This window comes from Pseudomonas fluorescens (assembly GCF_001902145.1).
GTDB classification, from domain to species: Bacteria; Pseudomonadota; Gammaproteobacteria; order Pseudomonadales; family Pseudomonadaceae; genus Aquipseudomonas; species Aquipseudomonas fluorescens_BV.
The window spans coordinates 1-57075 of sequence record NZ_MRST01000017.1 but is presented as its reverse complement, the minus strand read 5'-3'; the positions used below and the strand labels follow the sequence as shown (position 1 = coordinate 57075).

Sequence of the window (57075 nt, the reverse complement as noted above, 5' to 3'; positions counted from 1 at the left end):
CGGGCCATCATCAAGGTATCGAGGATCGTGCAGTGCTGGGAGATGTCCGCACGGTCGGTCTGCCCCATCAGGGCAAATTCGTTATTGATGAAGCCGATGTCGAACGCCGCGTTATGGATGATCAACTGGGCGCCATTGATGAACTCGAAGAACTCATCGGCCACTTCGGCAAAGCGTGGCTTGCCCTTGAGGAACTCATCGGTGATGCCGTGGACGCCAATCGCGCCCTCGTCACTGTCGCGGTCCGGTTGCAGGTAGACGTGGAAGTGGCGGCCAGTCAGGCGGCGCCCCATCAGTTCGACACAGCCGATTTCGATGATCCGGTGACCATCGGTCACCGGCATGCCGGTGGTTTCGGTATCGAGTACAACAGATCGGATGGCCATCAGGGTTCAGCTCTCAACGGTTCGGTACAGTTCAAGGGGCGGGATATTAGCACGCTCTATAAGTGCACGGACGAGCAACTCGCCCGTGCAATCCTGACCCCGAGAAACCGCAACGATCACTGAGTCTTTTTGATCAGGTCAAAGTCCCGCAAGGCGACGTAGGGGTCCCAATATTCGCGCACAGACTGGATTTGCCCATCCTTGGCCATACGCAGAATAGCGATAAAGGTCTGGTGGTAGGGCTTGCCGCTGGCACGAATCACCCCATCGCTGGTGTATTCAAATACGTAGGTCCCCTTTTCGGTGGTCTCAAGCAAGGTCCAGGTCTTGGGGTCGCTGTACTTCAAGTTGCCCAACTGTTTGCTGAAGTTGGTGAAGTAATCGGTCATTTCCTGGCGCCCTTTATTGGCGCGCTTGAAGCCGGCATTGGGAAAATCATCGACCGGCGCGTAGGTCAGCGTGTAAACGCCATCCTTCTGGTAGTACTTGGCCATTTCGGCTGGATGCTCCGACCAGCCATTCAGGCTGCGCCAATAGAAGTCCGCCACGTCGGCAGCTGTATAACCCGGCGACAAGTAGTAGAAGCCGTCCTGCTCCTTGATGGTTGCCTTGGGTTGAGCGTTAACACCGGCAGCAAAAACTGCCGTGGCGGCCAACAGGCCCACTAACCATCCACGAAGACTTTTCATGCCTATTACCTCACTTTCTGTTGATTGATGGGTTGCTACGGCTTTATTGCGCGCACGCCTTTACCGAGCGTGACTCAATGAGGCATGCGCAGGACGGCCTTGATGGTGTCGCCCGAATGAATATCGGCGATCGCCTGATTGATCTGTTCCAAGTCGTAGAAGCGGACCATTTTGTCCACCGGGAAACGCCCCTGTTTGAACAGGTCCACCAAGCGCGGCAGGAACACTGAAGGCGCCGCGTCCCCCATGATGCTGCCGCGCACCACGCGGCCCCGAATCAGTTGCATGACATCCACAGACAGCTGTGTGCCGGGTGCCACCACGCCGGTCAGCACGGCCTCCCCGCCCTCCTCCAATACGTTCACCGCACTGGCCATCACGCCAACGTGACCTGCGCATTCGACGGCGTATTTCACGCCTCGTCCGACGGTCAGCGCCATGACCTGTTGGGTCGCGTCGCCCTGGCTCGCATCAATCACGTGGGTGGCGCCCATCTCTTGAGCCACGGCCAGGCGCGACGCTTGGGTGTCTATCGCGATGATCGGGTTGCACCCCATCACCCGCGCCGCCATGACCGCGCTCAGTCCCACTGCGCCCATGCCGAAGACCGCGATAGCTGTGCCGGGTGACGGTTTAAGCGTGTTCATGACGGCGCCCGCACCCGTCATGACGCCGCAGGCAAACGGCCCCAGGAACTCCAGCGGCGCATCATCTGCCACCTTGACCAGGCTGCTGGCGCTCACCACGGCGTAATTGGCGAACGAAGACTGGCCGAAAAAATGGCTGTGCACCGGCTGCCCGTGGTCATGCAATGCCACTGAGCCGTCGGCCCGCGAGGCTTTCCAGTTGTAGTCAAAATGCTCATTGCAGTAAGTCGGCAGTCCGCTGGCGCAGTGGTCGCATTGACCGCAGAAGCCCAGGGACAGGATGACCTTGTCCCCTACCTGCACATGGCTGACGTTCGCGCCGACTTGCTCGACGATACCGGCGCCTTCATGCCCCAGCACCACAGGCATTGCCACCGAAATCTGTTGGTCACGTACGGCAAGGTCGGTATGGCAAATGCCCGTGGCAATGATTTTGACCCGCACTTCATCGTTGCGCGGTATGCCCAGTTGCAACGGGCGCACGTCAAACAGTGGACCTTTGCCTTCGGTCACGGCAGCCAGGATTTTCATGGGATTTTTCTCTGCACCATCAGTGGCTCAATATTGATTACCGGGGTAACCAACCGTTGAAGCCAGACTAACGAGCAGCTATGCAGGCCGCTTTGCCTTGCCTGCTGTTGTGTTGACGCTTCTTGCGCAATGTACGACGCCTAGGGACGTCGCAACTGACTGGCGGATTGCCCGACGATGCGCCGGAACGCGCGGGAGAACTGACTGGCGCCGGCAAACCCGGTGTCAAGGGCAATGTCCAGCAGGCTGCGGTCAGTGGTGGTGATCAAGTGCTTGGCTCGATTGACGCGACACAGCAGCAGATACTGGTACGGTGACATGCCGAAGGTGCGTCGAAATACCCGGGAGAAATGGTATGGGCTGAGGTTGACGATGTTCGACAAGTCCGCCAGGCGCACTTCATTGGCCAGGGACGCCTCGATGTAGTCGGTCAAACGCTGGCGCTGCACCGGCCCGAACTCACCTGTGTTAACCGGCGCGACCTCAGGCAGCTGTTGCAATGTGCGCACTTCCTGCATCAGCAGCATGACCAAGGTTTCCAGGTACAGGGCATCGGTTTTGCCGCCATGCACGACTTGATCCAAGCGTTCCAGCAATCCCCGCAAGAACGCATCATGACAACTGATCAGCGGCTTGAGATCGGTTTGCACACGATAGGTCGGGCAGACTGCTGCCAATTGACCCTCATCCACCGACACCAGGACATAGCCGACCCTGGCTCGCTCCCCCGTCCACCCCTCGAATAAGGCACCGGCCGGAATAAAATCAATGAACTGGTCCAAGGCCCTGGGCCCAGCCAAGCGCAAGCCGTCGATACTGACCTCGCCATCGCTGACCGACCCCTGCCGATACAGCACAAACTGATGCTGCGGGCGGCGCATTTCAAAGCGATGAGGGCGATGCGCCACCTGCACGCACTCAATCGCGCCCCAGGGCGGCAGCGTACGACGGATCATCTGCGAAATCCGTGGCGGCGTGTACCTCAGCCCCTGTGGCTCGCTCTCTACCGCTTCATCAAGAAATGCCTGGACATCGACATGAGGTGAAGAGGACATCCCGCACTCCTGTTAGCATTCAGCCCGGTATTAACTAAATAATGGTGCCTTTCGTTTATCAATCAGGCCAGCCCGGTAGTATGCCGGACACCGTCACCAAAGGTGATTGACCAGGGTACGGGTGCGGTAGCAGAAAAGACCTGGGCGCAGTTGCAACAACTCAACGCTGGCTGGCAGTTCAAGCAAACCGCAGCAGATGGCTACGTGACCTACCCTTATCGCGCCCGCACCGTACCGCTGCCCTCATTGCAACAGGCGCTGACTGAGATTCCCACAAGCACCCCGATCATCCTCGACATGAAAGCACTGCCGGCTGCGCCCCAGGTTGTCGACTGTTTTCGCGCCAACGGCGAATCGAATATTCTGGCGATTGGGGTCAACAACGATGACGACTATTGCGCCGCTGCCTGCCTGAAGATCGATGCCGTGCTGGTGGATTCGCCACGCGAGATGGGGCGGTGAAGCAGCGGCTCGAACGGCCGCTGCAGTGTCGCTGATTCAGCTCTGCTTGTAGCCGCGCACTTCGTCCACGCCACGGTTGGCCAACTGGTCGGCGCGCTCGTTGCCAGGGTGGCCAATGTGCCCGCGCACCCATTTCCAGGTGATGTCGTGACGGTTGCACTGCTCATCGAGCAACTGCCACAGATCGGCGTTCTTGACCGGTTCCTTGGCCGCGGTTTTCCAGCCGCGTTTTTTCCAGTTGACCATCCACTCGTTGATGCCCTTCATCACATATTGCGAGTCGGTCACCAGCAGTACGTTGCAGCGCCGCTTGAGTTCTTCGAGGCCGCGAATGGCGCCCATCAGTTCCATGCGGTTATTGGTGGTATTGGCTTCGCCGCCCCACAGTTCCTTCTCCACGCCCTTGCACACCAGCAAGGCGCCCCAGCCACCTGGGCCCGGGTTGCCCTTGCAGGCGCCATCGGTGAAGAGTTCTACGCTATCGGTCATCGGTTATTCGGCCTGAAATCAAAAAGAGGTTTTACGGTTCGCGTTGTTCGCGGTTGACCTTGGCCAACGGCATCGGCACGAGCTTGCCGATCGGCTCGCGGCGCACTTGCTGCAACGGTCGCAGCCCGACCACGATCTTGCGTGCAACCAATAAATAGAAGCCGCCACCTGACAGCTGCCAGGCTCCTGCCCGGCGTTCCCAACCGGCCAGGCGACCCTGCCACTTGGCAGTCGCAAGCGGCGGACGATAGCACCCGAAGCGGCGTTTCTCCAGCGCGAAGCCCAGCAGGTTGAGCCAGTCGCCCACCCGAGATGGCGCGATGCAACGCGCCTGGCGTAGCCCGTCATGGGCGAACACACGGCGCAGGCCCCAACTGCTCCAGGGGTTGATACCGACAATCAGCAAATGGCCACCAGGGCGCACGCTGCTCGCCGCTTCGCGCAACAAGCCGTGGGGTGACAGGCAGAAATCCAGGCCGTGCTGCAACACCACCACATCGGCGGCGTGTTCGCTCAAGGGCCAGGCCTGTTCCTCGCAAACGATCTCCACGCCCGGCAACGGCGCACCCAGGCGCACATTGCGTTGCACCTGCGGCGCCGAGGGCGGCGTGTCGGCCGACGGCCCGTAATGCACCAGGTAGCCACCAAAGAACCGGCCCAGCTCGTCTTCGAGCATGCGCCGCTCTTCTTCCAGCAAAAACTGCCCAATCGGCCCCGACAACCATTCGCGGGCCGCGCTGATCAGGGCCAGCCACTCAGGATCGGCCTGGGCGAACGCTTTATCAGTCATTGCATTCTCCAACTCGCCTAGACGTTCTAAGATGCACCAATGTGTTCAGCTTGGCGAATCGAAGAATGATACAGATCAGTGCCCTACCCGCCTTTACCGACAACTACATCTGGTTGCTACAAGACCCCACGACCCAACGCTGCGCCGTGGTCGACCCCGGCGATGCCACGCCAGTGCTGGCCTGGCTCAAGCAGAATGCCGAGTGGCGCCTCAGCGACATCCTGGTCACCCACCATCACCATGATCATGTGGGCGGTGTCGAGCAACTGAAAAATGCCACCGGCGCCAAGGTCTACGGCCCGGCCAACGAAAAGATCCCGGCGCGGGATGTGGCCTTGCAGGATAACGACCGTATCAGCGTGCTGGGCTGGGATTTCGACGTGTACGCCGTGCCAGGCCACACCCTCGGCCACGTCGCCTTTTACCACCAAGGCGTATTGCTGTGTGGCGATACCTTGTTCGCCGCCGGTTGCGGTCGCCTGTTCGAAGGTACACCCGAACAGATGTACAGCTCACTGGAACGCCTGGCCGCCCTGCCCGCCGATACGCAGGTGTACTGCACCCACGAATACACGCAAAGTAACTTGAAATTTGCCCAAGCCGTGGAACCGCACAACGCCGACATCGCCGAGCGCGTGGAAAATGTCGCTCAACTCCGAGCCCGTGGCCAGATGACGCTGCCCTCCAACCTGGCCCTGGAAAAACGTACTAACCCTTTTCTGCGCACCGCTGAAACATCCGTTAAACAAAAAGCGGACGAACGGAACGGCCGCGACAACCGCTCTGGGGCCGAGGTATTTGCTAGCTTGAGGGCTTGGAAAGATAAGTTCTAACCAGATGCAATCTGATACGTAATTTCTGAATGGTTGACCGGAACCAAAGCGCTTTCTAGAATCGCCCGACATTTTTGCCCGGAACTTACTTCCAGCCAATGTCGTCATCTATTCGTAAATCCATTTCTTCAGACGCATTGACCCGCCTGGCTCAAGCCGTGGCGGTGGCCGTTTCCGCAACTCTGGCGGGCTGCCAATCGACTAATTACGCTGCACAATCCACCGTGCAACCCAAACCGAATCTTGCTGCCAAGATCAAGCAAAAACCTATTTGGCTATCAGAGAAGCCCAGCCCCGAAGTACCCCAGGACGTCTGGGAACGCATGCGTCGGGGCTTTCAATTGCAGGACGGTGTCGGCGTCAATCCGCGCATCGAGCAACAGCGCCTGTGGTTCGCCAGCAACCCCTCCTTTCTGGAGAATGCTGGCGAACGCGGCAGCCTCTACATTCATTACATCGTCGAACGCCTTGAAGAACGCAACATGCCCCTGGAGCTGGCGCTGCTGCCAGTGATTGAAAGTGCCTACAACCCAATGGCCTATTCGCGCAGCGATGCGGTCGGCTTGTGGCAGTTCATTCCCTCCACCGGGCGCTACTTCAACCTGCGCCAGACCCGCGCCTACGATGGCCGCCGCGACATCACCGCCTCCACCACCGCCGCCCTGGACTATCTGACGCGTCTGCATGACATGTTCAACGGCGACTGGCTGCTGGCCCTGGCGGCCTATAATGCCGGCGAAGGCACGGTCAGCCGGGCGATCGAGCGCAACGAAAAGCTCGGCCTGCCCACCGACTACTGGAACCTGCCCCTGCCCCAGGAAACCAAGGACTATGTGCCCAAGTTCCTGGCCTTGTCCCAAGTGGTACTGGCACCCGAGGCCTATGGCGTCAACCTGAACCCGATTGCCAACACGCCGTACTTCGAGGTCGTTGAAGTCAAGCAAAGCATGGACCTGTCACGGGTTGCCGCGCTGGCCGAGATCGACGAAGACGAACTGTTCCAGCTCAACCCGGCCTTGAAACAACGCACCACCCTGGACGGCCCCCAGCATCTGCTGGTACCGACCTCCAAGGCCCAACTGCTGACCAGCACCCTTTCGACGATGAAGCCGGAAGAATTGCTGAGCATGCGCCCGAAAAAGCCGGTGTTCGACGAAGTCGAGACCAAGGCAGTTGCCGGGCGTACCCGCAGCTACAAGGTACGCAGTGGCGACAACCTCACGCTGATCGCCAAGGCCAACAAGGTCGATGTGCATGACCTGCAGCGCTGGAACAAGCTCAACGGCCAGGCCCTCAAGGTCGGCCAGACCCTGGTGATGCAGGACACGCGCAAAGTCGCGGCGAAAAAACCGGTGCAGTACAAGGTCAAGAAAGGTGACTCGCTGTACATGGTGGCCAAGCGCTTCAACGTCGAGATGCAACATCTCAAGCGTTGGAACCCGCGCACAGGCCAGGCATTGAAGCCTGGGCAGATGCTAGTGGTTTCCGGGCCGCGCTAAGGCTTCAGGCATTCTGGGGGACCCCATGTGGGAGCGGGCTTGCTCGCGAATAGGGTGGCACATCAACATCTCTGTTGACTGACACACTGCATTCGCGAGCAAGCCCGCTCCCACATGGGCCTACAGCCAATTTCAAGATGCTTTTTCCAACCGGAACAAGCTGTTACTGTACCGATCATAAAGCCCAAGCCGCCTGGATCGGATCTCTGACTTGAAGCGTCCCCTCCTTCTACTAATAAGTCTGGCCTTGAGCTTTGCGGCGAACGCGACGATTACCGAGAGCCACGGTTACGCGCAGTTCGGCTCACTCAAGTACCCGGCCAAATTCACCCATTACGATTGGGTAAACCCTGCAGCGCCCAAAGGCGGGACATTGCGGGTGATGGCATTTGGCACCTTCGATACGCTCAACCCCTACACCTTCAAAGGTTCAAGCCCGGTTTCCACCGGCAACTTCCTGCAGTACGGCGTCAACGAACTCAATGAGCCCTTGATGGTGGGCACCGGGCAATACGCGCCGTCCGGCGATGAACCCACCTCAAGCTATGGCCTGATTGCCCAATCGGTGGAATACAGCGAAGACCGCAGTTGGGTGGTGTTCAACCTGCGCCCCGAAGCACGCTTTCACGACGGCAAGCCGATCACCGCCGATGACGTGGCGTTTTCCTATCGCACCCTACTGACCGAAGGCCACCCGCAGTACCGCACCAACCTGCAGGAAGTGGCCCGGGTCGACATCCTCAACCCTCACCGTATCCGCTTTGTGTTCAAGCGCGCCGGCAACCCCTTGCTGATCCTGCGCCTGGGCGAGTTGCCGGTGCTGCCCCAGCACTATTGGAAAAACCGTGACTTCAAGGCCACCACCTTCGAGCCGCCCCTGGGCAGTGGGCCTTATCGCATCACCAAGGTTGCGCCAGGGCGACAACTGGTGTTTGAACGGGTCAAGGATTACTGGGGCAAAGACCTGCCGGTCAACCAGGGTTTCTATAACTACGACAAGGTCGAAGTGGAGTTCTATCGCGACAGCGACGTAGCCTTTGAAGCCTTCAAGGCCGGTGAATTCGATATTTATATCGAGCATCAGGCCAAGAACTGGGCCACCGGCTACAACTTCCCGGCGGTCAACCGCGGCGATGTGATCAAGGCGCAGATCGCCCATCAGATCCCCACCCAGAGCCAGGGCCTGTTCATGAATACCCGGAGACCGGCGTTCAGCCACGCCAAGGTGCGTGAAGCCCTGGGGTTGATGTTCGATTTTGAATGGACCAATCGCACCCTGTTCAGCAGCGCCTATAAGCGTTCGGTGAGCTATTACCCCAACAGTGAATTCTCGGCCACAGGCCTGCCCGTGGGCCATGAGTGGTTGATGCTCTCGCCCTACCGCGACCAACTGCCGGCCGCGCTGTTTACCCAACCCTTCAGCCTGCCGCACACCGATGGTCGCGGCATCCCCCGCGAAACCCTGCGCCAGGCCCTGGCCCTGCTCGGCGAGGCCGGCTGGAAACTGTCAGGGCAGCGCCTGCTCGATAAGGACGGGCAACCGCTGCGTCTGGAAATCCTGTTGGTCAACCCGAACCTCGAGCGCATCCTGCAACCCTATGTCGAAAATCTGACCCGCATCGGCATCGACGCCCGCTTGCGCACCGTTGACCGTGCACAGTACAAACAGCGCCTCGATCAATTCGATTTCGACATGATTCTGATGACTCTCAACCAGACCTTGAGCCCCGGCCTTGAGCAGTGGCAGTACTTCCACTCCAGCCAGGCCACGATCAAGGGCAGCAAGAATTACGCGGGCATCGCCAACCCGGTGGTCGACCATCTGCTGGATCAACTGCTGGCGGCGCAGACCCGCGAAGAACAACTGGCCGCCGGCCGCGCCCTGGACCGGGTGCTGCTGTGGCAGCACTACAGCATTCCCAACTGGTACCTCAACTATCATCGCCTGGCGTACCGCAACCGGTTCGCCTTCGTCACCACGCCGCCCTACAGCCTCGGCCTGCGCGCGTGGTGGCTGAAAGCTTCGGAGAAAGCCCAATGATGTCCTTGCGTACGACCCTGCTCGCCAGCCTGTTGCTGTGCACCGCGGCGCACGCCGCGCCACAACATGCGCTGACCCTCTACAACGAGCCCCCCAAGTACCCCGCCGACTTCAAGCATTTTGACTACGTAAACCCCGACGCCCCCAAGGGCGGCACCTTCCGCGAATCGGCCATGGGCGGCTTCGACAGCCTCAACCCCTATATCAGCAAGGGCGTACCGGCAGACAACCTGCCGCTGATCTACGACACCCTGGCCATGCAGAGCCTGGACGAACCCATCACCGAATACGGCCTGGTGGCCGGCAAGATCGAAAAAGCCCCGGACAACAGCTGGGTGCGCTTCTATCTGCGCCCCGAAGCGCGCTTCCATGATGGCCACCCGATCCGCGCCGAAGACGTGGTGTTCACCTTCCAGACCCTGATCAAGGAAGGCAACCCGCTGTACCGCAACTACTACGCCGACGTCGATGAGGTGGTGGCCGAAGACCCGTTGCGCGTGCTGTTCAAGTTCAAGCGCACAAACAACCGCGAGTTGCCGTTGATCCTGGGGCAGTTGCCAGTGCTGCCCAAGCATTGGTGGGCGACCCGGGATTTTTCCAAGGGCAACCTGGAAGTGCCCCTGGGCAGCGGGCCTTACCAGGTGGCCGAGGTCAAGCCCGGGCGTATGATTCGCTACGAGCGGGTCAAGGATTATTGGGCCAAGGACCTGCCGGTCAATAAGGGCTTCTACAACTTCGATACCCGCATCACCGATTACTACCGCGACAGCACTGTCTCCCTGGAAGCCTTGAAGGCCGGGCAGTTCGACTACTGGCTGGAGTTCAGCGCCAAGAACTGGGCCAATGCCTACAACATTCCAGCGGTGAAAGAAGGCCGATTGATCAAGGAAGAAATTCCAAACGGCAACCCCACCGGCATGCAGGGTTTTGTGTTCAACATGCGCAAGCCGATGTTCCAGGACGTGCGGGTGCGCAAGGCCATCAGCCTGTTGCTGGATTTCGAATGGAGCAACAAGCAGCTGTTCAACGGTGCCTACACCCGTACCCGCAGCTATTTCGAAAACTCGGAAATGGCCGCCACCGGCCTACCCGGTCCGGACGAGCTGGCAATTCTCGAGCCGCTGCGCGACAAGATCCCTGGCGAAGTCTTCACCCAGGCATTCGAACCGTCCCACACCGACGGCAGCGGCATGATCCGCACCCAGCAACGCGAGGCCTACCAACTGCTGCAGGAAGCAGGCTGGAAGATTGTTGACGACAAAATGGTCGACAGCACGGGCAAGCCAGTGACCATCGAGTTCCTGCTGGCCCAGACCGAGTTCGAGCGCATCCTGCTGCCGTTCAAGCGCAACCTGGCAGACCTGGGCATCGACCTGGTGATTCGTCGCGTGGACGTCTCGCAGTTCGTCAACCGCCTGCGTTCGCGCGACTTCGACATGCTGGTAGGCAGTTTCCCGCAATCCACCTCGCCGGGTAACGAGCAGCGCGAGTTCTGGAAATCCTCCAGCGCCGACAAGCCCGGCAGCCGCAATTACATGGGCCTCAAGGACCCCGCCGTCGACCAGTTGGTGGAAGAGTTGATCGACGCCGGTTCGCGCCAAAGCCTGATTGCCCATGCCCGGGCGCTGGATCGTGTGCTGCAGTTCGGCTACTACGTGATCCCAAACTGGCACATCAAGACCTTCCGCGTCGCGTACTGGGACCACCTGGGCCACCCCAAGGTCTCGCCACGCTACGACGTCGGCACCGCGACCTGGTGGGCCAAACCCGACGTCAAACCCGCGGTATCCCTCGACACCACGCAGAACGCCGATGCGGCGAGCGGAGGCAATTGAATGCTGGCCTATATTGCTCGCCGCCTGCTGCTGATCATCCCCACGCTGTTCGGGATCTTGCTGATCAACTTCGTCATCATCCAGGCCGCGCCCGGTGGCCCGGTGGAGCAAATGATCGCCAAGCTCGAAGGCTTCGACGGCGCCACCAGCCGCATTGCTGGCGGCGGCGCCGAAGTCGCGGTGGCCGGTTCCAGCTACCGTGGCGCCCAGGGCCTGGACCCGGCGCTGATCAAGGAAATCGAAAAGATGTACGGCTTCGACAAGTCGGCGCCGGAACGCTTGTGGATCATGGTCAAGAACTACGCCCGGCTGGACTTCGGTGACAGCTTTTTCCGTGACGCCAAGGTCATCGACCTGATCAAGGAGAAGATGCCGGTGTCCATTTCCCTCGGGTTATGGAGCACCCTGATCATGTACCTGGTGTCCATCCCCCTGGGGATCGCCAAGGCCACGCGCCACGGTAGCCATTTCGATGTGTGGACCAGCTCGGCGATCATCGTCGGTTATGCAATACCGGCGTTCCTTTTTGCGATTCTGCTGATCGTGGTGTTTGCCGGTGGTAGTTATTTCGACTGGTTCCCCTTGCGCGGGCTCACCTCCAACAACTTCGAGGAGTTGAGCTGGGGCGGCAAGATCCTCGATTACTTCTGGCACCTGGCGCTACCCGTCACCGCCCTGGTGATCGGCAACTTCGCGACCATGACCCTGCTGACCAAGAACAGCTTTCTAGACGAAATCAACAAGCAGTACGTGGTCACCGCCAAGGCCAAGGGCCTGACCAATCGCCGCGTGCTGTATGGCCACGTGTTCCGCAACGCCATGCTGCTGGTGATTGCCGGTTTCCCTTCGGCCTTCATTGGCATCTTCTTTACCGGCTCGTTGCTGGTGGAGGTGATCTTCTCCCTCGATGGCCTGGGCCTGATGAGCTTTGAAGCGGCGATCAACCGTGACTACCCGGTGGTGTTCGGCACGCTGTTTATCTTCACCCTGCTGGGGCTGATCGTGAAACTGATCGGCGACCTCACCTACACCCTGGTCGATCCGCGTATCGACTTTGCCAGCCGGGAGCATTGAGATGAACCTGTCCCCCCTCAATCGCCGCCGGTTCGAGCGGTTCAAGGCCAACAAGCGTGGCTGGTGGTCGCTGTGGCTGTTCCTGGTGCTGTTCGTGCTGAGCCTGGGCGCCGAGTTGATCGCCAACGACAAGCCCCTGGCGGTGCACTTCGACGGCGGCTGGTACTTCCCGGCGCTCAAGCGCTACCCGGAGACCACCTTCGGCGGTGAATTCCCGCTGGAAGCCAACTACAAGAGCCCGTACATCCAGGAGCTGCTCAAGGCCAAGGACGCCTGGACCTTGTGGGCGCCCATCCCGTTCAGCTACCAGAGCATCAATTACGACCTGAAAGTCCCGGCCCCGGCGCCGCCGTCCTCGGTCAACCTGCTGGGCACCGATGACCAGGGGCGCGATGTGCTCGCGCGGGTGATCTACGGCTTTCGCGTATCGGTGCTCTTCGCCCTGACCCTGACCATACTCAGCTCGATCATCGGCGTGATTGCCGGTGCCTTGCAGGGCTTTTATGGCGGTTGGGTCGACCTGGCCGGGCAACGTTTCCTGGAGATCTGGTCCGGCTTGCCGGTGCTCTACCTGCTGATCATCCTGGCCAGCTTCGTGCAACCCAACTTCTGGTGGCTGCTGGGGATCATGCTGCTGTTTTCCTGGATGAGCCTGGTGGATGTGGTGCGCGCCGAGTTCCTGCGCGGGCGCAACCTGGAGTACGTGCGCGCGGCGCGGGCACTGGGCATGCAGAACGGGGCGATCATGTTTCGCCACATCCTGCCCAATGCGATGGTCTCGACCATGACCTTCCTGCCCTTCATCCTCACCGGCGCCATTGGCACCCTAACCGCCCTGGACTTTCTCGGCTTCGGGCTGCCGGCGGGTTCACCGTCGCTGGGTGAGCTGGTGGCCCAGGGCAAATCCAACCTGCAAGCGCCGTGGCTGGGCATGAGTGCCTTCGCGGTGCTGGCGATCATGTTGAGCCTGCTGGTGTTTATCGGCGAGTCCGCTCGCGATGCGTTCGACCCGAGGAAATGAGATGAATCAGGACAATCTGATCGAAATCCGCGACCTGAGTGTCGAGTTCGTCACGGGCGAGCATCACCATCGCGTGGTCAATCACGTCAGCTTCGACATCAAGCGTGGCGAAACCCTGGCGCTGGTGGGCGAAAGCGGTTCGGGCAAGTCCGTGACCGCCCATTCGATCCTGCGCCTGCTGCCCTACCCGTTGGCAAGGCATCCGTCCGGGACCATCGAATATGCCGGGCAAGACCTGCTGACCCTCAAGGAAAAGACCCTACGGCATATTCGCGGTAACCGCATCGCAATGATCTTCCAGGAGCCGATGACCTCGTTGAATCCGCTGCATTGCATCGAGAAGCAGATCAACGAAGTGCTCGGCCTGCACAAGGGCCTGACCGGCAAGGTCGCCACCCAGCGCACGTTGGAATTGCTGGAGCTGGTGGGTATCCCCGAGCCACACAAACGCCTCAAGGCGTTGCCCCACGAGCTGTCCGGCGGCCAGCGCCAGCGGGTAATGATCGCCATGGCATTGGCCAACGAGCCGGAGTTGTTGATTGCCGACGAGCCGACCACGGCGCTGGATGTCACCGTGCAGTTGAAGATCCTGGAATTGCTCAAGGAGCTGCAGGCGCGGCTGGGCATGGCGCTGCTGCTGATCAGCCACGACCTCAACCTGGTACGGCGCATCGCCCATCGCGTTTGCGTCATGCAGCAAGGTTGCATCGTTGAGCAGGCCGATTGCGAGACACTGTTCCAGTCGCCCCAGCATCCCTATACCCAGGAATTGCTCGCGGCGGAACCCAGTGGCGGTCCGGCCAACAACGCGGTCGGCCCACCGCTGCTGGAGGTGGACAACCTGAAAGTCTGGTTTCCGATCAAGAAAGGCTTTCTGCGCAACACAGTGGATTACGTCAAGGCCGTGGACGGCATCAACTTCAGCCTGCCCCAGGGGCAAACCCTGGGCATCGTAGGCGAAAGTGGCTCGGGCAAGTCCACCTTGGGCCTGGCAATTTTGCGCCTGATCGGCAGCCAGGGCGGGATTCGCTTCGAAGGCCAGCAACTGGACCGCCTGAGCCAACAACAGGTACGCCCGTTGCGCCGGGAAATGCAGGTGGTGTTCCAGGACCCTTTCGGCAGCCTGAGCCCGCGCATGTGCGTCAGCGAGATCGTTGGCGAAGGCCTGCGTATCCACAAGATGGGCACGCCCGCCGAACAGGAAGCGGCGATTATCGCGGCGCTCAAGGAAGTGGGCCTGGACCCCGAATCCCGGCATCGCTACCCCCATGAATTCTCCGGCGGCCAGCGCCAACGCATCGCCATCGCCCGAGCGCTGGTGCTCAAGCCACGCCTGATCCTGCTGGACGAACCCACCTCGGCCCTGGACCGCACGGTACAACGCCAGGTGGTAGAGTTGCTGCGCGGCTTGCAGGCCAAGTACAACCTGACCTACCTGTTTATCAGCCATGACCTGGCGGTGGTGAAGGCGCTGAGTCACCAATTGATGGTGGTCAAGCAAGGCCAGGTGGTAGAGCAAGGCGATGCCCAGGCTATTTTTGCCGACCCGCAGCATGCCTATACCCGGCAGTTACTCAAGGCGGCTTTTTTGGTACCGGCCTGACGTAACGCGGGTGCAAAAGCAGGAGAAATAACGCCATGTCGCTCAGCCCAATCGCCCGCCCCGCAGGCACGCCACGCTTCTGGCGCGACGAACGCCTGCCGTTCATCGAAGCGCGCAGCATCGCCGACGGACGCAAGGTCACCTATACCCGGCACGCCCATGAGCATTTTTCCATCGGCGCGATCACCACGGGCTGCAGCTATTACCACTACGGCGCGCGCACCTTCGAAATCAGCGCCGGCACCGTGGTGCTGATGAACCCAGGCGACGTGCATGCGTGCAACCCCATCCATGACCAGCCCTGGTCCTACCACATGCTGTACCTCGACACGCCCTGGCTGACCGACCTGCAATACCAGTTGGGGTTCAGTACCGACCAGGGCTATCGAGCATTCGACACGCCCCATACCCGCGAGCCGGTGCTGTACCACGGTTTGCTCGACCTGTACCGGACACTGCTGGATGAGCAGGCCGAACTGCTGCAAAAACAGAGCGCGCTGGTGAGTTACTTCACCGAGGTGCAACAGCGCCTGAACCCTTCGCTGACGCCGGTACGCGAGGTCAACCACAAACTGGAACGCGCCGCCGACTACATCCACGCCCACTGCACGCAGGCCTTGAAACTCGAAGACATCTGCCAGGCCGCCGAACTGTCGCCGTCTTATCTGATCCGCGCATTCAAGCAGTATTACGGCTTGACGCCCCACGCCTTCATGGTCAACCGACGCATCCAGTTCGCCCGCAGCCAACTGCGCAATGGCGCACTGATTGCCGACGTCGCCCTGGCCGCGGGCTTTGCCGACCAGGCGCACTTCCAGCGCACCTTCAAACAACACTTCGCGGCCACGCCGGGGCAATACCGCGAAAACCTCAAGCCATCAGCAAATAACCCACACTGGCCACCAGCAACGCGGCCATTGAGCGGTTGAACAGGCGCACACCTTTGGGGTTGTTCAAGTAGCGGCGCAAAAACGTCCCCGCATACGCCCAGCACGCCACCGACAGGTAGCAGATCACCAGGTAAAGCGCGGCAAACAACCACACCTGCGCCGCATCGCCATCGGCCACGAACAACCCCATGCCTGCCACACACGCCAGCCAGGCTTTCGGGTTGAGCCACTGCATGATTGCGCCATACAGCATCGACGGCGCGGTGTGCGCACCGTCAGCGTCCAGCCGGCCATCATCCACTGCCAGCTTCCAAGCCATATACAACAAGAACGCCACGCCGCCCCAGCGGATCAATTGAATCAGGATCGGCCAACGCACCAATACTTCATGCAGCCCCAGGCCGATGAGCACCAACAACAAGGTAAAACCCACGGCGGCGCCAAAGACATGTTTCTGACTGGCGACGAAACCGAAACGTGCGCCAGAACTTAAAGCGACCACATTCACCGGTCCCGGCGTGATGGACGTGGCCAGGGCAAAGGCGGCCATGGAGAGAATCAAGCTCATTGCAGTTCCTTATGTGATCCCAAGCGAGGTTGAGATCACGGTACCGCGCAGGGACACGAGGGTATTGAAGAAAATGCCCCTGGGTACTTCAGAAACGGACGCTGATCTAATTAGTGCCCCCGCGATCAACTGTGGGAGCTGGCTTGCCTAGGATAGCGGCCGTTCAATCGACAGAGATGTCGAATGTGCCGCCCACAGGTAACCACGATGCGAAGCGAGCCGCTCTTGATCTGGCTCTTGATCTGCTTGTGATCTTGATCTCAGGCGCCCCGTTAAACCACGCTGGCCGAACGCAGGCTTGAATTCGTGGGTAACCCGGCAGGACGCCGGGTTAGCCGTCCTGGGCCAAGGATGGCCCATGACGGCGGCCCACGGATTCAAGCCTGTGTTCGGGCACACCGAGCCTAAGCGAGGTGCCGAGTGGTGGGGCAAGAGCGTTTTGCTTACTTTTGTCTGGGCCGGCATTCCGGCTTTTCAAAAGTGAGCCGCTGTAAAAGCGGAACCCTAAGCAGCCGTTACCGCAGGAATGGATATGTACTCGGTATTACGGTGTCGACTGTGAGGCCGTCTTCGCAGGCAAGCCAGCTCCCACAGTTGGATCGCGGGGGCGTCAGGTAGATAGCCATCGGCTGGCAAGCCGCCATCGCAGCGATACGGCGACCCAACAAGCCAGCTTTCATAGTGGGTTCCAGGGCACCTCTCAGCGCTGGGTGGGAATACGAATATCGCCCCCCCGACATTGGCTCTTCACACTGCGCGGGCAACCCGCAAACGCCAGATCCTTGGTCAGGCACACCCGTACTTCCGACAGTACCTTGCCCTTGCAGATCACCGCCATACCGTGGTTGCCCATGCGTGGGTTGCTCTCGCGAAACAGCGCCTCGATCTCATTGGCCTGCAATGACGGCGGCGTATTGAACGGCTGCAGTTGCTGCGGAATGGCAACCGCACCGAGCGCCACATCGGTCTTCTCCAGATACTCCAACGGCTCCAGCCCACTGCAGGTGCCATGCTTGGCCCACTCATGCTTGAGCAGCGCGCGGGTGGGAAACAGCGCCGCGCCCTTGTCCATTTCTGCCTCGCTCAAGCGTGTCTGCGGTGTACAGGACGCCGGCCACCCTCCCCGCGCGTATTGCGGCCACAAACCATGCAGCACAAAGCCGTAGCCTTTACCTGAGCATTGTTCGTTGCCTGGGTGCGTGAGGCAAAACGTGGGTGACCACGAAAGCGATAGCACATAGAAATCAAACTCACCCGCCTGCCCCTGGCTGCGTGGCGCCGCCGTTGCCGCGGTGGCCATCAACAGCCACAACACCATCCAGTATTTCATCCCGGTATTCCTTTAAAAGAGTAAAGCCTTACGCTATCGCCACGACTAGGGATGCTGGGAGTAACGGCGTAACACCTTGTCCAGGATGATATCGGTCTTCAGCGCTTCGATGCCCAGCGACGGATGCTCGGCCTCGCCACGAATATGCGCGTTCATGTTCAGGACGTGGTGCCATTGAATATGTGTGTGACACGGCACGTCCAACACCTCGGTGGTCTCGCCTTCAAGACGCAGCGGCTGGTCCTCGAACACCGAGAACTGAATACGGCCGCGACTGCCGATCAGTTCGACCCGGTCTTCGCGTCGGTCCGCCACAAAATTCCAGCAGCCCATGCCCAATGCACCGCTGGCAAATGTCCAGCAGGCCGTCACGGCATCTTCTGCCGCGTAGCGTCCAGCCTGTCGCGCCGAAAAGCCTGAGACCTCGACGATGTCCCCGGCCAGGTACTGGAACAGGTCGAACCCATGGCTGGCCAGGTCGGCAAAGTAACCGCCACCGGCAATGGCCGGATCGGTGCGCCAATTGGTTGCGTCGGAGTCTGTTACGGCAGCTGGTTTGCACAAGGTCCAGGTCAGGTGGCGCAACTCACCGATACGGCCTTCCTGCAGCCAGGTGCGCACTTGCTGGAAGCGTGGCAATGAACGCCGGTAGTAGGAGACAAACAGGTGCAGCCCGGCGCGCTCGAATGTGCGCTGCATCAACGCGCTCTGTTCAGCATTCAGCGACATCGGCTTTTCGACGCAACAATGTTTGCCCGCCGCGGCCACCCTCAGGGCGTACTCAAGGTGACTGTCGGGCGGGGTGGCGATGTAGACCGCATCCACCTCGGGGTCATCGATCAAGGCCTGGGCATCGGTATAGCGACGGGCAATGCCATGGCGCGCCGCATAATCGCGCACCGCCTCGGCACGCCGCCCCATCACGGCGACCAATGCCGAACCTGGCGCTTTATAGAAAGCCGGTCCACTCTTCAATTCAGTGACACTGCCACAGCCGATCATGCCCCAGCGTATGGTCTTCATCTGATGTCCTCGGTCGTATTCGTCAATCGGGCAGTATCCACATACCGGCCCTGGCGCGCCATAACCACTTAGCATGACAATTGCATTACACTTTTGTGACATCCATCCGGCGCGGGGGCACATTCGATGAAAATTAGGGCGACCGTCATTTGCGAACATGAGGGGCATATCCTCTTCGTGCGCAAGGCCAGATCAAAATGGGCATTGCCCGGCGGGAAAGTAGAAGCGCACGAGCGTCCGGTAGGCGCAGCGGAACGCGAGCTGGAAGAAGAAACCGGTTTAAACGTGGACGGCTTGCTGTACCTGCAGGAGCTCAAGGCCCGCGACACCGTCCACCATGTGTTTGAGGCGTCGGTGGTCAATATCGACGAGGCACGGCCGTGCAACGAGATCGTCGATTGCCAGTGGTATGCCTACAGCGCCCTGAACGAGCTGGACACCACGGACGCCACCCGCCACATCGTCAAATCCTTCCTGCGGCGCCTCTGAGGTAGGCGGAGGTTAAATCGCGGGCAAAAAAAATCCCAAGTAGCTGATGGAAACTTGGGATTTAAAAATGCATAAACCGTGGGAGGTGAACGCCCGGCTATAGTAGCGACTGCAAAAACATGTAACAAGATTATTTTAATCCTTTCGTCGGATTGAAAGCCTCGTAAGTCATTCAATAACCACATGTTTTTTAAGGTGGAAGGCAGTAGTCGTGCTACTTTTTGGTGCAAGTAACGATAGTAAGCCCCTGTATAAAAAATGGTTATTAATTGGGCGCAGCGCTTTCAAGTAACTGTTCACTTAACTGCTTGCATGTTTCTTGAAGGGCCTCACGACTGGAAGCGGTGGTGCCCACCACGGCCTCCAGATGACGACACAGCGTCAGGCGTTCAGCCGCCTCTTCGCGCTGGCGGTCGACCTTGGCGTTGAGTTGAATGAAATAGAACCCCAGTAGCACGGCGATGCCCAGCACACCCACCGCGAGGTAGCGCAAGCTGTTGGACGATGGCGGCTCTGGGGCATTCATGGCCTTATGGCGCCCTGCTCTTTTCATAACGAACGTCATCACCATCGACCGGCCCCACGACCGACCAGCCCAGGCGCTGATAGAACCCATTGGCCCGGATTTCATCACGCCCATCAGTCACCAGGTAGAGCCTGTCGTGGCGCTCAAACAGGGCCGCCTCGGCCACCGCCATCAGTTGACGGCCCAGCCCAAGCTTCTCGTGCGAGGGCAGCACGAACATTGCGAACACTTCACCTTCATCCAGGTCGACCATGGAAAACCCCGCCGCCTGGCCGTCCACTTCCGCGATCCAGCCGCAAGGTGCTGCGCGCAACGTATCGCTCAATACCTGCGGGGTAATCCCCAGGCCAGCCATCTGTTCAAGGCTCAGGTGGTTTTGCACCACCGAGGTGCGAATCGCGCACAGCGTGTCGACGTCATCAGGTGTCGCCGTTCGAATCAGCACTTGCATACCCGCCTCCATCAAGAAAGTGCGCAATTGTATGCAAATACTCACACGGGGTTTGTCGTGGATTTGTAAAGGCCCCACGGCTGGTGCGGGGCTACGGATTACTTGCGCGCGACCTTGTAGCGCAGGCAATCCTGATAAAAGCTTTGACGAATCGCCTCGGGCTTGAGCCTTGAGCGGCTGTCATAGGTCTGCTCGGTGATGCCCATGGCCATCATGCGCATCCACGATTTGCTGAACTTGAGGGTCTGGATCTTCTGACGGGCCGCGTACAGCGAAACGCCGGATAACTTGAGTTCCTGGGCCCTGGCGGCCGTGCCTGCGCCCCAACTGCACATGTACTTGTCACCCTCGCGCAATTCCCTGGCCTGCGCGACAGTCGCGCCGCCGGCCAGGGAGCAGGCAATCAGCATCATTCCCACAGAGCGCATTTGCATCCTCACCTAACCACCTGAAAATAAAAGTGATTTTGGCGAGGATTTTGTTACAAAGGGGCCATTAAATTGCCTTACTGCGCAAAGCGACTCGCGGGTGCTTCCTATCAAGGCTTGAGTTCGAACAGCGCCGGCATCGGTGGCCACTGCGAAGGCACTTTACGAAAGCGGCTGAACCCGGCTGCCTCAGCCATCTGGCGGGCACGCTTCTCGCCCATGAATGCCCCCAGCCCTGCCCCGCCGTGGGACAGCGAACAGGTCATGCAATAGAGGGTGCTCTGGGGGTACATGACGCGCCCGAACAGGTTCATGTTCTCGTGCAGTTCTTCGGACAGGTTGAGCTCCACCATCAGGTAGGTACCGTCTTCGGCGGTGGCGGCGCGCAAATCCTTGAGCATCTGCTGAGGGTCGGTGGCATCGTGGATCACCACAAAGGTGGTCACGAAGTCGAATTGCTGGCCGCGCAAGGCATCGGAGTCGTTCACCTCGAATTGCACCCGGTCACCGACACCGGCCGCTTCGGCGTTGGCCCGCGCCAACTCGATGGAAGGCAGGTGGAAATCGCAGCCGACAATGCGCGCCTCGGGGTAGGCCTTGGCCATGGTGATCGCTGCCAGGCCCGCACCGCAGCCGAAATCCAGCACACTGCCGCCGGTCTTGAGCTTCTCTTCGACGCCGTCCAGGGATGGAATCCAGTGCTGGACCAGGTAGTGCTTGTACCAAGGCATGGTCATGCGCTCCATGCCTTTCCAGGTTTCCAGCGGAAACGCCTCTTCAGCGCAACCGCCGCCATGGCGAAAGGCCTCGATGACCTTGGGCGCCATGCTCACGAACGGCACGCTCAGCTGGATAATGCCACCGGCAAAATACGGCGAGTCTTCATCGGCCAGCACCGGCACAAACTCGGCGGGCATTTGGTAACGGCGGGTTTGCGCGTCGTAGGTCACATAATTGCCGGTGGCCATGCTGCCCAGCCATTCGCGCAAGTAACGTGCGTTGTAGCCGGTCTTGTGCGCCAACTCTTCCAGGGTCACCGCCTGGCCGTCGGCCAAAGCCTTGAACAAACCGAGCTGGTCGCCGATGTAGAGCATCGCGCCGCGCAGCGTGTTGCCGTAGTCCTCCATGATGCGCGCCGAGAATTGTTGGACCTTGGCTTTATCAACTTCCATAACGTTGGACATCTGTCGCTCCTTGATGAATTTGCAAATCTGTTCAGAGATCAGTGATTAGCGGGCTGCGAGTTTGGAGAGCACGTTATCGACGATGCGTTCGGACATCCCCAGGTGGGTCCTGGGCTCGAACAGCCGTGCCAGGGTGTCGTCATTCATGACAGCACGCACCCGCGCATCGGCCTCGATTGCCTCGCGGATCGACACGTGATTGCGCTGGCTGGCCTGGGATACTTCGAAGATGATCTGGTAGGCGCTGCTCTTGCCCAGCTTGCGCGCCATTTCGAACACCACCGCTTCGGTGCAGATGGCATCGCCATAGGCCTGGGCGGTGCCTTCCATCTTCTGCACATTCACGGTGAGCCCATCGATGGTCTCGGTCAGAATCGAGAGCGCCATCAGTGCATAGTGGGAAACGTCCGCGACTGCGCACCACTCCAACCGCGTACCACGGTAATCGCGCTCATGCTCAAGAATCATCGCGTCCAGCGCGAGCATGACCTGGGCCTTGGCCAGCCGTGCCAACACCACCACCTGCTCGCAGCCTTCGGGGTTGCGTTTGTGCGGCATGGTGCTGCTGCCGATCTGCTGGTCGCTCCAGCCCACTTCCACTTCAGCGATTTCCCAGCGATTGAGCGTACGGATTTCATCGGCTACGCGGGCCAACGAGGCGGTGACCATGGCCAGGGTGCTGACGAACTCCGCAACGCGGTCACGGGACACATGCCAGCCCGTCAGGGGCACTTGCAGCGACAAGCGCTGGGCAAAACGCTCCAGCATCGGCATGGCGTCCGGGCCGAACGCCGCCATGGTGCCGACCCCGCCGAACAGTTGCACCACCAATACACGCTGGCGGGCTTCGGCCAAGCGCTGCCGGTGGCGCAATAGCTCATCGATCCATCCGGCGACCTTCAGCCCGAAGGTGGTCGGCAAGGCGGGAATCGAGTGGGTCCTGGCGACCATCAGCGAGTCACGGTGCGCATCGGCCAGGGTCGACAACTTGCCCAGCAAAGTCTCCAGGGCCTGGTCCATCGCATCAAGAACATCGCGCATCTCCAGGGACTGGGCGGTGTCCTGGATGTCTTGGGTGGTAGCGCCGTAATGCACGTATTCACGGGCACTGGGGCTGCAGTTTTTTTGCAGAGCGCTCAGCAATGGCATCAGCGAATGCCCAGTGGCCACCACCCCCTCGGCCAGTTGGCGCACATTGATGCCCGATAGCAACGCGGCCTTTTCAATCTCCAGGGCCGCCTCGCGCGGGATGATGTTGACATCGGCCTGGGCCATGGCCAGCGCAGCTTCCACGTCCAGCCAACGTTGCAGGCGACAATGACTGCAGAAGATCTTGCGGCTCTGCGGGCCGGCATAACCTGAACCGTGGGTTTTCGAATCGAGGATGTGGCTGTGTTCGTGGCGGCATTGCTCGCCGTCATGATCAAAGCCCGGGTGGTCCGAACGTGCGGTGCAAGACGCACGGGCTGTCATTTCCAATGTTTGCGCATCCATCACATACCCTCCGTAGCGTACAGGGACTGACTGGTATTGCCTTGGGTTGCCATCACTGCTTCAGCGCCATCGCCTGAAGCGCGAGGTCGTGCTTTAGTTGCCACCAGATCGACCATCTCGGCCGCAAGCCCCGTGTAGGCTGTCGGGTCAAGCAAGTCATCGAGCGTTTGCGGGCTGAAACAACCGCGCAGCCGAGGGTCGCCAAGCAGCGCGTCGCGAAAGCAAACGCCCGCGTCCTGGGCTTGCAGGGCGATGTCGTGCACCAGATGATGGGCCGTCTGCTTGCCACACCGAGGCGCCAGCGCAAGCATCACGCGCTCCGACAGGATCAGCCCGCCCAGCAAGTCCAGGTTGCTGCGCATGCGCGCTTCACGCACCTGCAGCCCAGCCAGCAGCAAGCCTTCCATACGAGCGAGCAACGCACCGGCGTAAATGAACAGCTCGGGTAAGGCCGCCCATTCGATGCGCCAGGTGGTGCCGTCACGCTCGTGCATCTGGAAAGCGGCGTCGGTCAGCGCAACCATCTGCGCGCGCACCAGCCGCGACAGCGCGCTGATCAGGTCCACCGTCGATGGGTTTTGCTTGTGGGGCATGGTGCTACTCCCCACTTGCCCGGCTCGCCGCCCTTCGCGCACTTCGTCGATCTCGGTGCGCTGCAGGTGGTAGATCTCATTGGCGACACGGCCCAAGGTCACCGACGCCTGCACCAGCAACCACGCCGCTTCCAGGATGCGGTCGCGGGCGCTGTGCCAACTGCTCAACGGTGCCGACAGGCCGAGGCTTTCCAGGGTGCGGCGCTGCACTTCCAACCCCTGCGGGCCAAGCCCGGCCAAGGTGCCCACGGCGCCGGTCAGGTTGCCGACCATCACCCGGGCGTAGGCTTCGTCAAAGCGTTCAAGGTGCCGATCGATCTCGTCGACCCACACCGCCACCTTGTAGCCGAACGTGGTGGGCAGTGCGTGCTGCCCATGGGTCCTGGCGACCATCGGCGTGTGCTTATGGCGCAGGGCGAGCGTGAGCAGATGCCCACGGATCCCGCACAGGCGCTGCACCACCAGGCCCCAGGCATCGCGAATTTGCAGAATCAGCCCGGTGTCGAGGATGTCCTGGGTGGTCACGCCGTAATGCACGTATTCGCCCAGCCCATCGGCGCATAACCCCTGCAAGGCGCGCAGGGTCGGCACCAGGATGTGCCCGGTTTCCAGGCCTTCGCGCCCCAACGCGTCGAGGTCCAGCAGTTCCACGCTGGCTACCCGGGCAATCTCCCGGGCGGCCTCGTGGGGGATGAGGCCCATCTGCGCCTGGGTCGCCGCCAGCGCTGTTTCAACATCGAGCCACTTCTGCACCTGATTGGCATCAGAGAAGATCGCAGCAAATTCCGGGGACGAGTAAGCGCCCCCGTGGATACGGGATTCAGTGATATGACTTGGCATGTCGGGTTACTCGGGTTGTCCAGGGAGGGCTACTTCACACGTTGTACTTCTTCCCAGACTGCATCGTAGTAAGCCCGCTCCAGCCGGAAGTGCTCGGCCAACGACGTCAGGAACGCATTCTGGAACCCGAGGTCCGGAATACGCCGTGAGATCAGTGCCCATTCACGCTTGGCCCGCGGCGGCACCAGGCTGATGTGCACTTCGTAGTACTCCGCGTCGTCCTGGCTCAAGCCGGCGTTGCGCAGGGCGTTGTACAGCTTGCCGTGGTTGCCCGGCACCACCAGTTCGGTGATGTAGAACACCGCCAGGCCCCAGCCGACATCTGGGTTGCGGAAACAGCGTGCGCGGTTGTTGAGGTAGGCGATTTCCTCGGGCATCGTCGAGAGCGCCTCGAAATCGGCATTCAGGCCCACGGCGGCAAGCAGCTTGGCCAACAGCCGAGGGTGGGAGCGCCGTTCGTCTTCTTCGCCCAACTCGCCGTAGAGATAACGCGCCAGGGCGGCGGCCTCGTCCACATCGGTCAGGTTGACCAACAGGTCGGCGGCATCCCGGTACAGGCGGTACGTGCGGAACCATTGGTGGCGCAAAAACACCTGCAGTTGCTCGCGAGAAGCTTTGCCTTCAAACACATACTGCGACATCGGATGGTTTTCCCGCGACTGCGCGGCAATCTGCTCTTCCAGGCGTTGCTGGAAACCAGCCTCGGACAAGGGCGATGCCAGGTCGACTGACGGCATGAAACGCTCTTGCACGCTATAGACGGCATTGGCCAGCCAGCGCCGGGTCGAGGCTGTAGCAACGTCATCGCTCAGCGACAGGATGTACAGCAATTGCTGGCACTGCGCTGCATTTGCGGCGTCGCCACGTTGGCCGGTCTCGCACAGGGCGCGCAGCATATTGGCGGCAATTTCGATGCGATTGAACGTCGCGTCCGGCTTCAAGGCTTCCGCCAACAAACGGGCTTCGGCGGTGTGAATATTCTGCAATTGCGGCAGGGAAAAATTACGTGGGCTCATCATGTGCTCCATTATTTTTGTTTTCGGATCGCAGGTCGTTCAGGCAGACAGGCGTTGGGCCTGCATCTGCTGCCACAGGCTGTCGAAGTAAGCCTTGTTGATTTCAAAGTGGCGCTTCAGTGCGCGCATGAACGTGCGCTGAAAGCCCTCCTCGCTGGCGAACTTGGCAATCAGTGCCCACATTTCCTCGGTGTCGATCTCATCCTGGGTGCCATGCAAGCGGTGGAATTCGCTGGGCTGCTCTGGAACGTCTAGGCGCTGCAACAGCTCGTAGATGCGCCGATGGTTGACGCAACTGACAGACTCGACCGCATACAGCAGCGCAAGGCCCCAGGCGACATCCGTGTGGCGCACACAGCGAATGCGATTATTCAGGTAGGCTTTTTCCAGCGGATGCAGCGCGGGGAAGTCGATGGCCAGCGGAATATCGAAATACTCCATCAGATGGGCGAGCATCGCCGGGTGCGAACGCTCCGGTGTCTCAGCCCCCGCTTCACCGTAGAGGTTGCGGTAAAACACCGAGGCGTCCTCGATGGCTTCGAAGCGAAAGGCCAGTTCGGCCAGCAGGCTGTAGAAGTTGTAGGAACGGGTCCAGTGATGCTCCAGGAAGAAGCGCACATCCTGCATCGGCGGCGTACCTTGGAACAGGTGCACCGACATCGGGTGGTTGACCCGGCTGCGTGCTGCGATTTCAGCGTCCACTTGTTGGCGGAACTCCTCCACCGGCAGCGCGGTGAAACCCGGCACGTCGGCGGCGAACTCATCTTCGACGCGGTAGACCTCGCTGGCCATCCAGCGCCGGGTCGGTTCGGTGCGCGGGTCACCTGGAATGTGCAGTTGCAGCAGGGCTGACTGGTAGTGCGCGTAGGCGTCGGCGTCTCCCGCCAGGCCTTGCCGAGTCACCGCGAGCAGCGCTTCCAGCGCGCGGGTGACCTGGGTGAAGTTGGCGCCGGTTTCCAAGGCATTCGCCATCAGCCGCGAGGCGGTGGTGAACAGATCGGAATCCGAGCGTTGTTGCAGGGCAGCAGTATCCATTGATAACCCCTGAATCTTGTTTTTGTGGTTGGGCATACTCGGAAAAAAGCCTAAAGGTTCCCGTAGTGGCAAGGTCAACACCTGTAGGAAAATTCTTTCAAGGCTTGGGGATGGGAGGTGATGGCTTCAGGGCGGCCCCCTAAGTAGCCGTTACCGCAGGAATGGATATGTACTCGGTATAACTGTGCCGGCTGTCAGGCCGCCATCGCAGCATAGGTATCTACATAACTCTGTAAGCTCAACGGTAACCACGATGCGAAGCGAGCCGCTCTTGATCTGCTTTTGATCTTAGGCGCCCCGTTAAACCACGCTGGCCGGAATTCGACAGGGATTTGGGGGGTAAACCGGCAGGGATGCCGGTTTAGCCGCCCCGCGCCATGGATGGCGCGTGGCGGCGGCCCCCCAAATCACTGGCGGATTACGGGTACACCGAGCCTAAGCGAGGTGCCGAGTGGTGGGGCAAGAGCGTTTTGCTTACTTTTGCGCTTTTCAAAAGTGAGCCGCTGTAAAAGCGGAACCCTAAGTGGCCGTTACCGCAGGAATGGATATGTACACGGTCCAACTGTGTTGACTGTCAGGCCATCTTCGCAGGCAAGCCAGCTCCCACATTTAGATCGCGGTGCGCCAGTTAGATCAGCGTCGGCTGTCAGTCCGTCACGGGAGCAAGCTCCCTCGCCACAGGTCCAGCGTCGCACCAAAGTTATGTAGGTACCTATGGTCATCGCCGGCGAGCCAGCTCCCACAGTTGGATCGGGGTGCCAGGTAGATAGGGTCGGTCATCAGACCAACGCCCTGCGCTCAAGCACAAAGCGCGGCAACTGATCCCCAGGCAGTGCCTTGCTGAAATACCAGCCCTGGATAAACAACTCAGGCCCGTTACTCAAGAACGCCAATTGCTCAGCCGTCTCAACCCCTTCCACTATCACACCCAGGTCCAAGGCCTCGCAGAAGCGCAACATACCGGTGAGCACCTGGGCGCCTTTAGGGTCGTGCTGGGCAACCACAAAACTGCGGTCGATCTTGATGAAATCCACAGGAAACTGGTGCAGATAGCTCAACGCAGAAAACCCAGTGCCAAAATCATCCAGATAGACCTTGGCCCCCATGGCCTGCAACTTCTGGATGGTCTGGCGGGTGGCCGGGATGTCGCTGACCAGCGCGTCTTCGGTAATTTCCACTGAAACTTGCCCACGGGCCTGGCCAAGAATTTCCACCAGGCGGTCGCCATAGGCGGCGTCCTTGAGCGTGGTGCTGGAAATATTGATGGTCATCGGCAGTTCAAAACCCACCTTCTGCCATTTCTGATACTGGCGCACTGCCTGGGATGCCACCCACACATCCACGTCCGGCATCAGCCTGGCGTGCGCCAGCCATTGCAGGAATTCCCACGGCGAATGCACCGTGCCCTGGCTGTCCCGGGCGCGCATCAGCGCCTCGCACCCGGTGCACAAACCGGTGCGGGTGGAGACCTGGGGTTGAAACTCAAGGTAGAACTCGTAATCGCTGATCTGCTGGATGCGGTTCAACTCAGCGGCCTGGCGGGCCAATGTCTGGTGGGTGGCCAGCACCGGGTCGAACTCCAGCAGACGGCCTTTTTCCTCAAGGCCGCGAAACGTCATGTCCAAAGATTTGAGATACACCGTGCCGCCATCGCTGGACTGGCGATGAATCGCTCTCACGTAGGGCGCATACACCAGCGTCCCGGCACCCAGCAGAACAATCTGCAACACCACCGCCGCCACGTCGCCGTGGGTGCTGAGGTATGCATTGAGCAGCACCGGGGCGGTAAACGGCACGCTGGCCACCGCCGGCGACACCCAGCCCAGTTGTACCACCATCAACGCCACCATCGCGTTGAACGCCGGTACTAGTAGAAACGGTATAAACAGGCGCGGGTTGAGGATGATCGGCAAACCGAACAACAGCACCTCGCTGACATTGAATAACGACAACGGCAAACTCGCTACCGCCAGCAAGCGCATGGACTGGCTTTTGGAAAACAGCAGGATCGCCAGCAGCAGGCATAAGGTTGCGCCCGAACCCCCGATAAACGCAAAACTGCCCAGCAAGCCGTTGTTGAGCAAGTACAGCACCGGCTCCCCCGCCGCCAACGCTGCGCCATTGAGCGCTACCGCCTGGTCCAGTGCATCGAATAACGGCTGCATGGCATACACACCGTGAATGCCGAAGAACCACAGCAGTGAATTCATCAGTGTGACAAACAACCCACTGCCGTAAGGCGCCTGCAACGCATCAAGCGCCTGCGGCCCCCGAATTTGCGCCACATGGGGGATCAACAGCAGCAACGACAACACCGCCACCAACGACAAGGCCGTGAGTGCGCCGGGCAGCACCATGTTGATAGTGCCCTTGAGGTTATGGCCTACCAGGTCTTGGTTGACCAGGCGCGTCCAGCGAAAGCGGTGCAACCAGGCAATGGCCGGCACATTGATCAAGGGCGAAGCAATGGCAATAAACAGTAGGAAAGTGGCCGAAGCACGAGGGTACTCACGCAGCACGAAGGTGGCGACCACCACATGGGCCAGGCACAGAAAGGCGACCGGCAGCTGTGGCAAACGGTGTTGAATCGCCAACATATAACCGATGGAGGCCGCGACCAGCAGTGGAATTACCGAACTGATCTGTTTGTGCAACCCCGCCAGAAAACTCACCACCTGCGGATCGAACCCCAGCGCCCGGGCGCATTCGGACAGAATCAGGAAACCGGCGGACACCAACAGGCATGGCAGGATCCACAGCAGTCCTTCCCGAATCGCACGCAACGACTCCGCGCTGGCCAGGACCGCCAGGCGCTGGGTGAGGAAGAGCTTGAACAGGGTTTGCGCCATGGGCCGTCCTCTGCCTGTCACCGACTGCGCTGACAATCAGGGCCGGAAACACTCGCTAACGCTACACGCCCTGCTAGCCGAAGCGAAAGCCTTTATGCCCGTCCCTGCCCCGATTTTTTGCCAGTGAATGCAAGGTTGCTAGACTAATTCCCTACCGATTTATCGAACTTTCTGACTTGAATCATCCCCTAAGGCTGTCTGAGTCGGTATCATCCGCGCGGTTTGTGCGTGTTAAAGGATGTTACAACCTGTCTGATAATGGGTACGCACTCAGGGAATCTTGCCTGGAACGACAACAGGCCAAAGGAGAGAACCTCACTATGCAAGACAAGCGCTCAAGTAACATGCGTCCTCTATTCGTCACCATTGTGCTGTGGTTGTGCAGCGTGGCGTTGCTGTTTGTGATCAAGAACGTCATTGAATTGTTTACCGGGCCTGTGGCTGAAACCTGGGTAGACCTGACGCTGGTGCTGATCGCTTACCTGATGTTTTTCTTGCTGGCGCCGTTGCAGAACTGGATGCGACGCAGGTCGCGCAAGCGTGCCCGCCATCATCTCAACGCACGTACATCCGATAGCAGCTCTCATCCTTCTCATTAAGGTGTCTACCTGTGTCGGCACCTAACGATACTTATCAGCTTGCACTGGACAGGTTCCTGTGCGAACAACCGCAGGTCGCTGCCGAGCTGGACAGTCTTAATCCGCTGGTAGCCCAGGCCAGGGGCGAAACCCTGGCGCAGTATCGCGCCGAACGCCTGCATGAGGCTTTCGAAGCACACGCTGAACAGCAACAGCTGTTCGCCTGGGAGTTGACCCTCAAGCTGACGGCCGATTCCACCGAAGCCTTCGAGGCCCAGCGCCGTGAAGTGCATAAAGAAGTCGCACAGATGGCGGGCATGGACTGGCTGGAGTACTGCCAGTTGCACGGCTTGGCCGTTTGACCTCGACCCTACAAGCGCCAGCGTGGCCGGTTGCGCCTCATGACTTGGCGCAACTCGGCGACCGTTATGCTTCGGTGCTGCGGGTCCACCGCCAACGCAGCCTGTAATGCCGCCCAGCAATGCCTGGGCAACTGCGCAGGCCGGGACAGTCGGTCCATTGCGCAGCGTTCGCCAACGCGCTTGCCATGGGCCAGTTCGTACAGGATGCAGGCCATACCGTACAAGTCGGCGGCCGCGGTCAACGCCCCGCCGGCCAACAGTTCCGGGGCTGCGTAGGCAGGTGTCCAGGCATTGAAACGACTGCGGCTGACACTCGGCAAACCCACCCCAGCCTGCCCGGCGGCATGGCCCAGCCCAAAGTCGAACAAGCGCACGCCCTCCTCGCCCACCATGACATTGGCTGGTTTGAGGTCACCGTGCAGCACGTTTTGCTGGTGGGTGTAGACCAAGGCATCCAGCAACTGCACGGCGATGGGTTGCAGTTCACGCCAGGGCAACCCATAAGGGCATTCCAGAAGGAGACGGTCCAGGGTCAGCCCCTGCAACAACTCCATGGTGAAGAACGCGACCTGGCTGTGTGTGTCGACTTCGAACGAGAACGTCCGTACCACGTGGTCGTGCCGAAGGCTGCGGGTCAACGCAAACTCGTTGTACAACAACACATGCGCATCGGGACATTGGGAAATGGATTCGTCCACCAGCTTGAGCGCCACGTTCGAACAGCGCTCGCCTAATTGCTCGTGCAACAGGTCGCGCGCGCGATACACCACGCCCATGCCACCTCTGCCCAAGACATGCTCAAGGTGATAACGCCCAACCAGCAGACGCAAGGCTTGTGGCGACGCGTTCAAGGCTGCACGACAACCGCGGTCAGGTCATCGCGTACCGGCCTGCGCAACGCCCCTGCGAATAGTCGCTCCACTGCCTGCTGGGGGGTTTGCATACTCAACGCCCGTCCCAGGTCCACATGGCTGAGGGCCTGGTATAAGCCATCACTGCATAATAAAAATACATCCCCTGGGCGGGTACTGAGTTCCAATGCCTCAAGGTGCAATCGCGAACGCGCGCCCACGGCTCGGGTCAAGGCTCTGGCATCAGGATAGGCCTGGGCTTGTGCGACACTGAGATGACGTTCGTCCATAAGCCGCTGCAGCAACGAATGGTCCTTCGACAATTGGTAGAGACTCTGCCCGCGCCATAGATAGCAGCGACTGTCTCCCGCCCAGAGACAAGCCGCCCGGCCTTTCTCCAGCAGCAGTGCAACTACGGTACTGCCCATCGTCGCGTCACCAGGTGCGCCAGGTTCTGTCCATGCACGCCTCAACCCTTGGTTGACGTCTTGCAAACAGCTGCGAACGGCCTGGATACGCTGATCAAGGTTGCCCTGAGCCGACACGGCAGCCAACTGGCTGACCACCCATTGGCTGGCGACATCCCCGTTGCGATACCCGCCCATGCCGTCCGCAACCGCCCAGCAACTGCGGCGCGGGTCGTCCAGAAATGCATCCTCGTTGCGCAGCCGCGCCTGCCCCTGCTGCGTACGACCCGCGCTGCGCCAGGGGGCTGCCACCTTCACAGTTGCTCCGGCAAGCGAAAGGTGCGCCATGTATCTACATCAAACGGGACAGGCGTGCGTTGGCTGGTCAGCAGGTAATTGACGCGCAGGCCGGCGAGGTCCGCCTTGAAAACCTGAGCATTTTGCCCACTGGCGGGCTCTCTCTGCAGTTGATCCAGGAACCGGAACAGTGACCAAGCCCCGGTGTTCTTCTCGATTCCCAAGGGTCGCTGCTCGGTGCCTTTCTCCAGGACCAGACTGCTGCGCCCATTGTCTGCATCGGTGGGCCAACGGAACGCCACGGGTACGATGGGACCGTGGCGATACTCCAATTGCTGGTCACCCACGCGCAGAATCGCACGACTGATCGATGGGTCCAGGCTGTAGGGCGCCACGGTAAACCGCACAGACAACTCCTCCGTGTCCTCGGTAAAAAAACCGCGGCGTATGGCCTGGGTTTTTGTCAATTGCTCCAACAGCGAACGCGAAACCGGCAAGCTCTGGCCATCCAGCCCACGCAATCGGTAGCGAGCGCCGTCGACACTGATAAAAGGCCGCAGGTAGTTCTCATAAAAGCGCGCCATCACCCCTCGTGGCTTGAAGAACTCCTGAAAATCATGAAGGGCTACGTCATTGCTCGCGTTGGCATGGAACGGGTAACGTCGGCCAATTGCCTTGGCGTAAAGGCTACGTACATCGCTCTGATAGCGTTGGTTGACATGCACGTAGGCCTGCTCCAGCAAATGCCGCCAACTGTCGTCGGCCAGGCCCTCAAGCCAGCCGGCAACGGGTAGCGGCAGACGCGCAGCGGCATCACGCAGATTACCCAGGACATCCTGCTGCCCCTCCATACGCTGCCTGGCACGCAGGAAGGCTGCCTGCTCGGGTACGCTGTCACGGTTCAGTGCCGTCAGTTGCAAGTGCAGTTCATCCAACTGACGCAAAGCCTGGGTCAACTCTGCTCCAGGGTTGTGCTGCTCATCCAGCAATTGATGCAAAGGCTCGAATCGTTGTTGCAACGCTCGCCGCGCAGCATCAGGAAAAGCCACTGGCCCAGCCACCAGCGCCGCCTTGGCCATGTCTCCAGAATGTTGCACTACTTTATCGAGCAGCTCATGACCTGGCAGCAAACGCGTGTTTTCACGCAGCTGTTGCAACAACCGAATCAAAGGGGACTGGGCCGAAGTCAGGCTCATGAGCTGCTCGGCGTCCTGGCGCAGGCTGTCGGTCTCTTGCAGCGAGATACGGCCGAGAACATCGCTCCAGGCATCGGCATATTCACTGAAATAGCGCTGCTGCAATTGCGCCATCAGCCGACTCAAATCTTGATGGCCCAAGTCGGTACCCCCACCAAGCACCCAGTTATCCCGGGCAATGGTGTCAACCAACCGTGGGCCCTGCGTCTCAAAGTACTGCACATACCTTTTGGTATAGAAACCCGGTACGGAGGGGGCGATGCCAGCGAATACATTGCCCTCGGCCAAGCGCAAGGGTTCCAGGTCGCGGGCTTGTTCGCGCAGTACCCGATACACCACGTCGACCAACGACTCGCCCCTCAGTGCTTCGCGAGCCTGAGCCACCCGTTCCTCGTTGAGCGGCCCGACAAACGGTCGTTCAAGCAGCCGCGCCAAGTGATCATTCAGGCGCTTCTGTGTCGACATGTCCCCGGCAAAACGCTCCGACCAAAGGCTCGCCATATGTTGTGCCAGCCAAGCAGTTTCACGGCGCTCGCGCAAGTTGAGCATCAAATACGCGCGCAGATTGTCCAACAGCCGTTCCCGATCTCCCAGGCTGGCATATACCTGCTCGTCCAGTTGGACGGTTATCCAACGCAGCAATTGCTGGTGCAGTGCCTGCTCATAGGCGTGTTCGACACTGGGCCGACTCAGCTCGCCCTGATACAGCCCAACGTGCTCGACCAGGCGCACATCTGCCGACCTGGGAAAAACCCGGGTCGCCGCCAGCCGCGCGTCCAACAGTGCCAACAGCGCCGTGCTGTCATCGCTGGCTTGCGAGCCAAGCGGCGGGAGTGCTACCAGTACCGCCAATTGCGCCAGTCGTTGATGGTTGACGGCATAACTGTGCCACCACAGCCCGCCGACACCGCCAATAACCAAGGCTACGGCCATCGCCTGTAGCCCCTGGCGCCAACGGATTCGCTGCTGTTCTTCGGTCTGCAAGCCCGCAAGGTCGGCTTCGGCAAAGATTGCCTGGCTGAACAGGCCCTGCACAAATCGCGGGTGCCGGCCGTCGGCGCAGGTCAAGAAGACCCCTCGCAGGCCATTGATGGGTTGGTAGCGATGAGAGGAAAACGCCATGTCAACGAACAGATTCACGCGCTCACCTATTCGTGCCACCTGCTGGGTAAACCCCAGCATCTGCCCCCGGCGCTCGACATTGCGCTCCTGGTGCAATCGCCCAATCAGCTCACTGTTCAAGCGCTGTAACAATTGCTCGACCGCCCGGCGAACCTGCGTAGTGTCAGTATCGTCGACGTGGGCGTCCAAGCGCTGCCCAAGCAAGCTGTCGGCACTCTCTGCGTGGGGTAGGTCGAAGAACTCAGCGAATCCCGACAACCGATCGGCCTGGGTCAAAACCAGGTAGATCGGCACATCCACATGCAACGTCTGCTGGACCTCCTGCAAACGGGAGTGCACACGGCGTGCGTGATGATCCAGGTCGTACTCGTTGATGCTCAACAACGTGTCGACCGACAGCGTCACCACCACACCATTCAGCGGACGCACTCGGCGCCGCCATCTGAGCAGATTGAGCAGGGTTGCCCAACCTGCGGCATCCACTGAGCTGTCAGGCTGGGTAAGGTAGCGCCCCGGCGTGTCGACGAGTACGCCTGCGGCGGCGAAGTACCAATCACAATGAGCGCTACTGCCCATTGGCCGCCTTTGGGCAGGGTCGAGCGCCAACGACAAGCCGGCGGCGGCCAGTAACTGCGTTTTGCCACTGCCCGGCTCGCCAATCAAAAGGTACCAGGGCAGATCATGGCGCCACCTTGCGTTATGCACGCCATAATGGTTGGATTTTTTCAGCAGCTGCACGGCGTTTTTGAATCGAACGCTTACCTGACGGCGCTCATCCTCGACCCACTTCAACGGCTGCTGACGCGGGGGCCTTTGGCGCCTGGTAGCACTACCAGTATCCGTAAGCGCTATCACCAGCCCCCACAGCAAAAACACGATACAGATGGTGAGCAGGCGAGCAGTCGTCCCCTGCCAGATACGATAGTCATCCACTGCCAACAGCGGCCCTAAAAACCACACGAGTGCCGCACACGAAAGCGCCAGCAGAAGGCTCCAAACCCAAACCCTGCCCAGCACGGCGCCCATCCTCTTGAAGAATGCGCTCATTCATTGCTCCAGCGTTTACAAGGGCGTACGAATCAGGTCCGACGCCGAGAATTGAAGGGGTTGCAGTGCATTCAATCGCTCCTTGCTCAGTACCCAGGCAAATCCTGTATACAGAGCCAACAAACAGGTCAGGGTGAATGCGACACACCAGGTGACGGGAATGACACGGATCCGCTTGTGCAGGTCCTTCCCCTGTATGGCAGGCAGTAGCGGCGCCTTCAGAGGCTCCCCACGTACATGCCTGATCTGGCGATACAAGGCATCACGAACAGCCTCAAGTTGTGACGCGCCCCGCTCCATGACCCGGTATTTGCCCTCGAACCCCAAAGACAGGCACAGGTACAAAAGCTCCAGCATCGCCAGGTGCTTGACGGGGTCGCGCGACAGCCGCTCCAGCAGTTGGAAAACCTTTTCGCCTCCGAAGGTTTCGTTATGAAAGCGGCTCAACAGGCTCTTTTTCGACCATTCGCTCTGCGCCCCCCACGGAGTTATCAAGACCGCCTCATCAATCACACTGCACAACACATAACGCGCCGATATTATCTGGCTGCTTTCCACGCCGCCCTGCAAAGCGTGGGTTTCAAATTGATTGACAGCCAACGACAACCGATCGTTGAGCGTGTCCCAGCTTTCACGGCCAGAGCAGCGCCTGAGCCCAACAACCTCGGACAATACCGCCCAGGCCGCGTCGACTATAGGGTTGAGCCCAACCTGGAAACTTTGCGTCTCGAGCCTGAGGCCGGCGTAGATCATGCGATCTTCCAGTTGCTCATAACGCGGCGGCGACGGGAAGTCCGTTAATGGTCCTTGGGCGGGCCCATGACTTTCCCGGTCGAGCAAGACGGTTTTTTCATCTTGAGTGCATTCACTTTCCATGGCATTCAATTCCTGATGGCCCAGAAGTCAAGTTCAAGCCCGGCGAACTCACCTCCTACGTGGAAAGCGAAACCACCTGACTGCTCCAGTTGTGCGATATCACGGGCGCTCATATCGAGCATGAAGTAGGTCTTGCCGGCATGAAATGGAATCTGTCGCGGCGCCACTGGCAACGGCTTGACCTTGATACCGGCCAAGTGCAGGTTGACCAATTCACGTATGCGCTCAACCGGCGCGACTTTCAGGTGTGCCGGCAGACGCTGGCGCAGTTCCTGCGCCTCACACTGCGCAGTGGCCGCCAAAATGAAGGTGGCCGTGCCAAGCAATTTCAACTCGCTGACTGGGCATACCAGGACACCATATTGGCGCGGCTGCAAAGCCAACTTTATCGCCTGTTGCTCCAACACCACAGACAGCGCCAGGCGCACCTGCTCCATCAGCCCACGAAAACTGGCGCCCTGATCACCGTGTTGGTAATGAACATTCAACTGCGCACGCTTACTGTCACTGGCGAACGTTGATAACTCACCGAGCAGCGACACCAGCGCGCGGAACACTGCTTCGGGTCGCACCCGGGCCTGGCTCAGGCAGTGGCGCAGCTCCAGCTCGGTGCGATTGATTACTTGCAGCATCAGGAAGTCAGCGATTTGTGTGCCTGCGGTCGTGCTCTCGCCACGAATACGTGCAGCGATGGCATCGCCCCTGCTGACAAGCAGGCCGATCACCTCCTTGAGGCACGACGCCACGTACCCATGCTCCTGTACGAAAATGAACGTAGGGATGAACGCTGTATCCAGGTTCACTCCCCCCTCGTCGGTGGCGTCCAGTACCTGGGCAATCTTGAGTTTGACGAAGTGCTCGTCATGCGGTTGTTCGCCCAACAGAAGACGTAAGTCGGGACGTGCGCAGTTGATCCGGCAACGCGTATCCACACCCGCATTGGCATCTCCCACTTCCACTTCGCAGCTGACGTAGCGTGCCAGCACATCACTCTGCCCAGGCTGGCGAACTTCAAGGTGACTGCCACTGGCCAGTGGGAGCGCCAGGAAAACGCCTTGTCTGCCCGTGTCGGTTGGTACCTGCAACACCAGAGGTTCCATACCGGCGCTCAGCTCAAACAGGCTACCGTCCGGCAAAACGCCGCTGGCCTGGTTGACCACCAGCTTGCCCAGCTTGAGGTACTGCAAATTGAGTTCCAGCGTGAGCAAGCCCCAGGTATCACTGCCCAACAAGCGCGTCTGGGTGAGTTGCTGGTGATAATAACGGTCGTTGTGCTGCAAGTGCTGTGGCCGCAACAGCATGCCTTCTTGCCAGATAACTTTCTGAGCCTGCATGTCACTGCGCCTCCAGGCCGGCGAGTGAGCCGGCAACGCGGATACCGGTCTGATCCAATACCAGATCGGCACGGTTACGTTGTTGCACGGTCAGTGGGATCAGCAGCCGCCACTGGACATTGGGCAGGTCTCGATAAGCCGCCAGCACCCCCACGAAACGACTGTCAGGTCCGATACGAAGCTTGAGCCCCAGGCGGTCCCCAGGGCGCAATTCAAGTTCATCGCTGTTTACCCAGTCCTTGGACAGCGCCTGCTGCGCATTGCCATACAGACTGAAGAAGTCGGCATGTTCAAAAGCGGCGCCCTGGCGCAGCTCAATCAACTGCACCACAACTGGCGAGGGGCGGCCATGCAGATCCGGGTTGACGAGTTCACTGGCGGTCAGCGCGATGTCTAGCTTGGTCAGCTTAGAAAAAGGCGAGACGGCGCTGCAACCCGCCAATAGCCCGAACATGAGCAACAGCAAAGCAAGGGTGACTCGGTACATGAGCATTATCCTGGAAAATCAATGTGCAGGCTGGAGATCAGGCGCACCTGCTCCTCATAGGCCTTGGCGAAGTCGCCCCCCAAAGGACAATCATTCAATCGCTCTTGCGCCACCAGACGCTGGTAATGACGCTGGTATGCGCGCCAATGCCCACCATCCGAGAAAAACCCGACCGATTTGCCCGAGGACTCGAAGCATCCCAACAGATAGCTGGGCTCAAAGGCCGCACGGTAGTTGCGCAAGGTGCTTCGACAGGCGGCCAACAGCGCGATCTGATGCGCTTGCAGTTCCCGGTGAGCCTGGGCAATAGCCCGTACAGCGGGCATCTGGCCTAACACACTTATATCCAGCATCGCCGCTAACGCAGCATCGGTGTCGCTACACGCTTTCAAGGGATTAAGGCCCACACCATGGCTGCCGAACGGCGCTGTATCCAATTCGTTATTCAATTCGTCACGGGTGCGCAAACTTTGTTGCAACCCTTCGATCGTCAGGCGAAATAAGCGCGCCACCTTGATCACCAGTGCTTGCCGACACGGTTGATCGAGCGTCTTCGGGTCCAGGCCCAAGGCTGCTGCAAATTGTGGCCAGAACTCTTCATCAGTCGGCACAGTCATCGCTGCCTGTACCGTGGCAACCTCTACCGCGGGTTCTTCCCGACGTGGGAAGACCACGTGCTCCCGGTCAGCCCCGTAGCGATCCGTCCACACTTGCGGCTCATCGGCGAACTCGTTCAATGCCTCCAGATCCTGCGAAAAGGCATGCATACGGCAATCAACGTCCAACTGATGTGAAGGGCCCAGCGAGAGGAAGGCGTCTTCAGGGATCGTTACTGCCGAGGAGGCCTGCAGGCCGCCAGCAGGTTGCGGTGGCTCCAGCAAGCGCGCACGTATCGTCAACGCTCCCAGCTCGAACACTTCGCCATCACTGATCAATCGCGCCTGCCCCTTGCGCAGGCGCTCATGACTGCCTGCCACCCTGATTCCGTTGCGGCTGATATCCGTGAGGAAATAGCGGCCCTCGCGGTAAGCGACCAGTCCATGGTGGCTGGAGAGCACGCGGCTGGCGTCAGGTATTACCCAATCACATTCCGAGCCGCGGCCGATCACGCCACCACTCACGTCAAACACTTTGCGGACCAGGGGCACGTCCTTTTCGCTCTCGGGCGCACAGATCTCAAACACAAGCTGCATCTTCATGACCCTCCATTCAGCGGCCACGAGTGATCGCCTGTGGGTCGCCCACAGGATGGTACTCAGCGTCATCGAACACATAGTTGGCGTTACAGCCCCCCAGCAAAAACAGTACAAGCACGACGATGTGCCATGGACGATCAGGCATCGGCTTTCTCCCATAGTGAAAATCAGGTGCGTCATTCAGCGCTCTTCCCTGGCATCGCCAAAGGGAATGTTCAAGCGGGCAAGACGGTAGAGCAGCGTACGCCGGGCAACCCCTAGCTCTCGTGCCGTGCGGGTGCGATTACCGCGATTCTTGTGCAGGCAATCGAGCAGGAACGTGCGCTCCACTCGCTCCATGCGCTGGCGCAGGGTCGCTTCATCGGTAGCGGCTGGCATCAGTGTCATCGGCAGCGCCAGATGCTCCGGTCGGATCACGCTGTCGTCACACAACAGCACGGCGCGCTCCACCAGGCATTTGAGCTCGCGTATGTTGCCGGGGAAGCTGTGGCTGGAAAGTTGATCAAGGGCGGTATTCGACCAATCGACAGGCGACCTTTTCAGCGCTTCGCAAACCTTGTCCGTGAAATAGCGCGCCAGTTGCTGTACATCGCCGTCTCGCTCGCGCAGGGCCGGTAAAGTGATGGGAAACTGAGCAAGCCGATAATAGAGATCCTCGCGAAAGCGCCCCTCGGCAACCATCGCCGCGAGGTCGCGATGGGTGGCAGCAATGATGCGGACATCAACCTTATGGGCTGCACTGGTACCCAGTGGGCGAACCTCGCCCTCCTGCAGTACCCGCAGCAACTTGGCTTGCAGTGACAGCGGCATATCGCCGATCTCATCCAACAGCAACGTACCGCCATGCGCAGCGTCGAACAGTCCCGCGTGATTGCGCTCGGCGCCAGTGAACGCGCCTTTTCGGTAGCCGAACAGTTCGCTTTCAAGCAACCCCTCCGGGAACGCTGCGCAGTTCTGCACGACAAAGGCCTTGGCCTTGCGCGGCCCGGCGGCATGGATGGCACGGGCCACCACTTCCTTGCCAGTGCCGGTCTCACCGTGCAGCAGCACGGTATAAGGCGTGTGCAGCACTTTACTGATCAGCCGGCACGCCTGCTCCATTGCCGCACTGGTGCCAATCAAGCCATATGTTCCAGCCAACGGTTTGTCGCATCTGCGCTTTGTGCCAACGATGGGCTGGATATCGCGCAGTGCGAGTAACTGATTCACGGCGAAGCTGCCCAAGTGCCCCAAGGATGAGGCGTAGCCTCGCAACTGGGCCGACTGTTGGCGGGCGAAGACCAGCACACCGGTCATACATTTGCATCGGCTGAGCAGCGGCACGATCAATAGCGCACGCCAGGGTATCGCCATTGCCGGCAGGAAGCGGGTGTCGTACCCACTGTCTTGCACATCCTCAAGACTCAGGACAGAGCCCTGGTTCAAGGTGTCGTGCAGCAGCCCTTGGTGGGACTGATCGGGACACGCAGGCGCAACGGAGAGCGATGGTATCTGGGCCATATGTTGAGCGATCAGTTCAAGCCGGCCGGTCACTTCGTCTAGCAGATACAATTGGCTGAGCTCACACTGGCTCAGCCGTGCCGCCCCGGTAACGCATCCTTCAAGTAACGAATGTTCATCGCGCTCGAACCCCAAGCGTGTGAAACAGGCAGACAGCGCGTCGACATAAACCAGCGGGTCGGCCTCTTTACCAAGCAGGTTATCGGTCATGGGCTGCACTCGTCGAAACACGCCAGGGCCAGCACTGTGTCGGTCTTGCCGACAGCGCGCCGATCAGTTGGTGCAAGTGCGCATTAATCATGGTCATTAATCCCTGATGAATTGTGGGTCAGCGTGACCACGCCATCGGCCTGTTCATGCGCCAGCCAAGTGGTCCAGCCCAGGCGGCAAACCGTGTTCTCGCCAATATGCAAGGCCTTGATCTGACCCTGCGCCAACATCAGGCGCAGGTCGTAGTCCAACGGGTCCCGCAGGGTCAGGCGCACCAGCGAACGCAGTGGTTGGTAGGCACTTCCGGTGGGCAGGAAATCGTGGAAACGCTCCCAGCACAGCGCCCGGACATGCACCCTGAACTTGCCACTGCGGTCAGCGATGCGGTGCCCCAGGACCAAGTCCTCGCCAAGAGCACTATTGGCCCGCCCCAGATCATTGCGCTGCATCTGGCAGACCTCGACCGTACGTGCAACCCATTGCTCTAGAAACAACGCCTCGTGCATGAAGTAGTAACGCAGGACCGACTCGATCAACGCCGCCGAATGCACCCGTGAACTCAGCAAGCCAAGGTACGGCAGCAGGCGCTTGCAATCGACTTGGCAAACGCCCCGGATCGCGGCTGCGCCCAGCCCCATCAAGGCAAACATTTGCTCGGAAAACCTATCGTTGGCACCTGCCTGGAAACACGCCCGATAGCGGTATTTGCGCCAGATCGGCAGCATCAGCCGGTGCAGCCGATGGTGGAACAGGTCGAGGAAATCTCGAGTCGGGTTGCCACCCGAGCGCTCAGCGAATGCCTGCTCACCATAGAACGCGGGCAGTGGTGACCCCGCACCGAATAACCCCAACACATTCAGACGCAGGCGTGCGCGCAATTGGCCCTGTTCCCTAAAGAACTCCACCCGGTCAATATCGTGCGCGGCAAACCCGAGACCAGGGTTGGCCTGGAATTCCAACTGGTCGTACAGCGCGTCGTCATCTAAAAGCGGATGGGCCTCGCGCAAACGCTCTGTAACCTGCAGAACCGCCTGAAATAACGTGTACTCACGGATAACGCGACAAAGTTGAGTCAGAGCAGGGGTTGCTGTCCCATCTGGGATGGCCATAGATACACGTCTCCTTGTGTGCTGATGACCCGCAACTCGTGATACGAATTGAGGCTGGCATAAAGCGCAAAAAACTCATTTAGAACGCAAGCGAATACAAACAGGTCGCCCTGACCAACAAAGCCCTGGGAATCGACCGTCAGGTCGATCCGCACGCCTCGGATGGGCAGCCCGCGGTGCAGGCGGTCCACTGGCTCTTGGCGGATGGAGCGCAAGGCGCCCAGTCTTTTCTGGCTGACCTTCAGCGCCTGGCGATCGTAATAACGCGGCAAATCGTAGGCCTCCAGAATCACTTTCAAGGCATTGATATCGGTCAACGACAAATAGTTGAGCGACATGTTGCTGATGAGCTTCCACAGAAAGTCCTGGTCCACTGGTGGTGCGAAGCTCGCCGTTGGCGCGGTGATGTTGCGGAACGTCAACGACTCCGGCGTCTGCTCACCGGGTTGATTGATATCACCCGCACGCAGTTGGCGTGGCAGGTTGCAATTAGTACAGGTCAGTTCGACCGACAAGGTTTCATGGCCCCGTTCGCGGCGGTTGCCAAACCCCATCCAGGTATCGAGCCCGGCATGTTGAATCGACGAGCGTTGGCGAATGCTATAACTGGGCGGTGCCGCCAGGGGCTCAGTCTCGCAGTCATGCTCAAACGACTCGAACGGCACGTAGGTTTGATAGCCCAAGCCACCGGGGCGCCAACCGGTGACCTGATCCACGGAAAAGACGCTGGCATTACCCGGCGTATATTCCCCGGGCACCAAGAGGTACTCATCCTGCTTTCCATCCAGGCGAATAGGAATCGCATCCTGCTTGAACAGGTTGACGATGGGCGTGCAGTACAACTTTATGTTGTCCAGGGTGGGACGCTGGGGGGCACGGCCCTGAGTTCGATGTTCAAAGCGCATCACCATGCCATGCGCCTGCCGGAGCAGCTCGTGAGACAGCGTGTGCAGCACACTCAGACCTTCGACGTCGACAAACAGGTACTTCTCGGGAAAAGCAAAGTACTCCTGCAGGTGTCGATAACCCCCCAGGGTATTCTGCGGATAAGGGATCAACGCCTGCTCCCTTGAGAACCCCACCGGCCGGACCTGGTCAGCAGCGAGCCGTAGCATCACGGGCTTGCCATCGCTGGCGATGATCGGCATACCGTCGTGATCCAGTAGCAGCAGGCAGATCCCATCGAGATGACGCAACAGGTTCAGATACAGGCCCTGACTGACATAGGGGTCTCCGGCCAGGTGCAAGCGCAGTGAATCAAATGCCAACTCGCTGAAGTTACCTGCGACACTCATGCTCAGGTGCAAATCCAGACGGGCCCCTTCGCCCTGGCTCCTGTATTCCAGGCCGCTGAGTTGCAGGGGCATGACATCGGTGGCGTAGCATGTGCGGAACCGGCAACGCTCGCCGTGGACGGTGGCGCTTTCCACCGTGGTGTCCCGACCCACACGAACACGGGGACCAGCGCGTTTCAACGGGTCGAATTGCAGGATGCTGAAGGCCGGTATAGGCCGCATGTAATGAGGCCAGAGCAAATGCATCAACGAATGCGTCAACTCCGGCAGTTCGTCATCCAGCTTCTGGCGCAGGCGCGCGGTCAAAAAGGCAAAGCCCTCCAACAAGCGTTCGACATCCGGGTCCTGGCCAGCCTCGGCGAGAAACGGCGCCAGGGCGGGATTGCGCTCTGAAAAACGCCTGCCCAGTTGGCGCAGAGCACTGAGTTCGCTTTGAAAATATCGGTCAAGCGTCATCGGTAAAAACCTCAACCCGCCCGGCATCCGTGAGGCGGACGTGGAACACCACGGGCTGCAGGATGCCGTCAATGGCCCGCTCAGCCTCGATGGCAAACGCCAATTCCAAGGATTCACGCGCACCCGGCAACAGCCTGACACGTGCATTCGTCAACCGCGGTTCATAGGCCTGGATAAAGCGCTCTATATGTAGACGCGACTGGCTCAAAGACTCATGCAAGCTAAGCCGCATGTCATTGAGGTCCGGCAGCCCATAATCAGGCAGTGTCTTGACACTGCCCGCGCGAGTGCTGAGCATTTTCCCCAGATGGGCAGCAATGGACGCCGCCCCGCCCTCCGGGGGCGACGCACCGCATTCCAGGCGTTCGAAAAGGCTGCTGTGCTCTGGCATGCCGTAGCCTCTGCTCATTCTTTATCCAGCTTACCGACCAGGGACAAAGTGAAATCTGCCCCCATGTACTTGAAATGCGGGCGCACAGTCAGGTTGACCCGGTACCAGCCAGGTTCGCCATCGACATCACTGACGACAATGCGTGCAGCTCGCAACGGGCGCCGCCCACGTACTTCGGCACTAGGGTTTTCCTGGTCCGCCACGTACTGGCGAATCCACTTGTTGAGTTCCAACTCCAGGTCTGTGCGCTCTTTCCATGCGCCCAACTGCTCGCGCTGCAGCACTTTGAGGTAGTGCGCCAGGCGGTTGACTACCATCATGTAAGGCAACTGGGTGCCCAGCCGGTAATTCAGCTCTGCGGCCCTGCCCTCCTCACTGATGCCAAAGGATTTGGGCTTCTGCACGGAGCTGGCGGAAAAGAACGCCGCGTTATCGCTGCCTTTGCGCATGGTCAAGGCGATGAAACCTTCTTGTGCCAACTCGTATTCGCGTCGGTCCGATACCAGCACCTCGGTAGGAATCTTGGTTTCGATCTCGCCCATGCTCTGGAAGTGATGCAGCGGAAGGTCCTCGACCGTTCCGCCGCTTTGCGGGCCGATAATGTTCGGGCACCAGCGAAATCGCGCGAAGCTGTCGGTCAGGCGGGTGGCAAAGGCATAGGCGGTATTGCCCCACAAGTAATGCTCGTGGCTATTAACCACATTCTCCTGGTAGGCAAAGGTCTTGACTGGGTACTCAAGGGGGTCATACGGGGTACGCAATAGAAAGCGCGGTACCGTAAGGCCGATATAACGGGCGTCTTCGCTCTGCCGGAAACTTTGCCACTTGGCAAATTGCGGACCTTCGAAATGATCTCGCAGATCCTTGAGGTCAGGCAGCCCGGTGAAACTTTCCAAACCGAAGAAACCGGGCCCGGCAGCGGCGATAAAAGGCGCATGGGCCATGCTGGCGACGCTGGATGCGTACTGCAGCAGCTTCACGTCAGGTGCGTTGGGCGAGAGAAAGTAGTTGGCAATGATTGCGCCCACCGGCTGTCCGCCGAACTGGCCGTATTCAGCGCTGTAGACATGTTTGTAAAGCCCGGACTGGGTGATCTCCGATGAGTCTTCGAAATCGTCCAGAAGGTCCTGGCGCGAGACATTCAAGAGCTCGATCTTGATGTTCTCGCGAAAATTGGTGCGCTCGACCAGCAACTGCAAGCCTCGCCAGGAAGCCTCCAGTGCCTGGAAGTCCGGATGGTGCAGGATTTCATCCATTTGCTGGCTGAGCTTGGTATCGATCTCGGCAATCATGCGGTCGACCAGGTGTTTCTTTACCGGCTCATCACAGTTGTGTGGCTTGAGCAGCTCTGCAATGAACGCCGACACGCCGCGCTTGGCGATGCCATAAGCCTCGTCGTCGGCGCTGAGCAAGGTCTGGGCAATGATGTTATCGAGGATGCTGCAGGTTTCGGTGGTTTGTACGATTTTCGAGCTGTGTTCAATCGTGTTCATGGTGTCAGTGTCCCTTTACTGAAACGGCAATGCTTGAGGGCTGTCCAGCCCCAGTTCGGCCAGGACTCGAGCGCGGGAATCGTCATTGGCCAATGCCTGCTCGATAGCCTTGCGAAAGTTCGGTGTGTTACCCAGCGGCCCCTTGAGCGCCACCAAGGCTTCACGCAATGCCATCAGCTTTTGCAACGCAGGGATCTGCTCGACCAGATTTGCGGGGTTGAAGTCCCTCATGGCGTTGATCTGCACCTGGATCGGCAACTCCTCCACATCAGCGGTATCCTGCAGGCGATTGGTTACGCTCAGCGTCAGGCTCAAGGCTTGCTTGGCCAACACCTCGTCAAAGGTGTGCTTGTCGATACCGATGGGCTTGCGCTCTTCGAGTTTGCGTGGGTCCGCACGCTGGGAAAAATCTCCCAGCACCAGCAGCTTCAACGGCAGCTCGACTTCTTCCTGGGCCCCACCGACGGCGGGTTTGAAAGTAATATTGATACGTTCCTTGGGGGCTACCGAACCGTCTTTGGCCATGGTGCTTTTCCTTTTTGATGAGGCGCTATTCAAGTACTGCTTCAAGATCGAAATGGCACAACCTGCGATACAGTGCGTCTTTGCAGTCGCATATGGGCTGGGTTTGTGGCAACAGCTCATAGCAGCGGTACAGAAGCTTGCCGACTTGCAAGGTCAGCACCGGCTCCCAACTTTCCAGACCTGTGCGCTGTAATTGAAGGTCGAGTTCTTCCAGCTGAAGCCTGGCCAGCTCATGCTTGCCAGCCGCCACGCACAACCTGGCCAGCGCCAGGCGCCAATGAAAGCGCGCTCGATCACCGCACGCCGCCTGCAGCCCTTGCTTGAGTACGGCCACTGCTGCCTTGAGGCCGTCCTTTCGCAGGCAAGGCATCACCGCTTGCAATGCGATCTCCCAGGGCTGCGTGTCACTGTCGGTGACAACATGGGAGGGCTCGGGCTTGTGCACGTGACGCATCACATGCAGCGCGATCCACTCACCTGTCGCAGGGTCGGCAAAGGGGGTGCCGTCGTTGAACCGATATTCAGGCAGGTGCGGCAGGCGCTGCAGCAGCAGAGCCAAATGCATCTCCAGTTCAGTCATGGCCAGGTTTGCATGCAAGGCGTCCAGGCACTCCCAGACCATGCGCAAACCATCCAACCAGAACAACGCACCCGCCAGGCTTACCTCAAGCTCAGGCAACAGATCGGCGTGATGGCCTTGGCTGAGACGCTCTTGATAGCGCTTGCGCTTGTCCGCGACCAACGGGCGCAACGCCGTTACTCGCTCACTGTTGGCGTCGGGATAATTGACGAGCATCAACCACGCCAGGGTTCGACCCAGGCGCAAGGCACGCAGGTCGGTTGCGTCCTGGCGCAACCACCAGGCACATAACGGGCGGGCCTGCTCCTGTAAAGTGCGCAGCAGTCTGTGCGCGTCTTTTTCGTTGTTGATCGGTTGCCCGGGACTCAGCAACTGGGTCGTCTGCTTGACCTGGGCAATGACGTTCGCGACACCGCCAGGTTCGGATACACCCTGCGCCAAGCGCTCCGACAATTGCCGGCGAATCGGCAGCAGCAAAGGTGCATCGCTTCCAAGTTGTTCGCCCCATAGCTGGTCGAGACATGCCAGGTGTTCCAACAGCGCCTGGAATAAAGGCCGTTGATCGCTGAGCGACGGGTTGAGTGCAAACGCTTGCTCAAGGCGCGACACCAGCCAGCCAAACGCCGCAGCTCGGGTTCGTAGCTTGCCAGGGTAAACCTGCTCCCAATGGAGTTCACACAGGTCACGCAGCAAACCGAGACCGGCCAGCAATCCGGCAAATGAATCACGTTGATACAGGGCCCAGACCAACCAGACGGCGACGCGTAGATCCTTGGAGTGATCACGCAGCAAATGCTCGCTGATTTCGCTGACCTTCTGCCAATCCGGCTGGCCCGCAACATGGATAGACTGGGCTTTGCCAAGCTCGGCCTCCAGCGCTTCAAACTCGCTCGAAAAACGCACGTCACTACCAACAAAACTGCTTGAGCAACATGCTTTCCGTGCAAGCTTGCGGTAATGAACATAAAGTTCTTCTGAATAAGCCATTTTGAGTTGCACACATCCGTCCGAGGTAAATAGGAGGACTTAACGCCATTGTCGAAACGCCCTTGAACTTCCATTCAAAACTCATCGAAGTGAGTGAACCTTAGCCACGACGAAAACAATCAGCAAGTAACGGAACGGAACTTAAGAAACGTCCTACACACCCAACAAATAAAGGAATGCGCAACTATTTGCGCACCTCTTCATCGGAAAAAACCACGCTTTATCTCCGACAGCCGCGCATTTACAACTTATAGGGCATGAGCAACTAAGTGCGCGCAGGCGTGAAACTAATAGCGCTGAAATCCACCTACCGCTCGACAATAAGCTCTGAACAAACGAACACAGAGCCGCCTTGGTCTTTATTTCATTGGCTTTCATACTTTCAGGCACGCTTCTTGTTATAGGCCTCTGCCCCTTCAGCGCTTTTGCTGTTCGGCAATACCTACTCAATCAGGCAAGGAAACCCGTCATGCCAACACCCGCGTATCTCTCCATCACCGGTGTCAAACAAGGTTTGATTACGGCAGGCACATTTACTCAGGACTCGGTAGGCAGCATTTATCAGGAAGGTCATGAGGACCAGATACTGGTACAAGCATTTGCTCACCAGGTGATCATTCCTCGCGACCCGCAATCCGGCCAGCCAACCGGTCAGCGCGTGCACAAACCGCTGATGATCAGCAAGGTTTTCGATAAATCCTCACCCTTGCTGTTCAGCGCCCTGACTACCGGCGAAGAAGTGTCCTGCCGGCTGGAATGGCTGCGCAACTCTTCCTCCGGGACCCTGGAGCACTACTTCACCATTGAACTGGAAGGCGCGACCATCGTGGACATCCAATCGCGCATGCCCAACTGCCAGGCCCCCGAAAACGCCCACTTCACCCATCTGGAGGACGTGCACTTCAGCTATCGCAAGATCATCTGGACTCACGAGGTCGCCGGGACGTCCGGTTCGGACGACTGGCGCAGTCCAGTGGCCGGCGGCTAAGCAGGGCGATAGGGCCCCGCTAACGAGGTGCCGAGTAGCCGGTAGTGGGGCAAGAGCGTTTTGCTTGATTTGCCGCTTTTGCAAAGTGAGCCGCCGTCATTGCGGAACCCTAGGTGGCCGTTACTTGAATAACGGATATGTACGCGGTCTGATCTGACATCCGGTCGGCTATCAGGCCGCCTTCGCGAGCAAGCCGGCAGTTTTGTTATCCTGGCGCTCCAGCCCACTCGGACGCGCGCGTATGCACATCGACCCGGCCTTCATCCTTCACCAGACCGAGCACTGGCAGCTCAACCACCACCTGGCGTCGAAGCTGCCGGGCTACCTGATGCTTGGCGCCAAGGTGCCGGTTGACTCCCTCGCCGACATGCCAGAAGCCGCGCTGGCCGAAATGGGCGGTTTGCTCGCCAACATCCAACGAGTGATGCAAGCCCAGCTCCAGCCGAAGTGGCTATATATCAGCCGCTACGGACATATGCCGGGTTTCCCGCTGCACTTTCACTTCATTCCTGTCTATGACTGGGTGGAGCGAGCGTTCTGGCAGGACGAACGCTACCGCTCGCTGTACGCTTTCGGTACGCAGCCCCTCGCCCCCCTGACCGATGGCGCTGAACTGACCCTGTTTGTATGGCGCGAGTTTGGCGAGAGCCTCACCCCGCCGCAGGTTCAAGGGCCAGGGGTGGTGCAGGTGATCGAGCAATTGCGCACTGCATTCAAGCGGGACTCCTAACCCGCAGCCGCTTCACCATCGGCACACACGCCAGCACCAACCCGGACGGAGAGCGATACACCGCCTGCTCATCGCCTACATACCCGCACGCTCTATAAAAACTTACCGCGTTCAATGTCGCATCCAGCACAACCTGTTCAATCGCTTGCTGGCGTGCCACGCCTTCCAGATGAGCAAGCATTGCCTTGCCAATGCCTTGCCCCATGTAAGCGGGCAATACAAACAAGGCCCCTATTTCACCGTCGGCAAGATCGAGCATACCGGTGACGACAGGCTCGTCATTCAGCCAGCCCATGTAGAACTGTTTTTCCATCAACACGCTGTAGCCATCGCTGGCGCGACCTCGGGTCCAGAGCGCCATTTGCTCAGCGCTGTAGGCGCCAATGCATTGACCCCGAATGGCCTCGCGTCGAATGTCGAACGCACGCTCGGCGTCATCCGGCGTGGCACGTTTTATCTCCAGCATCGCAAACTCCTTCCATGACCTCAAACTGCCACTAGCCCATTTGTGCTAATCGACCCCACCCCACGGCGGCGCTATATTGCGCGGCACTTCCAACGTTCTCACCCACACCGCGCACTCAGTGCGCGCGGGTTCTTTGCGCGTTGGAAAAACCAAAACAACCCCAAGGAAGAAGCACCATGAAACTCCACTCCCCTGTCACTCGCCTTGCCCTGCTGGGCGCCTTGATCATCGGCGTCGCCGGTTGCAGCAATATCAAGCCCACCGAAGATCATCTCAAGAAGCTTTCGGAAACCAATCTGGGCGAGCCGGTAAAACGTATCTCCAATGTGCGCAGCGACTCCATGACCACCTACTACGTCGCTAACACAGCCTCCGGCGAGTACAACTGCTCCGTGCCCAGCGGTGCGAGCGGCGGCGCGTTCGCGATTGCCAGCTTCGGCCTGATGAAGCCCGCGGCCTACTGCATGCCCAAGGGCGCCAAAGGCAATGGGTTGACGCCGTTCATGCAGTAATTTTTTCCTGACTGAGCTCACGCAGGGTGCCACGCAGTTCCGCAGGGCGTACCGGTTTGGACAGGATAGCGATCTGACGATCTTGCAACGCGGCCTGGATTTTCTCCACATCGTGCCCGGTGAGGATCAGCGCGGGCACCGCCCAGCCACGTTGCTCGCGTAGCTGGTCGATGCATTCAATGCCGGTGGCATGGTTGCCCAGGTCGTAATCGGCAACGATGATGTCGCAGTCGCTGACCAAGCCCTGCCCTGTGGACTCGGCCTGCACCTCGCACCCCCAGCGCTCGAGCAAGGCTTGGGTGGCGAGCAGCACGTTGTAGTCATCCTCCACCAGGCACACTTTCAGACCGCTGAGCAGACCGGCCTGGCGAGCATCGTCACGCACTACCGGTTGACGCGGCGCGGTGGCCAAGGCCAGGCCATGCAGACTCACTGAGGTGCCATGGCCCAGCCGCGAACGCAGGCTCACCTGCAACCCCATCAACTGCCCCAGGCGCTTGACGATGGACAGCCCGAGGCCCACGCCTTCAACGTCCTTGTCACGCAGTTGGCGCACGCGATAAAACTCTTCGAAGACCTTTGACAGATGTTCCCTGGCAATGCCCCGCCCCTGGTCGTGCACCTCCACCACCAAGCCGTTATCGCGAACGCGCACACCGATCAGCACTGGTCGTTGCGCGCCGTATTTGAAGCAATTGGAGAGCAGGTTCTGCACCATCGTTGCCAACATGGCCGGGTCGACCAGCACCCAGTGAGCGCAGGCGCGCAAGCGCAACTCCACCCCAGCCCAGCGCGCGGCCTCGGCGTTCTGGCGCACCAGGTCGGCGAGAAAGTCACCCAGGTGAATCACTTGGTATTTGGGCAACAGGCGTCCGTTGTCGAGGGTGTAAAGGTCGAGAATCGAACGGAACAATTGCGACACGTTAAGCAAAGAGCGGTCGATATTGTCTACCAGGCGCTGTTCGTCCTCCCCCAAGCGGGCTTCGCGCAAGCAGGCAGTGAACAGGCCGATGGAGTGGATCGGCTGGCGCAGGTCATGGCTGGCCTGGGCGAGAAAGCGCGACTTTTCCAGGTTGGCGGCGATGGCTTGCTCGGAAGCCTTGCGTGTGCGCTCCAACAGGATATGGGCGTACACCGGGATCACCGTGCTGGTGATCATCAGCATCAGCATCATGAAGGGTTGCGCCTGCCACAGCGGCGTGAGCTGGTACACGATCAACAGCGCCAGCAACGCCAACCCCGTCGCAATTGCCAGGTAGCGCGAACCATAGCGCATGCCGTTGCCCAGGTTCACCCAGACCATCACCGCATACAGCGGCAATGCCGCCTCACCGCCCACCACCAGGCCGAACGAAGTGCCTGTGTAATCGTGGATCATGCCGAAGATCCGCCGCGCCGGATAATGCCCGGGCCAGCGTGCGATCACCTGGCGCAACACGATGGATGCCAGCAGGAACACGAAGATATACAGGATCACCGGCAGGTAGGTGTCCAGCGACTGCCCAGGCAGGAAACCCAGTAGGCTTATATACACAATGGCGATGGTGGCCACCACGATGCGCAGGTTAGCCTGATCGAGTTCGGAGCTGGTCTCGGGACTCATAGTCATATCCTTGACATCTCATCTGTAGGAGCGAGCTTGCTCGCCAAAAACGTCAGCGACAACGCGTTTGACCTGGAAGTACGCGGTGCCTGGGCGTGCTTCGCGAGCAAGCTCGCTCCTGCGCCGACGGTAAATAAAGTAGCATGCCTCGACACAACCTGGCCCCAGGAAGGAGCTCACCATGACTGGCCGGATCATCATCGCCGACGACCACCCCATGTTTCGCGAAGGCATGGCGCGCACCGTGCAACGCCTGCTGCCCGACGCCCAAGTGCAAGAGGCCGGCGACCTGGCCACGGTGAATACGCTGCTGCGCGAGGCGGGCGAGGTCGATACCCTGATCCTCGATTTGCGTTTTCCCGGCCTGACCTGCATCAGCCAACTGGCCGAACTGCGCCAGCAACTGCGACGCACCACCTTGGTGGTGGTGTCGATGGTGGACGCCCCTGCGCTGATCGAACAGGTCATGGCCTTGGGCGTCGACGGTTTTATCGGCAAGAACATCGCCCCGGACGAGATCGGCCAGGCGCTGCTGGCGATACGCGCCGGCGAAGTGCTGGTCAAGTTCGCGCCGTCGGGCCTGCTGCCGCTGGACACTCATACCCTTACCACCCGCCAGCAGGAAGTGCTGCGCCTGATTGCCCAGGGCAAGACCAACAAGGAAATCGCCAAGGCCCTGGATATCTCGCCGTTTACCGTGCGCATCCATGTGTCGTCCCTGCTGCGCAGCCTGAAGGTACCGTCGCGGGCGGCGGCGGCGGTGAAGTACTCCGGAGAGCTCTAAGCTGTTTGTGGGAGCGAGCTTGCTCGGGAAAAAACCACAGGCGCCGCGTTCATTCAGAAAACACGCATTATCGTTGACGTTTTTCGCGAGCAAGCTCGCTCCTACAGCCCCCTCTGCATCCGATATTTATGCTCAATTCCCAACTTAATAATATTTTATTAATCATCGCCCGCCCCCTAACTTGACGTCATGCCCAAGCTGAATCCAACTGCATTACGCAAGGACAGACACATGACTCAAGCAATAACAAAAACAGACACGCTGGTAGTGGGCGCAGGTCAGGCTGGCGTGGCCATGAGCGAGCATTTGAGCAAGCAAGGCGTGCCGCACCTGGTGCTGGAGCGCAGCCGTATCGCCGAGCGCTGGCGCACCGGGCGCTGGGACTCGTTGGTCGCCAACGGCCCGGCCTGGCATGACCGCTTCCCCGGTCTGGAATTCGACGACGTCCCTGCCGATGGCTTCGCGCCAAAAGAGCGTGTCGCCGATTACTTTGAAGCTTACGCACGCAAATTCAATGCGCCGATCCGCACTGGCGTGGACGTGACGTCAGTGGTACGTAACATCGGCCGCCCCGGCTTCACCGTGCACACCAGTGAAGGTGTGTTCGAAGCCAACCGCGTGGTCGCCGCCACCGGGCCATTCCAGAAGCCCGTGATTCCAGGCATAGCGCCTACAGGCACGGCACTGCACCAGATCCACTCCGCCGACTATCGCAACCCTGGGCAACTGCCGGCGGGCGCCGTATTAGTGGTGGGCGCCGGTTCTTCCGGCGTACAAATCGCCGATGAACTGCAGCGCGCCGGTCGCCAGGTCTACCTGTCGGTAGGCGCCCATGACCGTCCGCCCCGCGCCTATCGCAACCGGGATTTCTGCTGGTGGCTGGGGGTGTTGGGCGAGTGGGACCAGGCGGCGATGAAGCCTGGCCGTGAACACGTGACCATTGCTGTGAGCGGCGCCCACGGCGGCAAGACCATCGACTTCCGTGAGCTGGCCCAGCAAGGCATGACCCTGGTTGGCCTGACCCAAGCCTTCGACGGCACGGTGGCGACGTTCCAACCCAACCTGGTGGAAAACCTGGCACGCGGTGATGAGAACTACCTGGCCCTGCTGGACGCGGCCGACGCCTATATCGAACGCAATGGTCTCGACCTGCCCCAGGAGCCCGAAGCACGTCGCGTGTTTCCCGACGCTGAATGCATCAAGCAACCAATCCTGACGCTGGACCTGGCCGAAGCGGGCATCACCTCGATCATCTGGGCCACCGGGTTTGCCGTGGACTACAGCTGGCTACAGGTGGACGCTTTCGACGCCGCCGGCAAGCCGCAACACCAACGCGGTGTATCCAGCGAAGCCGGCATCTACTTCCTCGGTTTGCCGTGGCAGTCGCGGCGTGGCTCGTCGTTTATCTGGGGAGTGTGGCACGACGCCAAATACGTAGCCGACCATATCGCTATCCAGCGTCAGTACCTCGAGTACCGCGAAGCTGCGCCGGTTGCCCGCCAGACCCCTGTCAGCGCCTGATCACTTTTCCTGGAGTTTTTTGATGCCTACTCACACTCGCATCCGCATGTTCAACACCAAAGAAACCTATCCCAACCAGAGCCTGGATAACGACCTGTGCCAGGCCGTGCGCGCCGGCAACACCGTGTATGTACGCGGCCAGGTGGGCACTGATTTCGATGGCAACCTGGTGGGCCTCGGCGACCCTCGGGCCCAGGCCGAACAGGCGATGAAAAACGTCAAGCAACTGCTCGAAGAAGCCGGCAGCGACCTCAGCCACATCGTCAAAACCACCACCTACTTGATCGACCCACGCTACCGCGAGCCGGTGTATCAGGAAGTGGGCAAGTGGCTCAAGGGTGTATTCCCGATTTCCACCGGGCTGGTGGTCTCGGCCCTGGGCCAGCCGCAGTGGCTGATGGAAATTGATGTGATCGCGGTTATTCCAGAGTAAGGAGGCTAGCCATGACCTTTTCAATCGTTGGCCGCTGCGCGGAAACCGGCCAGTTGGGCGTTGCCATCAGCTCATCAAGTATCGCCGTAGGCGCTCGCTGCCCATGGCTGCGGCCCGGCGTGGGCGCGGTATCGACCCAGAACATCACCTTGCCGGCCCTCGGCCCAGACGTGCTCGACGGGCTGGAACAGGGCCTGGCCCCAACCGATGCCGTCGACAAAGCACTCACCCGCAACGGCTACAGCCAGTATCGGCAACTGACGGCGATCGACCACCTGGGCCGCAGCGTGCATTTCAGCGGCAGCCAGACCCTGGGTACCCATCACGCGGTATCGGGCGAGCAATGCGTGGCGGCGGGCAATATGCTCGCCGACCGTGAAGTCATCACCGCGATGGTCTCGGCTTTCGAACAGGGCGAAGGCCAGCTCGCAGACCGGTTGCTGGCAGCGATGCATGCCGCCATCGCCGCCGGTGGCGAAGCCGGCCCGGTGCATTCCGCCGCGCTGGTGGTGGTGGGCGAGTTGACTTGGCCGATCATCAACTTGCGCGTGGATTGGGCCGACGAAGCGCCGATTGGCGAATTGCAAAAACTCTGGGACGCCTACCGCCCACAGGTACAGGACTATATCGATCGCGCCCTCGCCCCCGACCGCTCCCCCGGCTACGGCGTGGCCGGAGACGAGCGATGAGCCGCAGCCGCGACCTGCTGGAAACGCTGGTGGGCTTCGACACCACCAGCCGCGAGTCCAACCTGCAGTTGATCGAGTTTGTGCGCGATTACCTGGCCGGGTTTGGCATCGCCAGCGAGTTGGTCTACAACGCGCAACGCAACAAGGCCAACCTGTTTGCCAGCGTCGGCCCGGTTGAGCTGCCAGGTATCGTGCTGTCGGGGCATACCGACGTGGTGCCAGTGGATGGGCAACCCTGGACCCTGCCGCCGTTCACGTTGACCGAGCGTGACGGCAAGCTGTTCGGGCGCGGCACCGCCGACATGAAGGGGTATATCGCATGCGTGCTGGCGTTGGTACCCGAACTGGTCAAAACACCGTTGCGCCTGCCGGTGCATATCGCCCTGTCCTACGATGAAGAAGTCGGATGCCTGGGCGTACGCTCATTGCTCGCTGTTTTGGAACAGCGCCCAGTGAAACCCATGCTGTGCATCATCGGCGAACCGACCGAACTCAAACCGGTGTTGGGTCATAAGGGCAAGTTGGCGATGCGCTGCGACATACAGGGCCAAGCATGTCATTCGGCGTATGCGCCTTCGGGGGTGAATGCGATTGAACATGCCGCCGATCTGATCTGCGAACTCGGGCGTATCGGCCAGCGGTTGCGTTCGCACCAGGACCCACGTTTCAACCCACCTTTTAGCACGGTACAGACCGGCCTGATCAGTGGCGGCAAGGCATTGAACATCGTCCCGGCCGATTGTCGCTTTGACTTTGAAGTACGCGCCCTGCCCGCCACGGACCCCGCTGAAGTCGCTCAAGAACTGCAAGCGTACGCCATGCAGCAGGTACTGCCGCGTATGCAGGCGGTCAGCAAGCAGAGCTCCATTCGGTTCACAGAGCTGTCAGCCTACCCGGGGCTGGTCACGGATGAGCACAGCCAGGCGGCGCAGCTGATTGCGGCGTTTTGCGGCTCGCAAGCGTTCGGCACCGTAGCGTTTGGCACCGAAGGCGGGCTGTTTGATGCGGCGGGCATTCCCACCGTGGTATGCGGGCCCGGGAGCATGGAGCAGGGGCATAAGCCGGATGAGTTCGTGAGCGTAGCGCAGTTGGCGGGATGTGATGCCATGTTGGGGCGCATGCTGGACTCGATCAGCATCTGAGCCAAACACGGTCTTACCAAGACAATGCAAAATCCTGTGCTCCCTGATACCTGCAACTGCGTCGCAGCCAACGGTAACCACGATGCGAAGCGAGCCGCTCTTGATCTTGCCCCCCGGTGTCAGGGTAGTTGTCGTGTCCCCCGCTTTTTGAAAAGCATTCCGGGGGCGGCAAGAGTATGGTCATGCCTTTCTACTCAGAAGAACGTAAAGCTGCGCTGCTGAAAATGATGCTTCCGC

Annotated in this window: 55 protein-coding genes (1 of these 55 only partly in view); 20 read left to right on the top strand and 35 right to left on the bottom strand. The window is 59.8% G+C overall.

Features of this window, described 5'->3' with window-relative positions:
• The 4 genes from dnaQ to BUE92_RS04415 all read right to left on the bottom strand — a co-directional run.
• Positions 1-380: the 5' portion of a DNA polymerase III subunit epsilon gene (gene dnaQ, locus BUE92_RS04430; protein ID WP_164692278.1), read on the bottom strand. Its footprint begins 361 nt before the window's first position; the window shows 380 of its 741 coding nt (coding positions 1-380); it begins with the start codon at positions 378-380; the stop codon falls past the left edge of the window.
• A 122-nt stretch (positions 381-502) separates the two neighbouring features.
• Positions 503-1075, bottom strand: coding sequence for a nuclear transport factor 2 family protein (locus BUE92_RS04425; protein WP_073522124.1), 573 nt, complete (start codon positions 1073-1075; stop codon positions 503-505).
• Positions 1076-1149: 74 nt separating this feature from the next.
• Complete coding sequence (locus BUE92_RS04420; protein WP_073522122.1) at positions 1150-2253, bottom strand: NAD(P)-dependent alcohol dehydrogenase; 1104 nt, start codon at positions 2251-2253, stop codon at positions 1150-1152.
• 140 nt (positions 2254-2393) lie between these two features.
• Positions 2394-3308 carry a helix-turn-helix domain-containing protein gene (locus tag BUE92_RS04415; RefSeq protein ID WP_081372169.1) on the bottom strand — a complete coding sequence of 305 codons (915 nt, stop codon included), beginning with the start codon at positions 3306-3308 and terminating at the stop codon, positions 2394-2396.
• A 102-nt stretch (positions 3309-3410) separates the two neighbouring features.
• On the opposite strand from BUE92_RS04415, the gene BUE92_RS04410 reads away from it, so the two are divergent.
• Entirely contained in the window at positions 3411-3770 is a 360-nt protein-coding gene (locus BUE92_RS04410; protein ID WP_073522116.1) for a hypothetical protein, read from the top strand.
• Positions 3771-3806: 36 nt separating this feature from the next.
• On the opposite strand, the gene rnhA is transcribed toward BUE92_RS04410, so the two are convergent.
• Together rnhA and BUE92_RS04400 are read right to left on the bottom strand one after the other, a co-directional pair.
• Complete coding sequence (gene rnhA, locus BUE92_RS04405; RefSeq protein ID WP_003173571.1) at positions 3807-4259, bottom strand: ribonuclease HI; 453 nt, start codon at positions 4257-4259, stop codon at positions 3807-3809.
• Positions 4260-4290: 31 nt separating this feature from the next.
• On the bottom strand, positions 4291-5049 hold the full coding sequence (locus BUE92_RS04400) for a class I SAM-dependent methyltransferase (RefSeq protein WP_073522114.1): 759 nt from the start codon (positions 5047-5049) through the stop codon (positions 4291-4293).
• 65 nt (positions 5050-5114) lie between these two features.
• Here BUE92_RS04400 and gloB point away from each other — a divergent pair, with 65 nt between their 5' ends.
• The 8 genes from gloB (at position 5115) to BUE92_RS04360 (ending at position 15884) form a co-directional block, all read left to right on the top strand.
• On the top strand, positions 5115-5882 hold the full coding sequence (gene gloB, locus BUE92_RS04395) for a hydroxyacylglutathione hydrolase (RefSeq protein WP_073522113.1): 768 nt from the start codon (positions 5115-5117) through the stop codon (positions 5880-5882).
• 98 nt (positions 5883-5980) lie between these two features.
• Positions 5981-7381 (top strand): transglycosylase SLT domain-containing protein, encoded by a 1401-nt coding sequence (locus tag BUE92_RS04390; RefSeq protein WP_020301567.1) that lies wholly within the window; start codon positions 5981-5983, stop codon positions 7379-7381.
• A 211-nt stretch (positions 7382-7592) separates the two neighbouring features.
• A complete protein-coding gene (locus BUE92_RS04385; RefSeq protein WP_073522112.1) occupies positions 7593-9422 on the top strand; it encodes an extracellular solute-binding protein in 1830 nt (609 codons plus the stop codon).
• Positions 9419-11257: an extracellular solute-binding protein gene (locus tag BUE92_RS04380; protein WP_073522109.1), complete on the top strand. Its 1839-nt coding sequence runs from the start codon at positions 9419-9421 to the stop codon at positions 11255-11257. Before BUE92_RS04385 ends, BUE92_RS04380 begins: the two co-directional genes overlap by 4 nt.
• Positions 11258-12331: a microcin C ABC transporter permease YejB gene (locus tag BUE92_RS04375; RefSeq protein ID WP_073522107.1), complete on the top strand. Its 1074-nt coding sequence runs from the start codon at positions 11258-11260 to the stop codon at positions 12329-12331. It begins immediately after the preceding gene.
• A 1-nt stretch (position 12332) separates the two neighbouring features.
• Complete coding sequence (locus BUE92_RS04370) at positions 12333-13352, top strand: ABC transporter permease (protein WP_003190688.1); 1020 nt, start codon at positions 12333-12335, stop codon at positions 13350-13352.
• Position 13353: 1 nt separating this feature from the next.
• Entirely contained in the window at positions 13354-14955 is a 1602-nt protein-coding gene (locus BUE92_RS04365; RefSeq protein WP_073522106.1) for an ABC transporter ATP-binding protein, read from the top strand.
• Between the two features lie 35 nt (positions 14956-14990).
• A complete protein-coding gene (locus BUE92_RS04360; RefSeq protein ID WP_073522105.1) occupies positions 14991-15884 on the top strand; it encodes an AraC family transcriptional regulator in 894 nt (297 codons plus the stop codon).
• Here the strand turns inward: BUE92_RS04360 and BUE92_RS04355 are convergent.
• The 3 genes from BUE92_RS04355 to BUE92_RS04340 form a co-directional block, all read right to left on the bottom strand.
• Positions 15826-16413 (bottom strand): LysE family translocator, encoded by a 588-nt coding sequence (locus tag BUE92_RS04355; protein ID WP_054897493.1) that lies wholly within the window; start codon positions 16411-16413, stop codon positions 15826-15828. The genes BUE92_RS04360 and BUE92_RS04355 overlap by 59 nt on opposite strands.
• Positions 16414-17113: 700 nt before the next feature.
• On the bottom strand, positions 17114-17743 hold the full coding sequence (locus BUE92_RS04345; RefSeq protein WP_073522104.1) for a ribonuclease T2 family protein: 630 nt from the start codon (positions 17741-17743) through the stop codon (positions 17114-17116).
• 45 nt (positions 17744-17788) lie between these two features.
• Positions 17789-18766: a Gfo/Idh/MocA family protein gene (locus BUE92_RS04340; protein WP_073522103.1), complete on the bottom strand. Its 978-nt coding sequence runs from the start codon at positions 18764-18766 to the stop codon at positions 17789-17791.
• A 126-nt stretch (positions 18767-18892) separates the two neighbouring features.
• On the opposite strand from BUE92_RS04340, the gene BUE92_RS04335 reads away from it, so the two are divergent.
• Positions 18893-19255 (top strand): NUDIX hydrolase, encoded by a 363-nt coding sequence (locus tag BUE92_RS04335; RefSeq protein WP_073522102.1) that lies wholly within the window; start codon positions 18893-18895, stop codon positions 19253-19255.
• 265 nt (positions 19256-19520) lie between these two features.
• On the opposite strand, the gene BUE92_RS04330 is transcribed toward BUE92_RS04335, so the two are convergent.
• From BUE92_RS04330 to BUE92_RS04285, 9 genes are all read right to left on the bottom strand, one after another.
• Positions 19521-19781: a hypothetical protein gene (locus BUE92_RS04330; RefSeq protein WP_073522100.1), complete on the bottom strand. Its 261-nt coding sequence runs from the start codon at positions 19779-19781 to the stop codon at positions 19521-19523.
• 4 nt (positions 19782-19785) lie between these two features.
• Positions 19786-20232: a GNAT family N-acetyltransferase gene (locus BUE92_RS04325; protein WP_073522098.1), complete on the bottom strand. Its 447-nt coding sequence runs from the start codon at positions 20230-20232 to the stop codon at positions 19786-19788.
• 98 nt (positions 20233-20330) lie between these two features.
• A complete protein-coding gene (locus tag BUE92_RS04320; protein ID WP_003191756.1) occupies positions 20331-20660 on the bottom strand; it encodes a hypothetical protein in 330 nt (109 codons plus the stop codon).
• A 110-nt stretch (positions 20661-20770) separates the two neighbouring features.
• A complete protein-coding gene (locus tag BUE92_RS04315; RefSeq protein WP_014718237.1) occupies positions 20771-21844 on the bottom strand; it encodes a class I SAM-dependent methyltransferase in 1074 nt (357 codons plus the stop codon).
• Positions 21845-21889: 45 nt separating this feature from the next.
• On the bottom strand, positions 21890-23338 hold the full coding sequence (locus BUE92_RS04310) for a class-II fumarase/aspartase family protein (RefSeq protein WP_073522095.1): 1449 nt from the start codon (positions 23336-23338) through the stop codon (positions 21890-21892).
• Positions 23338-24771, bottom strand: coding sequence for an adenylosuccinate lyase (gene purB, locus BUE92_RS04305; protein ID WP_073522093.1), 1434 nt, complete (start codon positions 24769-24771; stop codon positions 23338-23340). The genes BUE92_RS04310 and purB overlap by 1 nt, the downstream gene beginning before the upstream one ends.
• A 29-nt stretch (positions 24772-24800) precedes the next feature.
• Complete coding sequence (locus BUE92_RS04300; RefSeq protein ID WP_073522090.1) at positions 24801-25787, bottom strand: HOASN domain-containing protein; 987 nt, start codon at positions 25785-25787, stop codon at positions 24801-24803.
• Positions 25788-25826: 39 nt separating this feature from the next.
• Entirely contained in the window at positions 25827-26822 is a 996-nt protein-coding gene (locus tag BUE92_RS04295; RefSeq protein ID WP_073522089.1) for an HOASN domain-containing protein, read from the bottom strand.
• Positions 26823-27601: 779 nt separating this feature from the next.
• Positions 27602-29671 carry an EAL domain-containing protein gene (locus BUE92_RS04285; RefSeq protein WP_073522088.1) on the bottom strand — a complete coding sequence of 690 codons (2070 nt, stop codon included), beginning with the start codon at positions 29669-29671 and terminating at the stop codon, positions 27602-27604.
• Positions 29672-30015: 344 nt separating this feature from the next.
• Here BUE92_RS04285 and BUE92_RS04280 point away from each other — a divergent pair, with 344 nt between their 5' ends.
• Together BUE92_RS04280 and BUE92_RS04275 are read left to right on the top strand one after the other, a co-directional pair.
• Positions 30016-30270, top strand: a complete 255-nt coding sequence (locus BUE92_RS04280) for a hypothetical protein (protein ID WP_256673935.1) — start codon at positions 30016-30018, stop codon at positions 30268-30270.
• An 11-nt stretch (positions 30271-30281) separates the two neighbouring features.
• A complete protein-coding gene (locus BUE92_RS04275) occupies positions 30282-30611 on the top strand; it encodes a DUF6388 family protein (RefSeq protein ID WP_073522086.1) in 330 nt (109 codons plus the stop codon).
• Between the two features lie 8 nt (positions 30612-30619).
• Here BUE92_RS04275 and BUE92_RS04270 read toward each other — a convergent pair whose 3' ends face one another.
• The 15 genes from BUE92_RS04270 to tssA form a co-directional block, all read right to left on the bottom strand.
• Positions 30620-31462, bottom strand: a complete 843-nt coding sequence (locus BUE92_RS04270) for a serine/threonine-protein kinase (RefSeq protein ID WP_073522085.1) — start codon at positions 31460-31462, stop codon at positions 30620-30622.
• Positions 31459-32217: a PP2C family protein-serine/threonine phosphatase gene (locus tag BUE92_RS04265; protein ID WP_073522083.1), complete on the bottom strand. Its 759-nt coding sequence runs from the start codon at positions 32215-32217 to the stop codon at positions 31459-31461. The genes BUE92_RS04270 and BUE92_RS04265 overlap by 4 nt, the downstream gene beginning before the upstream one ends.
• Positions 32184-35531, bottom strand: coding sequence for a type VI secretion system membrane subunit TssM (gene tssM / locus BUE92_RS04260; RefSeq protein WP_073522080.1), 3348 nt, complete (start codon positions 35529-35531; stop codon positions 32184-32186). Before tssM ends, BUE92_RS04265 begins: the two co-directional genes overlap by 34 nt.
• A gap of 15 nt (positions 35532-35546) precedes the next feature.
• Positions 35547-36407, bottom strand: a complete 861-nt coding sequence (gene icmH, locus BUE92_RS04255) for a type IVB secretion system protein IcmH/DotU (protein ID WP_073522078.1) — start codon at positions 36405-36407, stop codon at positions 35547-35549.
• A gap of 5 nt (positions 36408-36412) precedes the next feature.
• Complete coding sequence (gene tssK, locus BUE92_RS04250; RefSeq protein WP_073522075.1) at positions 36413-37741, bottom strand: type VI secretion system baseplate subunit TssK; 1329 nt, start codon at positions 37739-37741, stop codon at positions 36413-36415.
• A gap of 1 nt (position 37742) precedes the next feature.
• Positions 37743-38228 carry a type VI secretion system lipoprotein TssJ gene (gene tssJ / locus BUE92_RS04245; RefSeq protein ID WP_073522072.1) on the bottom strand — a complete coding sequence of 162 codons (486 nt, stop codon included), beginning with the start codon at positions 38226-38228 and terminating at the stop codon, positions 37743-37745.
• A 5-nt stretch (positions 38229-38233) separates the two neighbouring features.
• On the bottom strand, positions 38234-39427 hold the full coding sequence (gene tagH / locus BUE92_RS04240; RefSeq protein ID WP_073522070.1) for a type VI secretion system-associated FHA domain protein TagH: 1194 nt from the start codon (positions 39425-39427) through the stop codon (positions 38234-38236).
• Between the two features lie 10 nt (positions 39428-39437).
• On the bottom strand, positions 39438-39569 hold the full coding sequence (locus BUE92_RS28705) for a hypothetical protein (protein WP_034126102.1): 132 nt from the start codon (positions 39567-39569) through the stop codon (positions 39438-39440).
• A 35-nt stretch (positions 39570-39604) separates the two neighbouring features.
• Positions 39605-41134 carry a sigma-54-dependent Fis family transcriptional regulator gene (locus BUE92_RS04230; RefSeq protein ID WP_073522068.1) on the bottom strand — a complete coding sequence of 510 codons (1530 nt, stop codon included), beginning with the start codon at positions 41132-41134 and terminating at the stop codon, positions 39605-39607.
• Between the two features lie 83 nt (positions 41135-41217).
• On the bottom strand, positions 41218-42243 hold the full coding sequence (tssG, locus tag BUE92_RS04225) for a type VI secretion system baseplate subunit TssG (RefSeq protein WP_073522066.1): 1026 nt from the start codon (positions 42241-42243) through the stop codon (positions 41218-41220).
• Entirely contained in the window at positions 42207-43994 is a 1788-nt protein-coding gene (tssF, locus tag BUE92_RS04220; protein WP_073522062.1) for a type VI secretion system baseplate subunit TssF, read from the bottom strand. The genes tssG and tssF overlap by 37 nt, the downstream gene beginning before the upstream one ends.
• Entirely contained in the window at positions 43984-44385 is a 402-nt protein-coding gene (gene tssE, locus BUE92_RS04215; protein WP_073522294.1) for a type VI secretion system baseplate subunit TssE, read from the bottom strand. The genes tssF and tssE overlap by 11 nt, the downstream gene beginning before the upstream one ends.
• A 14-nt stretch (positions 44386-44399) precedes the next feature.
• A complete protein-coding gene (tssC, locus tag BUE92_RS04210; RefSeq protein ID WP_073522059.1) occupies positions 44400-45878 on the bottom strand; it encodes a type VI secretion system contractile sheath large subunit in 1479 nt (492 codons plus the stop codon).
• 15 nt (positions 45879-45893) lie between these two features.
• Positions 45894-46403, bottom strand: coding sequence for a type VI secretion system contractile sheath small subunit (gene tssB / locus BUE92_RS04205; protein ID WP_073522057.1), 510 nt, complete (start codon positions 46401-46403; stop codon positions 45894-45896).
• Positions 46404-46428: 25 nt separating this feature from the next.
• Positions 46429-47970, bottom strand: a complete 1542-nt coding sequence (gene tssA, locus BUE92_RS04200) for a type VI secretion system protein TssA (protein ID WP_073522055.1) — start codon at positions 47968-47970, stop codon at positions 46429-46431.
• Between the two features lie 469 nt (positions 47971-48439).
• Between tssA and BUE92_RS04195 the strand changes: the two genes are divergently transcribed.
• Positions 48440-48958, top strand: coding sequence for an Hcp family type VI secretion system effector (locus tag BUE92_RS04195; protein ID WP_073522053.1), 519 nt, complete (start codon positions 48440-48442; stop codon positions 48956-48958).
• Positions 48959-49199: 241 nt separating this feature from the next.
• Positions 49200-49688, top strand: coding sequence for an HIT family protein (locus BUE92_RS04190; RefSeq protein ID WP_073522051.1), 489 nt, complete (start codon positions 49200-49202; stop codon positions 49686-49688).
• Here the strand turns inward: BUE92_RS04190 and BUE92_RS04185 are convergent.
• A complete protein-coding gene (locus tag BUE92_RS04185; protein WP_073522049.1) occupies positions 49672-50154 on the bottom strand; it encodes a GNAT family N-acetyltransferase in 483 nt (160 codons plus the stop codon). The genes BUE92_RS04190 and BUE92_RS04185 overlap by 17 nt on opposite strands.
• Before the next feature lie 176 nt (positions 50155-50330).
• Between BUE92_RS04185 and BUE92_RS04180 the strand changes: the two genes are divergently transcribed.
• Positions 50331-50666: a hypothetical protein gene (locus tag BUE92_RS04180; protein WP_044273082.1), complete on the top strand. Its 336-nt coding sequence runs from the start codon at positions 50331-50333 to the stop codon at positions 50664-50666.
• On the opposite strand, the gene BUE92_RS04175 is transcribed toward BUE92_RS04180, so the two are convergent.
• A complete protein-coding gene (locus tag BUE92_RS04175) occupies positions 50656-52269 on the bottom strand; it encodes an ATP-binding response regulator (RefSeq protein ID WP_073522047.1) in 1614 nt (537 codons plus the stop codon). The genes BUE92_RS04180 and BUE92_RS04175 overlap by 11 nt on opposite strands.
• A 181-nt stretch (positions 52270-52450) precedes the next feature.
• Here BUE92_RS04175 and BUE92_RS04170 point away from each other — a divergent pair, with 181 nt between their 5' ends.
• The 5 genes from BUE92_RS04170 to argE all read left to right on the top strand — a co-directional run bounded on the left by BUE92_RS04170 (position 52451) and on the right by argE (position 56838).
• Positions 52451-53053, top strand: a complete 603-nt coding sequence (locus BUE92_RS04170; RefSeq protein WP_073522045.1) for a LuxR C-terminal-related transcriptional regulator — start codon at positions 52451-52453, stop codon at positions 53051-53053.
• Between the two features lie 189 nt (positions 53054-53242).
• The gene (locus tag BUE92_RS04165; protein WP_371915180.1) at positions 53243-54574 is read left to right on the top strand and encodes a flavin-containing monooxygenase; all 1332 of its coding nucleotides are present in this window, start codon (positions 53243-53245) and stop codon (positions 54572-54574) included.
• A gap of 22 nt (positions 54575-54596) precedes the next feature.
• Positions 54597-55007: a RidA family protein gene (locus BUE92_RS04160; RefSeq protein WP_014718154.1), complete on the top strand. Its 411-nt coding sequence runs from the start codon at positions 54597-54599 to the stop codon at positions 55005-55007.
• Positions 55008-55018: 11 nt separating this feature from the next.
• A complete protein-coding gene (locus tag BUE92_RS04155) occupies positions 55019-55696 on the top strand; it encodes a DUF1028 domain-containing protein (protein WP_034126115.1) in 678 nt (225 codons plus the stop codon).
• Positions 55693-56838 carry an acetylornithine deacetylase gene (gene argE / locus BUE92_RS04150; protein ID WP_073522040.1) on the top strand — a complete coding sequence of 382 codons (1146 nt, stop codon included), beginning with the start codon at positions 55693-55695 and terminating at the stop codon, positions 56836-56838. Before BUE92_RS04155 ends, argE begins: the two co-directional genes overlap by 4 nt.
• The last annotated feature ends 237 nt before the right edge of the window (positions 56839-57075 follow it).

Bases quoted from the DNA above. Each gene is read 5' to 3' on its own strand.
- BUE92_RS04425 (WP_073522124.1), bottom strand. From the start codon at position 1,075: ATGAAAAGTCTTCGTGGATGGTTAGTGGGCCTGTTGGCCGCCACGGCA.
- tssB (WP_073522057.1), bottom strand. From the start codon at position 46,403: ATGGCCAAAGACGGTTCGGTAGCCCCCAAGGAACGTATCAATATTACT.
- BUE92_RS04415 (WP_081372169.1), bottom strand. From the start codon at position 3,308: ATGTCCTCTTCACCTCATGTCGATGTCCAGGCATTTCTTGATGAAGCG.
- BUE92_RS04330 (WP_073522100.1), bottom strand. From the start codon at position 19,781: ATGAATGCCCCAGAGCCGCCATCGTCCAACAGCTTGCGCTACCTCGCG.
- BUE92_RS04295 (WP_073522089.1), bottom strand. From the start codon at position 26,822: ATGGATACTGCTGCCCTGCAACAACGCTCGGATTCCGATCTGTTCACC.
- BUE92_RS04180 (WP_044273082.1), top strand. From the start codon at position 50,331: ATGAAACTCCACTCCCCTGTCACTCGCCTTGCCCTGCTGGGCGCCTTG.
- BUE92_RS04160 (WP_014718154.1), top strand. From the start codon at position 54,597: ATGCCTACTCACACTCGCATCCGCATGTTCAACACCAAAGAAACCTAT.
- BUE92_RS04400 (WP_073522114.1), bottom strand. From the start codon at position 5,049: ATGACTGATAAAGCGTTCGCCCAGGCCGATCCTGAGTGGCTGGCCCTG.
- tssA (WP_073522055.1), bottom strand. From the start codon at position 47,970: ATGGCTTATTCAGAAGAACTTTATGTTCATTACCGCAAGCTTGCACGG.
- BUE92_RS04335 (WP_073522102.1), top strand. From the start codon at position 18,893: ATGAAAATTAGGGCGACCGTCATTTGCGAACATGAGGGGCATATCCTC.
- BUE92_RS04280 (WP_256673935.1), top strand. From the start codon at position 30,016: ATGCGTCCTCTATTCGTCACCATTGTGCTGTGGTTGTGCAGCGTGGCG.
- BUE92_RS04360 (WP_073522105.1), top strand. From the start codon at position 14,991: ATGTCGCTCAGCCCAATCGCCCGCCCCGCAGGCACGCCACGCTTCTGG.
- BUE92_RS04300 (WP_073522090.1), bottom strand. From the start codon at position 25,787: ATGAGCCCACGTAATTTTTCCCTGCCGCAATTGCAGAATATTCACACC.
- BUE92_RS04230 (WP_073522068.1), bottom strand. From the start codon at position 41,134: ATGACCGATAACCTGCTTGGTAAAGAGGCCGACCCGCTGGTTTATGTC.
- BUE92_RS04390 (WP_020301567.1), top strand. From the start codon at position 5,981: ATGTCGTCATCTATTCGTAAATCCATTTCTTCAGACGCATTGACCCGC.
- BUE92_RS04370 (WP_003190688.1), top strand. From the start codon at position 12,333: ATGAACCTGTCCCCCCTCAATCGCCGCCGGTTCGAGCGGTTCAAGGCC.
- BUE92_RS04365 (WP_073522106.1), top strand. From the start codon at position 13,354: ATGAATCAGGACAATCTGATCGAAATCCGCGACCTGAGTGTCGAGTTC.
- BUE92_RS04320 (WP_003191756.1), bottom strand. From the start codon at position 20,660: ATGCGCTCTGTGGGAATGATGCTGATTGCCTGCTCCCTGGCCGGCGGC.
- BUE92_RS04355 (WP_054897493.1), bottom strand. From the start codon at position 16,413: ATGAGCTTGATTCTCTCCATGGCCGCCTTTGCCCTGGCCACGTCCATC.
- tssG (WP_073522066.1), bottom strand. From the start codon at position 42,243: ATGGCCATCCCAGATGGGACAGCAACCCCTGCTCTGACTCAACTTTGT.
- BUE92_RS04155 (WP_034126115.1), top strand. From the start codon at position 55,019: ATGACCTTTTCAATCGTTGGCCGCTGCGCGGAAACCGGCCAGTTGGGC.
- BUE92_RS04265 (WP_073522083.1), bottom strand. From the start codon at position 32,217: ATGGCGCACCTTTCGCTTGCCGGAGCAACTGTGAAGGTGGCAGCCCCC.
- tssM (WP_073522080.1), bottom strand. From the start codon at position 35,531: ATGAGCGCATTCTTCAAGAGGATGGGCGCCGTGCTGGGCAGGGTTTGG.
- BUE92_RS04375 (WP_073522107.1), top strand. From the start codon at position 11,258: ATGCTGGCCTATATTGCTCGCCGCCTGCTGCTGATCATCCCCACGCTG.
- BUE92_RS28705 (WP_034126102.1), bottom strand. From the start codon at position 39,569: ATGCCTGATCGTCCATGGCACATCGTCGTGCTTGTACTGTTTTTGCTG.
- icmH (WP_073522078.1), bottom strand. From the start codon at position 36,407: ATGGAAAGTGAATGCACTCAAGATGAAAAAACCGTCTTGCTCGACCGG.
- BUE92_RS04190 (WP_073522051.1), top strand. From the start codon at position 49,200: ATGCACATCGACCCGGCCTTCATCCTTCACCAGACCGAGCACTGGCAG.
- tssC (WP_073522059.1), bottom strand. From the start codon at position 45,878: ATGAACACGATTGAACACAGCTCGAAAATCGTACAAACCACCGAAACC.
- BUE92_RS04380 (WP_073522109.1), top strand. From the start codon at position 9,419: ATGATGTCCTTGCGTACGACCCTGCTCGCCAGCCTGTTGCTGTGCACC.
- BUE92_RS04420 (WP_073522122.1), bottom strand. From the start codon at position 2,253: ATGAAAATCCTGGCTGCCGTGACCGAAGGCAAAGGTCCACTGTTTGAC.
- argE (WP_073522040.1), top strand. From the start codon at position 55,693: ATGAGCCGCAGCCGCGACCTGCTGGAAACGCTGGTGGGCTTCGACACC.
- BUE92_RS04325 (WP_073522098.1), bottom strand. From the start codon at position 20,232: ATGCAAGTGCTGATTCGAACGGCGACACCTGATGACGTCGACACGCTG.
- purB (WP_073522093.1), bottom strand. From the start codon at position 24,771: ATGCCAAGTCATATCACTGAATCCCGTATCCACGGGGGCGCTTACTCG.
- gloB (WP_073522113.1), top strand. From the start codon at position 5,115: ATGATACAGATCAGTGCCCTACCCGCCTTTACCGACAACTACATCTGG.
- BUE92_RS04340 (WP_073522103.1), bottom strand. From the start codon at position 18,766: ATGAAGACCATACGCTGGGGCATGATCGGCTGTGGCAGTGTCACTGAA.
- BUE92_RS04310 (WP_073522095.1), bottom strand. From the start codon at position 23,338: ATGGATGCGCAAACATTGGAAATGACAGCCCGTGCGTCTTGCACCGCA.
- BUE92_RS04285 (WP_073522088.1), bottom strand. From the start codon at position 29,671: ATGGCGCAAACCCTGTTCAAGCTCTTCCTCACCCAGCGCCTGGCGGTC.
- BUE92_RS04195 (WP_073522053.1), top strand. From the start codon at position 48,440: ATGCCAACACCCGCGTATCTCTCCATCACCGGTGTCAAACAAGGTTTG.
- BUE92_RS04175 (WP_073522047.1), bottom strand. From the start codon at position 52,269: ATGAGTCCCGAGACCAGCTCCGAACTCGATCAGGCTAACCTGCGCATC.
- tssF (WP_073522062.1), bottom strand. From the start codon at position 43,994: ATGACGCTTGACCGATATTTTCAAAGCGAACTCAGTGCTCTGCGCCAA.
- tssJ (WP_073522072.1), bottom strand. From the start codon at position 38,228: ATGTACCGAGTCACCCTTGCTTTGCTGTTGCTCATGTTCGGGCTATTG.
- BUE92_RS04315 (WP_014718237.1), bottom strand. From the start codon at position 21,844: ATGTCCAACGTTATGGAAGTTGATAAAGCCAAGGTCCAACAATTCTCG.
- tagH (WP_073522070.1), bottom strand. From the start codon at position 39,427: ATGAAGATGCAGCTTGTGTTTGAGATCTGTGCGCCCGAGAGCGAAAAG.
- BUE92_RS04345 (WP_073522104.1), bottom strand. From the start codon at position 17,743: ATGAAATACTGGATGGTGTTGTGGCTGTTGATGGCCACCGCGGCAACG.
- tssK (WP_073522075.1), bottom strand. From the start codon at position 37,741: ATGCAGGCTCAGAAAGTTATCTGGCAAGAAGGCATGCTGTTGCGGCCA.
- rnhA (WP_003173571.1), bottom strand. From the start codon at position 4,259: ATGACCGATAGCGTAGAACTCTTCACCGATGGCGCCTGCAAGGGCAAC.
- BUE92_RS04170 (WP_073522045.1), top strand. From the start codon at position 52,451: ATGACTGGCCGGATCATCATCGCCGACGACCACCCCATGTTTCGCGAA.
- BUE92_RS04185 (WP_073522049.1), bottom strand. From the start codon at position 50,154: ATGCTGGAGATAAAACGTGCCACGCCGGATGACGCCGAGCGTGCGTTC.
- tssE (WP_073522294.1), bottom strand. From the start codon at position 44,385: ATGCCAGAGCACAGCAGCCTTTTCGAACGCCTGGAATGCGGTGCGTCG.
- BUE92_RS04165 (WP_371915180.1), top strand. From the start codon at position 53,243: ATGCCCAAGCTGAATCCAACTGCATTACGCAAGGACAGACACATGACT.